The sequence below is a fragment of the Megasphaera sp. ASD88 genome, assembly GCF_002287425.1.
GTDB classification, from domain to species: Bacteria; Bacillota; Negativicutes; order Veillonellales; family Megasphaeraceae; genus Megasphaera; species Megasphaera stantonii.
In genome coordinates, this window is record NZ_NQXW01000008.1 from 1 (window position 1) to 57,671 (window position 57,671).

Annotated in this window: 48 protein-coding genes and 1 riboswitch (1 of these 49 running past the window's edge); of the genes, 13 read left to right on the forward strand and 35 right to left on the reverse strand. The window is 53.6% G+C overall.

The features are described from left to right. Positions 1-150: 150 nt before the first annotated feature. The 7 genes from CJ260_RS06005 to CJ260_RS06035 all read right to left on the reverse strand — a co-directional run bounded on the left by CJ260_RS06005 (position 151) and on the right by CJ260_RS06035 (position 8,036). Positions 151-1,314 carry an autotransporter outer membrane beta-barrel domain-containing protein gene (locus CJ260_RS06005; RefSeq protein WP_143747678.1) on the reverse strand — a complete coding sequence of 388 codons (1,164 nt, stop codon included), beginning with the start codon at positions 1,312-1,314 and terminating at the stop codon, positions 151-153. A gap of 327 nt (positions 1,315-1,641) precedes the next feature. Beyond that, entirely contained in the window at positions 1,642-3,183 is a 1,542-nt protein-coding gene (gene citF / locus CJ260_RS06010) for a citrate lyase subunit alpha (protein WP_095629600.1), read from the reverse strand. Between the two features lie 39 nt (positions 3,184-3,222). Further along, positions 3,223-4,077 (reverse strand): CoA ester lyase, encoded by an 855-nt coding sequence (locus CJ260_RS06015; RefSeq protein WP_095629554.1) that lies wholly within the window; start codon positions 4,075-4,077, stop codon positions 3,223-3,225. Positions 4,078-4,090: 13 nt separating this feature from the next. Next, on the reverse strand, positions 4,091-4,354 hold the full coding sequence (gene citD, locus CJ260_RS06020; protein WP_095629555.1) for a citrate lyase acyl carrier protein: 264 nt from the start codon (positions 4,352-4,354) through the stop codon (positions 4,091-4,093). Positions 4,355-4,375: 21 nt separating this feature from the next. Then, complete coding sequence (locus CJ260_RS06025) at positions 4,376-5,665, reverse strand: 2-hydroxycarboxylate transporter family protein (RefSeq protein ID WP_095629556.1); 1,290 nt, start codon at positions 5,663-5,665, stop codon at positions 4,376-4,378. 114 nt (positions 5,666-5,779) lie between these two features. After that, on the reverse strand, positions 5,780-6,457 hold the full coding sequence (locus CJ260_RS06030; RefSeq protein WP_095629557.1) for a response regulator: 678 nt from the start codon (positions 6,455-6,457) through the stop codon (positions 5,780-5,782). Positions 6,458-6,476: 19 nt separating this feature from the next. Beyond that, positions 6,477-8,036 (reverse strand): ATP-binding protein, encoded by a 1,560-nt coding sequence (locus CJ260_RS06035; RefSeq protein ID WP_095629558.1) that lies wholly within the window; start codon positions 8,034-8,036, stop codon positions 6,477-6,479. Positions 8,037-8,208: 172 nt separating this feature from the next. Here CJ260_RS06035 and CJ260_RS06040 point away from each other — a divergent pair, with 172 nt between their 5' ends. Next, entirely contained in the window at positions 8,209-9,249 is a 1,041-nt protein-coding gene (locus CJ260_RS06040; RefSeq protein ID WP_158221375.1) for a GNAT family N-acetyltransferase, read from the forward strand. Between the two features lies 1 nt (position 9,250). Next, a complete protein-coding gene (locus tag CJ260_RS06045; protein ID WP_095629560.1) occupies positions 9,251-10,621 on the forward strand; it encodes a triphosphoribosyl-dephospho-CoA synthase in 1,371 nt (456 codons plus the stop codon). A gap of 72 nt (positions 10,622-10,693) precedes the next feature. Here CJ260_RS06045 and CJ260_RS06050 read toward each other — a convergent pair whose 3' ends face one another. Beyond that, positions 10,694-14,437, reverse strand: coding sequence for a phosphoribosylformylglycinamidine synthase (locus CJ260_RS06050; RefSeq protein WP_095629561.1), 3,744 nt, complete (start codon positions 14,435-14,437; stop codon positions 10,694-10,696). A gap of 183 nt (positions 14,438-14,620) precedes the next feature. On the opposite strand from CJ260_RS06050, the gene CJ260_RS06055 reads away from it, so the two are divergent. The 3 genes from CJ260_RS06055 to CJ260_RS06065 are packed head-to-tail and all read left to right on the forward strand — an operon-like array spanning position 14,621 to position 17,112. Continuing rightward, the gene (locus CJ260_RS06055) at positions 14,621-15,196 is read left to right on the forward strand and encodes a xanthine phosphoribosyltransferase (protein WP_087478642.1); all 576 of its coding nucleotides are present in this window, start codon (positions 14,621-14,623) and stop codon (positions 15,194-15,196) included. Positions 15,197-15,246: 50 nt separating this feature from the next. Further along, positions 15,247-15,858: a hypothetical protein gene (locus CJ260_RS06060; protein WP_095629562.1), complete on the forward strand. Its 612-nt coding sequence runs from the start codon at positions 15,247-15,249 to the stop codon at positions 15,856-15,858. Positions 15,859-15,903: 45 nt separating this feature from the next. Next, a complete protein-coding gene (locus CJ260_RS06065; protein ID WP_087478644.1) occupies positions 15,904-17,112 on the forward strand; it encodes an MFS transporter in 1,209 nt (402 codons plus the stop codon). A 113-nt stretch (positions 17,113-17,225) separates the two neighbouring features. Here CJ260_RS06065 and CJ260_RS06070 read toward each other — a convergent pair whose 3' ends face one another. Together CJ260_RS06070 and pepD are read right to left on the reverse strand one after the other, a co-directional pair. Then, on the reverse strand, positions 17,226-18,413 hold the full coding sequence (locus CJ260_RS06070; protein ID WP_158221376.1) for a DUF3298 and DUF4163 domain-containing protein: 1,188 nt from the start codon (positions 18,411-18,413) through the stop codon (positions 17,226-17,228). Between the two features lie 162 nt (positions 18,414-18,575). Beyond that, positions 18,576-20,027, reverse strand: a complete 1,452-nt coding sequence (gene pepD / locus CJ260_RS06075; RefSeq protein WP_095629564.1) for a beta-Ala-His dipeptidase — start codon at positions 20,025-20,027, stop codon at positions 18,576-18,578. Between the two features lie 264 nt (positions 20,028-20,291). On the opposite strand from pepD, the gene CJ260_RS06080 reads away from it, so the two are divergent. Continuing rightward, positions 20,292-22,379 (forward strand): OPT family oligopeptide transporter, encoded by a 2,088-nt coding sequence (locus CJ260_RS06080; protein WP_095629565.1) that lies wholly within the window; start codon positions 20,292-20,294, stop codon positions 22,377-22,379. 147 nt (positions 22,380-22,526) lie between these two features. Here the strand turns inward: CJ260_RS06080 and CJ260_RS06085 are convergent, their stop codons facing one another. Then, entirely contained in the window at positions 22,527-23,117 is a 591-nt protein-coding gene (locus CJ260_RS06085; protein WP_087478648.1) for a phosphatase PAP2 family protein, read from the reverse strand. Positions 23,118-23,279: 162 nt separating this feature from the next. Between CJ260_RS06085 and CJ260_RS06090 the strand changes: the two genes are divergently transcribed. After that, a complete protein-coding gene (locus tag CJ260_RS06090; RefSeq protein ID WP_095629566.1) occupies positions 23,280-24,593 on the forward strand; it encodes a Na+/H+ antiporter NhaC family protein in 1,314 nt (437 codons plus the stop codon). 77 nt (positions 24,594-24,670) lie between these two features. Next, positions 24,671-25,069 carry a YbaN family protein gene (locus CJ260_RS06095; RefSeq protein WP_095629567.1) on the forward strand — a complete coding sequence of 133 codons (399 nt, stop codon included), beginning with the start codon at positions 24,671-24,673 and terminating at the stop codon, positions 25,067-25,069. 2 nt (positions 25,070-25,071) lie between these two features. Here the strand turns inward: CJ260_RS06095 and CJ260_RS06100 are convergent, their stop codons facing one another. The 6 genes from CJ260_RS06100 to CJ260_RS06125 all read right to left on the reverse strand — a co-directional run bounded on the left by CJ260_RS06100 (position 25,072) and on the right by CJ260_RS06125 (position 31,619). Beyond that, a complete protein-coding gene (locus CJ260_RS06100) occupies positions 25,072-25,845 on the reverse strand; it encodes an SDR family oxidoreductase (RefSeq protein ID WP_095629568.1) in 774 nt (257 codons plus the stop codon). 123 nt (positions 25,846-25,968) lie between these two features. Next, the gene (locus tag CJ260_RS06105) at positions 25,969-26,805 is read right to left on the reverse strand and encodes a Cof-type HAD-IIB family hydrolase (protein WP_095629569.1); all 837 of its coding nucleotides are present in this window, start codon (positions 26,803-26,805) and stop codon (positions 25,969-25,971) included. Position 26,806: 1 nt separating this feature from the next. Continuing rightward, complete coding sequence (locus tag CJ260_RS06110; protein ID WP_087478654.1) at positions 26,807-28,126, reverse strand: D-serine ammonia-lyase; 1,320 nt, start codon at positions 28,124-28,126, stop codon at positions 26,807-26,809. Positions 28,127-28,131: 5 nt separating this feature from the next. Further along, the gene (locus tag CJ260_RS06115) at positions 28,132-29,493 is read right to left on the reverse strand and encodes a sodium:alanine symporter family protein (RefSeq protein WP_095629570.1); all 1,362 of its coding nucleotides are present in this window, start codon (positions 29,491-29,493) and stop codon (positions 28,132-28,134) included. 11 nt (positions 29,494-29,504) lie between these two features. Then, positions 29,505-30,827: an alkaline phosphatase family protein gene (locus CJ260_RS06120; protein ID WP_095629571.1), complete on the reverse strand. Its 1,323-nt coding sequence runs from the start codon at positions 30,825-30,827 to the stop codon at positions 29,505-29,507. A gap of 3 nt (positions 30,828-30,830) precedes the next feature. Next, positions 30,831-31,619 (reverse strand): DeoR/GlpR family DNA-binding transcription regulator, encoded by a 789-nt coding sequence (locus tag CJ260_RS06125; RefSeq protein ID WP_095629572.1) that lies wholly within the window; start codon positions 31,617-31,619, stop codon positions 30,831-30,833. Between the two features lie 226 nt (positions 31,620-31,845). Between CJ260_RS06125 and CJ260_RS06130 the strand changes: the two genes are divergently transcribed. Beyond that, positions 31,846-33,129, forward strand: coding sequence for an MFS transporter (locus tag CJ260_RS06130; protein ID WP_198947409.1), 1,284 nt, complete (start codon positions 31,846-31,848; stop codon positions 33,127-33,129). A 77-nt stretch (positions 33,130-33,206) separates the two neighbouring features. Here the strand turns inward: CJ260_RS06130 and rpoN are convergent, their stop codons facing one another. From rpoN to CJ260_RS06200, 14 genes are all read right to left on the reverse strand, one after another. Beyond that, the gene (rpoN, locus tag CJ260_RS06135; RefSeq protein WP_095629573.1) at positions 33,207-34,490 is read right to left on the reverse strand and encodes an RNA polymerase factor sigma-54; all 1,284 of its coding nucleotides are present in this window, start codon (positions 34,488-34,490) and stop codon (positions 33,207-33,209) included. 50 nt (positions 34,491-34,540) lie between these two features. Then, positions 34,541-36,130 carry a bifunctional UDP-sugar hydrolase/5'-nucleotidase gene (locus CJ260_RS06140; protein ID WP_095629574.1) on the reverse strand — a complete coding sequence of 530 codons (1,590 nt, stop codon included), beginning with the start codon at positions 36,128-36,130 and terminating at the stop codon, positions 34,541-34,543. Between the two features lie 135 nt (positions 36,131-36,265). After that, the gene (gene hydF / locus CJ260_RS06145) at positions 36,266-37,465 is read right to left on the reverse strand and encodes a [FeFe] hydrogenase H-cluster maturation GTPase HydF (RefSeq protein ID WP_095629575.1); all 1,200 of its coding nucleotides are present in this window, start codon (positions 37,463-37,465) and stop codon (positions 36,266-36,268) included. Positions 37,466-37,479: 14 nt separating this feature from the next. Continuing rightward, a complete protein-coding gene (locus CJ260_RS06150) occupies positions 37,480-38,733 on the reverse strand; it encodes a nitrogenase component 1 (protein WP_095629576.1) in 1,254 nt (417 codons plus the stop codon). Next, positions 38,724-40,055, reverse strand: coding sequence for a nitrogenase component 1 (locus CJ260_RS06155; RefSeq protein WP_095629577.1), 1,332 nt, complete (start codon positions 40,053-40,055; stop codon positions 38,724-38,726). The genes CJ260_RS06150 and CJ260_RS06155 overlap by 10 nt, the downstream gene beginning before the upstream one ends. A gap of 4 nt (positions 40,056-40,059) precedes the next feature. Then, positions 40,060-40,815 (reverse strand): AAA family ATPase, encoded by a 756-nt coding sequence (locus CJ260_RS06160; protein ID WP_095629578.1) that lies wholly within the window; start codon positions 40,813-40,815, stop codon positions 40,060-40,062. Positions 40,816-40,835: 20 nt separating this feature from the next. Beyond that, on the reverse strand, positions 40,836-41,840 hold the full coding sequence (gene hypE, locus CJ260_RS06165; protein ID WP_087478801.1) for a hydrogenase expression/formation protein HypE: 1,005 nt from the start codon (positions 41,838-41,840) through the stop codon (positions 40,836-40,838). After that, positions 41,833-42,891, reverse strand: coding sequence for a hydrogenase formation protein HypD (gene hypD / locus CJ260_RS06170; protein ID WP_095629579.1), 1,059 nt, complete (start codon positions 42,889-42,891; stop codon positions 41,833-41,835). Before hypD ends, hypE begins: the two co-directional genes overlap by 8 nt. Further along, positions 42,891-43,097, reverse strand: coding sequence for a HypC/HybG/HupF family hydrogenase formation chaperone (locus CJ260_RS06175; protein WP_087478799.1), 207 nt, complete (start codon positions 43,095-43,097; stop codon positions 42,891-42,893). Before CJ260_RS06175 ends, hypD begins: the two co-directional genes overlap by 1 nt. 18 nt (positions 43,098-43,115) lie before the next feature. Then, positions 43,116-45,407 carry a carbamoyltransferase HypF gene (gene hypF / locus CJ260_RS06180; protein WP_095629580.1) on the reverse strand — a complete coding sequence of 764 codons (2,292 nt, stop codon included), beginning with the start codon at positions 45,405-45,407 and terminating at the stop codon, positions 43,116-43,118. A gap of 3 nt (positions 45,408-45,410) precedes the next feature. Next, positions 45,411-46,442 carry a nitrogenase component 1 gene (locus tag CJ260_RS06185; RefSeq protein WP_095629581.1) on the reverse strand — a complete coding sequence of 344 codons (1,032 nt, stop codon included), beginning with the start codon at positions 46,440-46,442 and terminating at the stop codon, positions 45,411-45,413. Beyond that, positions 46,439-47,743, reverse strand: coding sequence for a nitrogenase component 1 (locus CJ260_RS06190; RefSeq protein WP_095629582.1), 1,305 nt, complete (start codon positions 47,741-47,743; stop codon positions 46,439-46,441). The genes CJ260_RS06185 and CJ260_RS06190 overlap by 4 nt, the downstream gene beginning before the upstream one ends. Further along, complete coding sequence (locus CJ260_RS06195) at positions 47,740-48,504, reverse strand: AAA family ATPase (RefSeq protein WP_095629583.1); 765 nt, start codon at positions 48,502-48,504, stop codon at positions 47,740-47,742. The genes CJ260_RS06190 and CJ260_RS06195 overlap by 4 nt, the downstream gene beginning before the upstream one ends. A 10-nt stretch (positions 48,505-48,514) precedes the next feature. Continuing rightward, complete coding sequence (locus tag CJ260_RS06200) at positions 48,515-48,766, reverse strand: TM1266 family iron-only hydrogenase system putative regulator (RefSeq protein ID WP_095629584.1); 252 nt, start codon at positions 48,764-48,766, stop codon at positions 48,515-48,517. Between the two features lie 302 nt (positions 48,767-49,068). Here CJ260_RS06200 and CJ260_RS06205 point away from each other — a divergent pair, with 302 nt between their 5' ends. Then, positions 49,069-49,272: a zinc-ribbon domain-containing protein gene (locus CJ260_RS06205; protein WP_087478793.1), complete on the forward strand. Its 204-nt coding sequence runs from the start codon at positions 49,069-49,071 to the stop codon at positions 49,270-49,272. A gap of 140 nt (positions 49,273-49,412) precedes the next feature. Here CJ260_RS06205 and CJ260_RS06210 read toward each other — a convergent pair whose 3' ends face one another. Next, positions 49,413-50,558: an acyl-CoA dehydrogenase gene (locus tag CJ260_RS06210; RefSeq protein ID WP_095629585.1), complete on the reverse strand. Its 1,146-nt coding sequence runs from the start codon at positions 50,556-50,558 to the stop codon at positions 49,413-49,415. A 110-nt stretch (positions 50,559-50,668) separates the two neighbouring features. Continuing rightward, entirely contained in the window at positions 50,669-51,451 is a 783-nt protein-coding gene (locus CJ260_RS06215; protein WP_087478730.1) for a short-chain-enoyl-CoA hydratase, read from the reverse strand. 301 nt (positions 51,452-51,752) lie between these two features. On the opposite strand from CJ260_RS06215, the gene CJ260_RS06220 reads away from it, so the two are divergent. Next, complete coding sequence (locus CJ260_RS06220; protein WP_095629586.1) at positions 51,753-53,216, forward strand: hypothetical protein; 1,464 nt, start codon at positions 51,753-51,755, stop codon at positions 53,214-53,216. 69 nt (positions 53,217-53,285) lie between these two features. Here the strand turns inward: CJ260_RS06220 and CJ260_RS06225 are convergent, their stop codons facing one another. Together CJ260_RS06225 and CJ260_RS06230 are read right to left on the reverse strand one after the other, a co-directional pair. Then, positions 53,286-54,296: a sirohydrochlorin cobaltochelatase gene (locus tag CJ260_RS06225; protein ID WP_095629587.1), complete on the reverse strand. Its 1,011-nt coding sequence runs from the start codon at positions 54,294-54,296 to the stop codon at positions 53,286-53,288. A 145-nt stretch (positions 54,297-54,441) separates the two neighbouring features. Continuing rightward, positions 54,442-54,622: riboswitch (cobalamin riboswitch) on the reverse strand. A 43-nt stretch (positions 54,623-54,665) separates the two neighbouring features. Beyond that, positions 54,666-55,565: a PPK2 family polyphosphate kinase gene (locus tag CJ260_RS06230; protein ID WP_087478727.1), complete on the reverse strand. Its 900-nt coding sequence runs from the start codon at positions 55,563-55,565 to the stop codon at positions 54,666-54,668. Between the two features lie 286 nt (positions 55,566-55,851). Between CJ260_RS06230 and CJ260_RS06235 the strand changes: the two genes are divergently transcribed. Together CJ260_RS06235 and CJ260_RS06240 are read left to right on the forward strand one after the other, a co-directional pair. Further along, on the forward strand, positions 55,852-56,559 hold the full coding sequence (locus tag CJ260_RS06235) for a GntR family transcriptional regulator (protein ID WP_095629588.1): 708 nt from the start codon (positions 55,852-55,854) through the stop codon (positions 56,557-56,559). Positions 56,560-56,844: 285 nt separating this feature from the next. Beyond that, positions 56,845-57,671, forward strand: partial view of a bile acid:sodium symporter family protein gene (locus CJ260_RS06240; protein ID WP_095629589.1) — the 5' portion only. The gene runs 106 nt beyond the window's last position; the window shows 827 of its 933 coding nt (coding positions 1-827); the start codon lies at positions 56,845-56,847; its stop codon lies off the right edge, out of view.

The window sequence follows — 57,671 nt, forward strand, 5'->3', positions numbered from 1 at the left end:
TTGAAACAGTTGTTGAATAATGCTGCGTTTTCCTTCGGTCATAATGACCTTATGTACCGGTTTCTTTTCTCTTGCCATGATAGTAAGCCTCCTATGATTTAGATTGTATCATAGAAGACCTATACCTAGCAGTTATTTACAGAAAAAGCTTCACATAGTCTTTGCGTCCTTATCGTGTTTTAAGGAACGTTCGTCCTCTTTGAGCTTTTTGAACTCTTCCCGGTCTTCCTTTTTTGCGCCGCCCCAGCGCAGGACCAGACCTCCGGTTACGCTCCACGTCTGTTTCATATCAGAGCCGAAGCGCCGCGTCAGCTCGCCCCAAATCGTATTGCCCTGGCCCATGGTGAAAGACGTGCCGACAGTCATATTGTACCAAGATGACGGCCCCGACCCCAGCGACACGGAAGCCGAATCGCCGCTCTGCACATTCTTCCCTTCTCCATACAGGGGGCCGGTAAAATCACGCTGCACTTCAAACCGGCCGTAGGCCAGCCCCTGATTGCCGCGGATACGATAGGTCTTTCCAGCCATGAGGCCGGCCTTTCCCGTAAGCAGGGTCTGATTCTTCGGCGTATACACCGCCGTCGACCCTACAGACGGCAGATTCATATAGCCGAAGGACACGCCGACCTGGGGCTCCCAAAAGAAGCTGTCCGCTGCAAACTTCGTCTGGTACCAGCGCAGTCCCAGCGCCGGCATCCACGTTCGGTACGCTTCCGACCGGCTCTGACCGGCCTCATCCGTATAGGACAAGTGATTCCGCAGGCTCGTCACCCGAAACACGCCTTCTATGCGGTGTGAGTCTGCGCCCTCCCACGACGTGTACCAGGCCGCGCCGTATTTCTTCATGGCCGACGACGCGCCGCCGTACGATATGCCGCCGGAGTCGTAGCTGCTCAAATACGCGTTCGAAGACCCTGACAAGTAAAACAGCCCCTGCCGCATCGTGCCGCCGCGCCAATTCCACACGCGCCCCGCTTCGTAGCCCAGCTGCATGGAGCTGTAATCCTGGGACAGCGATGCGCTGCCATAGCGGGGAAATACGTCGCTGCGGTAGAAAAACTTTACCGACCAGTCCGAGGCATCCGTCGGCCGCTGCATGCCTTTAAAAGCCGCAAACCGGCTGTCATCAATGCGCCGCCATATCAAGTCATCCTCTATGTGGTAGGCGTTGACGGCCCCAATCTGCCCTGCCGCGATGGAATAGGCGGTCTGCCGCCAATCGCTGGGCTCGGCGGCATGAGTAAGACTAGTAGCATGAGTAAGACTAGTAGCATGAGTAAGACCAGTAAGAAAAAACAATATCCCAGCCACAATAAAGTTTCTCTGCCGATAATTCGCCATCATTGCCTGTCCCTCCACGCTTTTACATCCACAATTTTTTACTATTCTACACTAAAAAACGAAGTCTGACTATAACCGGTTCAAAAACAAAAACTCTTATCTATAAACTCTTTCGTATTCGACAGTATTAAATAATTATAACTGTAGATTTGACTAAGTGATAATTTTATTGTTCTATCACTACATTCTCTTATATAATCATAATAAAATGCTCCCTTATAATAAACCAGCATTTAGGATATCGCTTGTTTATTCCTAAGAGAGCATTCCTATAGAGTTATTTAAATTTAATACTTCTTAATTAGATTTTACCTTACGGATAACGTCAATAACAGTTCCATCCCGATATTCTACTACGCCAACGACTCGATCTTCCGTATCCACGGCCATCGCCTTGCCGCAAATTTGTTCGGCTAACGCAGCCATTTCATCAATAGACATAACAGGAATTCCTGAATTTTTGAACTTATCAACTAAATCTTCTCTCTTCATGTTTACAGCTACTCCATATTCCGTAACCAGTACATCAATACTTTCTCCCGGAGTAGTTATAGTCTGCACGTGATCTTTCAGTACAGCTAATCGACTTCTAACTAAATTAGTAGTAATGATAGTTAAAGAAGCTCCGGCTGCTGCATCACTGTGCCCGCCGGATCCGCCCATAATAACTCCATCTGAGCCAGTGATAACATTGACATTAAATTGCTTATCAATCTCTGTAGCCCCTAAAACTGCACAGTCCAACTTATTAACTATGCACCCGCTGTTATAAGGACTTGCATATAATCCGGCTCCTACTTCTAAATGGCCTTCATTTTCTTTAAGAGAGCGAACTGCATCCAAATCAAAGTCTTGTACGTCCATAATGCATTTAAACAATCCTTCTTCATACATCTTGACCAGATATTCAGTAATGCCTCCCATTACAAAGCTTCCTTTGATATTCTTTTCCTTCATAATTTTACTCAAATAATGCGCGACAGCTAAGGATGCGCCGCCGGCTCCGGTTTGGAAAGAAAATCCATCCTTCAATACCCCGGAAGCTTCAATTACTTTTGCAGCATACGAAGCAATTTTTAATTGTACAGGATCCTTTGTAATTTTTGTCGTTCCTGATACGATGCCTTCTGGATCGCCGATATAGTCAATTTTCACGACATAGTCTACTCGTTCTTGAGAAATAGCTATCGGTGCTAATGGATACGGTTCTATGTGGTCAGTAACTGCAACGACTACGTCTGCATATTCTGCGTCTGGAAATGCGTATCCCAAGGAACCACAAGCTGTCTCTCCCTTAATGCCGTTTAGATTGCCATATTCATCTGCCGCAGGCGCCGCAATGAAAGCAACATCGATGTGTAAATCTCCGCATTCAATAGCGCGAGCACGGCCTCCATGTGTCCGAAAGATAACGGGATTCTCAAGTAATCCTTGAGATATAGCTTTTGCAACAGGTCCAACGGCATAATTCGTATCAATATGCGTCACTACACCATCTTTTATATGCTGTAAAAGCGGAGCATGTACAGAAAAAATAGCGCTAGCTGCAATCGTCAAGTCTTTAATTCCCATTCTGGAAGCAACTTCCAATACTTGATTTAAAACGCCGTCGCCGTTTCGAAAATGGTGATGAAATCCCAATGTCATTCCGTCGCGAATAGGTATCTTTCTAAATACATCTTCTAAACTATCCATAAGCTTGCTTTCTCCCGGTTTGGCACACTTTACTATAGGAGCTTGGCGATGCATGTCCGGTTGAGTAGCAAAAGCCCCCTGAAATAGTTTCACTTTTTTTCCATTTATATATTCCGGAATATCCCGATTAACAGCATTTTTCATAACAGGTATCAACCCTTTCATTCCACATCAATATATCTTTCATAGTAAATGAAGCATTTCTGCTAATTGAAGAATTCTCTTTGCTCTTGCTTCAATAGGCGCGTCAATCATTTTTCCATCTACGGCAATAACGCCAGTTCCTTTAGCCCTTCCTTCGTCAAGAGCAGAAATAACGCGTTGCGCCCAACGAATTTCTTTCGTTGTCGGAGCATATAATTCATGTACTGTATCTATCTGACGTGGATTGATAACTAATTTTCCCTTAAAACCTAACGATTTCATTAACCGTACATCTTCCACTAACCCTTCTTCATCTTGTACGTCGGTAAAAGGCGTATCTATACTATCCACGCCAGCTGCGGCCGCAGCATTGGCAATCATAGAACGAGCTACAAAAATTTCCTTCCCGTCTTTTGTCCGAGGTACGCCCAACGCAGCAGTATAATCTTCTGCGCCAAAACAAAGAGCAACCACTCGTTTCGACGATAAAGCAATTTCTAAAGCTTGACTAACGCCCATCGGTGATTCTAACAAAGGCATGACGCTAACTGGTTTTTGACCGTTCGTTTCTGCCTTCTCAATCAATTCCACTTGGCGAATTACATCTTCCGCTCTTTCAATTTTAGGCAGCATCAACGCATCAGGCTGGCATGGCACAATCGTCTGAATATCTTTTTCTCCGCCGCTAATTAACGGATTTATACGAACCACCTTTTCACAAGTTCCATAATGGATATTCCGTAAAGCATTAGCAACTAAATTTCTCGCTGAATCTTTCTCACTTGGAGAAACGGCATCCTCTAAATCCAATATAATCCCATCTGCTCCAAAGATTCCCCCATTTTGTACATTCCCTGGATTATTTCCTGGTAAAAATAATAACGTTCTTCTCATCGATGCCGCCTCCTTATATCATTCCAGCTCGCTGCAACGCCGTTTTTAATCGAGCCGCTATCGTATAATCCAGCGCCCCTTTATCTGACGCAGTAATCAAAACATCCGTAACACCTTCATGTTGACAAACTCGTTCCAAAGTATGACGAATCATTTGTCCAAACTGCGGCAATACAATACTTGTCAATTCTACTTGTATGCCCGAACCTTTCTCCGCTTCTGACACCGTAATGATAATATCGTTTGATTCCAATGTTCCTGCTTGCCCCATTTTCATGAGAAGCACCTCCCAGTATTATTAAGTTAACATCCGCATTAATATCGTCGCTACAATTACTGTGCACGCACCGCCAAGACGAGTAGATATTTGTGCAAAGGGCATTAATTCCATTCGATTAGCCGAGGAAAGAATAGCAACGTCGCCCGTTCCGCCTAACCCGCTGTGACAAGCCGTAACAACAGCCGATTCGACAGGGTACATGTTCATAAATCTGGCAGTGAAAAATCCTGAACCAACCATACCTAATACCGTACCCAATACAGTAAGAATATATGCCGGCGTAATTGCGGCTACCACATCGTTCCAAGGTGTATACAATACGCCTACGCCAACCAGCAATGCCCACGTTAAGTTGCCGGAAACAAATTTATACAGCTGATTAGCTCCCTGTTCCATTTGAGAAGGCATAATACCTATCGCTTTGACAACTGCCGCCCCAATAATCATCAAAATCGGTGCGGGAATGGGAATAACCATATTTAATAACCGGGCCCCAACATAAAAGCTACATGCAATAATCAGCCCTGCGCCCATTAATTTTATATCAATCGGCTGATCAGCTGCTTTCACATCTACTAAATTCAAATCGTCTCCAGACTTTACTAAAACGCCGTTGCCAGTCAGTTCTGGTCGTTTATTTCCTAACTTTTTCAAATATCCTGCCAGCATAATAGCAAACAAGTTACCCAACATTGCCGCCGGAACGAAATGTACTAAAAACTGTTCAGGAGACTGATTTAAAATCTCTGAATATGCTACAGACAAGGGTAGAATTCCTTCACCGACACCGCCGGACAAAATCGGTATCACAATAAAGAAAAAGGCGTGATATACATCCATTCCACAGATGACGCCGACACTAGTACCAATGATACACGCCGCAATCGTTCCAATAATTAAGGGAACAAACATTCTTAAAAACCCTTGAATTAAGAATTTTCGTACCATTCCCAAAATACTGCCGACAACCAAACAGGAAATATAGAAGTATAAAAAATTAGCGCCTTTAGTAAAAGCCGTTATCGCTTTAACTGCCGTAGGATTCAGAAGGCCATAAAAAACTAAACAGGAGGGGATAAAAATTGATAAAATTGCCGGACCGCCAATATCCTTTAAAATGGGAACTCTTAACCCAATATCGCCTAACAACATCCCCATAATCATCATGATAGCGATACCGCCAATCATATCGGCTGGAAGTTTCCCATACAATGTGGCAAAGAAGATAAGCGCCGCTAAGACCACATACACTGGTAAAGGAAGTACGCCGATTTTGAATGACATACAACTGTTTTTTACCTCGTTCATAATAAAAACCCCTTTCGGAATGATTTGATGGCTTCACTATATCATTTCTCGAAAGGGGTTTATAGAATTGTAAATATAGGTAATATTTATGTAATTTCTGTAACCATTTAATTATTACTTTTTACAGTATGTGTACATATAAATAGGCCTTCCTTTAGGGCGATAGGTAAGAGTTCCATACACCAAACCCAGAGTTTCCATATAATTCAAATATTTTCTTATTGATATTCTGGAAATACCCACAGCGTCTGCAATCTCTTGCGTACTGAAAGGGGCTTCTTTTTGGCTGCATTCATATTTGACTCTATCAAGCGTCTGTTTCTCTATGCCTTTGGGTAAATCACAGGAAGTCGCATCAACTCGTTGTTTAAAAAACGCTGCATCCAAAATAGATTGATCAAAATCACTATTATCTTGTAAAATCTTCCTTCTTTCCATATAAGAAAGTAAAGTTGCTTTTAGCCGTTCAAATGTAAAAGGTTTTATAATATAATCTATAACTCCATGTGAAAGAACTCTCTTTACATGTTCTTTCGACTGAGCAGCTGTAATCATGATAACATCAATTTCCGGATACTTAGCTTTCAATTTTATTAAAAACGTAATTCCATCCATTTTAGGCATAAAGACATCCAATAAAATTAGATCAACCTGATGCTTTTCTAAAAAGTCAAGAGCTTCTAAACCATTCTTTACTACGCCCATGACATCAAAACCGTCTACTCTTCGCAAATATCGCGTATTAATCTCTGCAACCATCGGATCATCTTCGATAATTAAAACTTGAATCACTTCATATTCCCCCTTTCTTTTATTCTGGATGTAAATAAATAGAAAAAATGGTTCCTTGGGGATGGTTGGGTTGTATTCCTAGTTTCCCATTGAACCGATATACTATTTTAGCAATCAAATATAACCCCAAGCCTCGATTTTTCCCTTTTGTAGAATACCCTTTTTGCAATATTTTCTTCACATCATCCTGTATGCCGCATCCAGTATCAATGACTTCAATGTACCAGCCGTCGGATTGATATACATTTACTTTAACCTGCTTTTTCTCAGATAACTGCACGGCTTCCATTGCATTATCTATCAAATTTCCCAAAATCGTAATAATAGCATTTCTAAATTCTAACTTTTTTATGTTAGGAATTTTCATGTTACTATCAAATATAAGTTCTGTATTCAACTCCCTGCTTCGGCTACGCTTACTTTGCAAAAAAGATAAAATAACAGGATCTTTTACCTGCCTACTGATTTCCTCAAACTCTGTCGCATCAGTCAGCGCCAGGCTTTGAATATATTCTCTTAATTTATTGTATTCTCTATTGGCGACCAATCCATTAATTACATGAAGCGTATTGCGATATTCATGTGCTCTAACGCGTAATGCTTCTATATAATTTTTTACGCCGGTTAATTCTTCTGACAATTCCCATATTTCTTTAAAATCTCTGAAAGTAGCTATAGCGCCTACAATTTCTCCCTCAACGATTAACGGAACGCGGTTCGTTAAAATAACAACAGTATTAATTTTTTGTTCTTGGTTTAATTCTACTTGCCCCGACTGGACGATATCCATCATACGCGTATGAGGAATCACATCTGCCGCCAAACGTCCGACGAGGTTTCCAGTAATGCCTCCTTTGGCAAAAATACGCTTTGCTTCCTCATTTACAATCTGTAAGTACCCATTTTTATCAATGACAATGACGCCCTCATGGACGGATTGAATTACTGCATTTCTTTCTACAGTTATTCGCGCCAATTCTTGAGGCTCCATATCCAATAAAGAATTTTTAATTTTCCTTGAAACAACTATAGTTAAGACGATTCCAATACACAAAACCAACATTCCGCCGCCTAGCATCTGCATATTTCGCCTTTGTATTGCCGCTTCTACAGCATTCATAGAAACGCCTGTAACAACGGCACCAATTTGTTTTCCATCCTTATATATTGGAGAAAATGCACGAATAGACTCACCCAAACTTCCCTTAGCCACTGAAATATATTCTTCTCCATTCAATGCATTTAATTCATCGTTTCCTTCAATATGCTTTCCTATATTCTTTACGTTAGGATGAGACAATCTAATTCCATCGTTATTAAAAACTACGATAAAATCTACGTTTGTCTCCTTTCTTAAGGCCTCTGTCATTTCTTGCACTTGTTCGTGCTTATCTGGATCTATAATCCAATTTTGCAATTCTGGTAATAAAGCTACAATTTTCGTAATAGATCTTGCTCGATTAGCTACCTCTTCTTTTACATACTTATTTTCATTAGATGATAAAAGCAAATACATGACAGATGTTGATAAAAGCCACGTTAGTGCAACTAATAAAATGAGCTTTGTCCTTAGATGCATGATATCCCTTCTAAAGGTATTAACTTATACCGTATTTTGATGTATTTATTTTATCACATATGGAATATATAAATTTATATATGTAACTTATGTAACCAACATCCAGTCTAAAATTTCGATATACTTTATGTATACGGCAGTAATCGATATAAACTTTAAAGGAGGAAATTTCATGTTCACATTCCGAAAAATCTTTTTATCCCATGCCGCCGATTATGATGAACTTGCAGCCTTTCTTACAAAAATGAATCTCACCTATAATAGATACGGCGTTGATTACTGTATTGGCGCATATCATTCGGATACTAATGAATTACTTGGCACAGCATCCCTTTCCGGTCATGTTATTCATAACATTGCCGTAAATCCCGTATATCAAAAACAAGGTTTAACAACAGCATTATTATCGGCTATTATGTCTTATGGCACATCTAAACACATATTTTATTTCCAATTATTCACAAAACCTCAAAATATTTCTCTTTTCTGCAATGCCGGTTTTAGGTTAGTAGAAGAGGCTTCTCCTTATGTAGCCCTGCTCGAATTCGGACAGCAAACACCAGAATCATGGTGCCGCCGCATTATCCGTGAAAATAATCTATCTTCAACAGATTCCTATGCAGCTATCGTTATGAATTGTAATCCTTATACACTAGGCCATAAATATCTCATCGAGCAGGCAGCCGCAATTGAGCAAAACGTCTTGATCTTTGTCGTCGAAGAAAATCGCTCTATGTTACCCTTTGCAGACCGCTATCGACTCATGCAGGAAGACCTACAAAATCATCCGCAAATAAAACTATGTCCCAGCGGTCCGTATATCATATCCCAAGGAACATTTCCGTCATATTTCTTAAAAAGCAGCGATAAACTTTTAGCGCAAACATTGTTAGATGCCTCTCTATTCGCACACACAATTGCGCCGTTACTTCACATATCGACCCGATATATCGGAACGGAACCACAAGACATAGTAACAAAAACATACAATCAAACATTACAACATATATTAGAAAAATCTCATATTGCAGTAAAAGAAATTCCTCGCATCGAATATAATGGGTCTCCTATATCTGCATCGGCAGTTAGACTACATTGGAAAAATCAAAATTGGTCAATGCTGGAAAAGTTAGTGCCAGCCTCTACACTGGCTTATTTACAAAAAAACTCTTACGCTGCCGTCCTGGCAAATTATAAAGAAAGGACTCAATAGTATGACAACGCTAACAGCTCACTTAGCATACAATGAAATGCGAGTAGAACGCCGCAACATACTACATAATCAATATCCAAATTATGCAATCATTCAATTGACATTAGCTATTCCAGAACCGTACACAAATAGCTTTTCAGCGCAGCAATTATTTTACAAAGGCATAGAGTCTATTCATCAAAAAATTCCCTCATTATGTCATGAACAAATTTACTACGATCCAGATGGTCCTAGCGGATTATTCGTATCATCTGCTAACGCCTTTTATTTAAAAGAAATTTCTAGTCAGATAGAAGAAACGTCTACGTACTCCCGCTTGTTAGACATTGACATCTATGCAAACAATAAGAAGGCCGTTTCTCTTTTTTCACGACGACAAGGCCGTACCTGTTTCCTTTGTCAGGAGCGAGCCGTAACTTGTATGCGTAACCGCACTCATACCAGAAATGAAATTCTGCAAAAAGTCCAAGAACTACTATTAGATTTTCAAGTAGAATTATTATGTAATCAAACATCTGAAGCAGCAAAAAAAATAAGCGCATTAGCTGTTCGTTCTTTACTGTATGAAGCGGCTTCTTACCCTTCACCAGGTTTAGTTGATCCATTGCATCCCGGGTCCCATTCTGATATGGATTTTTTCACATTTTTAAACAGCAGCGCCAGTTTATCATCATATTTTGCAAACTTTTACGATGCCGGACTACAATTTGCTAATTCGAAACAAGAATTATTTCCTCTTTTAAAAAAAATAGGGCTTCTTGCAGAATCGGCAATGTATTCCTCAACTGAAAAAATCAATACGCATAAGGGGAGCATTTTTTCTATGGGCCTTGTCCTTGGAACGATTGGTTATATGAAAAGGTTGCAATTACCTATCAATTCAATATCCATTTTACGTACTGTCCCCCAAATTCTGCCGCCGCTTTCTAAGGAATTTTTCCAGCCGTCATCCTATGAATCAGCAGGAACTCAGGCATTTAAAGAATTTAAGATTAAAGGAGTACGAGGAGAAGCCGCCGCTGGTTTTCCTTCCATCATGAATCAAGGTCTACCAACCCTAAAAAAGGCTCTTGCCAAGGGAAAACCGCTGCGGTTGTCATTAATACAAACGCTATTCGCATTAATGACAACAGTAGATGATACCACTATTTTGCATAGGCAACCTCGTTTAGAAGCGTTACGTTGGGTACAAAACACAGCTAAAAAAGCATTATATGAAAATATATTTGACGCGCCCGATTGGCAGGAAAAAATTTGGGCTATCGATAAACAGTTCGTCAAGCTAAATATTTCTCCCGGAGGTTCTGCCGATATGCTTAGCTTAACATATTTTTTATATCTCTTAGATACCCAATCTGCGCTATTAGACTAAATGTATTCATTACAAAGCATAAAACCCCTGTTTCTGCATAGAGAGACAGGGGCCTTACTATTTTTATTTATCTTATTTAAAATATGCTACGCCGGCAGCGAAGATGGGCTGGAGTTTGTTGCCGCTGATGTTTTCGAAGATGTCGTCGGCGCTGAACCGTTCTGTATGGGCCATCTTGCCGAGGACGCGGCCGTCGGGGCTGGTAATGCCTTCGACGGCGAGGACCGACTGGTTCGGGTTGTATTCGCTGTCGTAGGTCGCCTTACCGGACAGGTCGACGTACTGCGTGGCGATCTGGCCTTTGGCAGCCAATTCGCGGATTTGTTCCGGCGATGCGACGAAGCGGCCTTCGCCGTGGGAAATAGCCACGGTGTGGACGTCGCCGGCCTTGACGTTGCTGAACCAGGGGCTCATGACCGATACGACCTTGGTGTCGACCATGCGGGACAGGTGACGGCCGATGGTGTTGTACGTCAGCGTCGGGCTGTCGGCCTTCAAGGGCTGTACGTGGCCGTAGGGCAGGAGGCCCAGCTTAATGAGGGCCTGGAAGCCGTTGCAGATGCCGAGAGCTAAGCCGTCGCGCTGATACAGGAGCGATTCGAGGGCTTCCGTAAGGGCAGGGTTGCGGAACAATGTCGCAATGAACTTGCCCGAGCCTTCCGGTTCGTCGCCGGCGCTGAAGCCGCCGGGGAACATGATGATCTGGGCCTGGGCGATGCGCTTGGCCATTTCGTCGATCGATTCGGCCAAGTCCTGCGCTGTGTTGTTGCGCAGGACCATGACGTCCGCTACTGCGCCGGCCCGTTCAAAGGCTTCGGCCGAGTCGTATTCACAGTTCGTGCCCGGGCATACGGGGATGAAGACGCGGGGCTTGCCGAAGGATTCGCTGCGGCGCGGGCCGTAGGTCGTGAACAAGGGCAGCTCGGCGTCGCCTTCGCCGCTTTCGCTCTTGATGGGGAATACGCCATTCAGCGGTTCTTCCCAGGCTTTCTGCAGGTCGGCTAAGGCAATCTTCACATCGCCGATTTCCATGAGGCCGTTGCCGCGAGTCAGGCCGACGCGGCGCACGTTGTCGCGGCGAACCCATTCGACGGCGTCGTCCGTATTGGCTTCGACGACGATTGCGCCGTAGCGGAGGTTGAAGAGTTCCTGAGCGCTGAAGGAGCCGTCGATTTCTACGCCGAGGCCATTGCCGAAGGCCATCTGGGCGATCGCCGCGGCGACGCCGCCCTGTCCGACGGCGTGCATAGCCTTAACCTTGCCGGCGACTACGGCTTCGTGGAGGAAGTCGCAGTTCGCCTTAAAGGCGTCGAAATCAGGCACGCCTTCGCCGTCGCGAGGCAGGTCGAAGAGGAGCACGGCGTTGCCGGGCTGTTTAAATTCAGGAGAAATGATATTCTTCGTATGTTCGGGAACAATGGCAAAGGATACGAGGGTCGGCGGAACCGTCAGGTTTTCAAAGGTGCCGCTCATGCTGTCCTTGCCGCCGATGGCCGCAACGCCCATTTCCTTCTGGGCGATATACGCGCCGAGGAGGGCGCTGACAGGCTGCCCCCAGGCCTTTTCGTTCGTGCCGAGACTCTGGAAGAATTCCTGCATGGTCAAATAGACCTTCTTGCGGTCACCGCCGAGAGCCACGAGCTTGGCGATGGACTGGACGACGGCGTAGAGCGCGCCGTGGAAGGGGCTCCAAATCGCCAGATCGGGGTCGTAGCCGTGGGTGAAGATGCTGGCCGTCGTCGTCTTGCCGTTCATGACGGGGATCTTGGCGACCATGCCTTCAACGGGCGTCTTCTGGTATTTGCCGCCGAAGGGCATGAGGACCGTGCGGGCGCCGATAGTGCTGTCGAACCGTTCGGCAAGGCCCTGTTCGGAGGCGATGTTGAGCGTCCCCATCGTGTCGAGCCACGTTTTGGCGACGTCCGTCACTTCGGGAGCCGTAAAGAAATCTTTGTCTTCCGGAGCCGTGACGAAGGCCTTGCGGCGCTGGGTTACGCCGTTCGTATCGAGGAAGGCTCTCGTGATGTTGACGATATTCTGGCCGCGCCAGTGCATGACGAGGCGCTTTGTATCCGTCGCAACGGCGACGATGGTCGCTTCGAGGTTTTCTTCTGCGGCGTATTTCATGAATTCGTCGACGTGTTCCGGTGCGACGACGACGGCCATGCGTTCCTGCGATTCGGAAATAGCCAGTTCCGTGCCGTCGAGGCCTTCGTATTTCTTCGGAACCTTGTCGAGGTTGATGTCGAGGCCGTCGGTCAATTCACCGATAGCAACGGAGACGCCGCCGGCGCCGAAGTCGTTGCAGCGCTTGATGAGGACCGTCACTTCGTGGCGGCGGAAGAGGCGCTGGATTTTCCGTTCTGTCAGGGCGTTGCCCTTCTGGACTTCAGCTCCGCACGTTTCCAGGGATTCGACAGTGTGCTTCTTCGACGAGCCCGTCGCGCCGCCGCAGCCGTCGCGGCCGGTCTTGCCGCCGAGAAGGATGATGATGTCGCCGGGGACGGGCGCTTCGCGGACGACGTTGTTCCGCGGCGCTGCGCCGAGGACTGCGCCGATTTCCATGCGCTTCGCTACGAAGCCCTGGTTATAATATTCCTTAACTTCGCCCGTCGCCAAACCGATCTGGTTGCCGTAGGAGCTGTAGCCCTTGGCCGCGCCGGTCGTCAGCGTGCGCTGGGGCAGCTTGCCCTTGAGCGTATCCTTGACGGCCTGACGGGGATCGCCGGCGCCGGTGACGCGCATAGCCTGGTATACGTAGGAACGGCCGCTCAAGGGGTCGCGGATGCAGCCCCCCAGGCAGGTTGCCGCGCCGCCGAAGGGTTCGATTTCCGTCGGGTGGTTGTGCGTTTCGTTCTTAAACAGGAGAAGCCATTCTTCTTCCACGCCGTCGACGTCGACGGGGATGATGATGGTGCAGGCGTTGATTTCGTCCGATTCGTCGAGGTTCTGGAGCTTGCCGGCAGCCTTCAGCTCTTTGACGGCGATAGTCGCCATGTCCATGAGGGTCTGGGGTTTCTTGCGGTTCAGGTTTTCCCGCGTCGTTTTATACGCTTCGTAGGCCCGCTGGATAGGCGCGGTGAACTTGCCGTCTTCAAAGGCGACGTCTGTCAGTTCCGTCATAAACGTCGTATGGCGGCAGTGGTCGGACCAGTACGTATCGATGACGCGGATTTCCGTTACCGTCGGATTCCGCTTTTCTTCTTCGCCGAAATAGGTCTGGCAGAACTTCAAGTCGTCGAAGCTCATGGCAAGGCCCATGTGGGCCGACAATTCCTTCAGCGCGGCGTCGTCCATCGTCGTAAAGCCTTCGATGACGGCGACGTCTGCCGGCTGTTCCCAGGCCATTTCCAGGGTGTCTACCGGGTCGAGGGACGCTTCGCGGGCTTCGACGGGGTTGATGCAGTAATGCTTGATGGCGGCGACGTCTTCGTCGGACAAGTCTCCCGACAATACGACGACCCGGGCGGTGCGGACGAGGCTGTCGTTCTGCATCGTCAGCATCTGCAGGCACTGCATGGCCGAGTCGGCGCGCTGGTCGTACTGACCGGGCAGGTATTCAATAGCCAGCACCGTATCTCCTTCTTTGACAGGCAGTTCATCGTATACGGCGTCTACCGGGGGCTCGGAGAAAATCATGGTTTTCGCCGCTTCGAAGGCGGCGTCGTCCAGACCGGCCACGTCGTAGCGGTGGAATATGTTAATATCGGTCAACCCCTTGATAAGCAGGTTTTCCTGTAAATCAGCAAGCATGCGTTTTGCTTCGTCGGCAAATACGCCTTTTTTGGCAACATACAAACGTCGAATAGACTGCATGTCATGACCTCCCTAAAAAGATATACATAATCGAATGCTACCCCTAGTATACCTGTTTTATTTCCATAAGTAAATTAGAAATTCAGCTCTATTATTGACTTGACTGGGGTTTCGTATTAGACTGTTACTATTCTAAACGTGTACGTTTACATTTGACTTTCATAATTACTAGGAGGGTTCGTAATGGACGAATTGAAACAGCGCATCCTGCAGGACGGCATCATCATCGACAACCGTATTTTAAAGATAGACAACTTTTTAAATCAGCAAATCGACACGACGCTCATCAACCACGTCGGCCAGGAATTTGCCCGTCTATTTCAGGATGTCCCTGTAGACCGCATTGTCACCATCGAATCGTCCGGCATCGCCGTAGCCTACGCCGTATCGCTGGCCATGAACAACCGGCCCGTCGTCTTCGCCCGCAAAAAGAAATCGCTCCTGACGAGCGGCGAGCAGTACACGGCGTCGATTTATTCCTATACGAAGGAAGAATCGTATACGGCGTCTATCGGTAAATCCTATCTCCACGCCGGCGAATCCATCCTCATCATCGACGATTTCCTGGCCAGCGGCGCCGCTGCCGTAGGCCTGACCGAGATCGCCGCCCAGGCGGGCTGTTCCGTCGCCGGCATCGGCATCGTCGTCGAAAAGACTTTCCAGGGCGGCCGGCAGACCTTGGAATCCAAAGGCCTGCGCGTCGAATCGCTGGCCCGCATCGCCCGCTTTGAAAACAACGCCCCGGTATTTGCCGATTAAACTCGCGCCCCCCGAATGGAGCCGGCGCATCATAGACAGGAGGTACTGCCATGCGCGCTCAGTTTTTTGACGGCTTCGACTTCGCCGATTTCAAGCTCAGCATCGTCGCCGTCGAACACGTAGAAGATTTTTTCAATATCGAAGAGTTCGGCCTGCATCCCATCATGTACAACGAAGCGTGCCTGCGGGGCTACACGGCTATCTTCGGCTTTAACGACGAGAAAATGCTGACCCTTCACAAGCTGCTGACCAACAACAACGGCATGGAGCCGCCGGCCATTGACGGCGTAAAGCCCGTCCCCTTCAACTCGCCGGCAGGAGACCTGAAGTACGACCTGAATCACGTCATGGACTACTCTGGCTCCATCCTCATCGCCAACGGCTTTATCGACAAGTATTTCGTCCCCTTCGGCTTTCAGCTGCCCCACGCCTTCCGCAAGGTCTACGAGCTGACCTTCCGCCACGGCCTCTTCGTCCGCGTCGAAGACAAATCGGAAGCGGCCCGTATGCTGCGCATCGAGTACGAAGAGCCGGTGACGGCCAAAAAGAAGATGCAGATGCGCGTCGGTTCGTGGATGCGCAAATCGGAAGAATACGGCTTCGACGACGAAACGATCGCCCAGTATATGGATCTGAGCTACGATACGAAGTATCTCTTTTAAAAGCTTCCGTCGGCCCCTGGGGCGTCTTGCAAAGGAGGTCTTGTCGTGCGCGACAGGCTATGGACTAAAGATTTTACCATTGATGTATGCATCAACTTTCTCCTCTACGTCATCATGTACCAGCTCATGCTGTGGTCGACCCAGTTTGCCATCCACACCTGGGATGCGACGGTCAGCGAGGCCGGGCTGGCGTCGGGTATCTTCATCATCGGCGCCTTATCGTCCCGCATTATCACGGGCCATGTCATCGACGCCTTAGGGCGCAAGAAAGCCCTCCTCGTCGGCACGGGCATTTACATGGCGGGGCTCTTATTATATTTCCCCGTTCATTCGCTGACGGCCTTTCTGGTCATCCGCTGCCTCCACGGCGCGGCCTACGGCATATCCGCCACGGCGGCCAGCACCATCGTCGGAGCCATCGTCCCGCCGAAGCGGCGCGGCGAAGGCATCGGCTACTATGCCCTGGGCAACACGCTGGCTTCGGCGGCGGGTCCCTTCTTAGGCATGACCCTGTGCAGCGGCGGAAACTACTACTTGAACGTGTACGTGTGCATCGGCCTGGCCGTGCTGACCTTTGCCTTGGCTGCCGCCATCCATTCGCCGGAGCACGTCTGTACGGCAGCCGACAGGGCAGCCCTCAAATCCCTGCGCTGGGACAGTTTCATTTCCGTACAGGCCCTGCCCATTTCCATCATTTCCTTCTTCTGCGGCATCGGCTATTCTACGGTGCTCAGCTTCATCGGGGCCTATACGAATTCCCTGAATCTGGCCATTGCCGGCAGTATTTTCTTCTGCACCTATTCGGTCACGTCGTTTTTCAGCCGGCCCATTATCGGCCGCTTTCTGGACCACCACGGCGGCGACGCCGTCATGTATCCGACGCTGGCCATCTTAGCCCTGTGCATGGCTGCCGTCGGGCTTGCTGAAAGCAATGCCCTCTTTGCCATCGGCGGCGTCCTCCTCGGCCTCAGCTACAGCACTGTCACCTCGTCCGGACAGGCCCTGGCAATCCACGGCGTGCCGGAAGACCATATCGGCCTGGCTACGTCGACCTTTTTCATCTTCGTCGACCTGGGCGTCGGCGTCGGGCCTTACATGCTGGGCAGCCTCGTGCCGGCCTACGGATTTTCCAGTGTCTACTTCGGAGCCGCCGTCATCGCCCTGGCGGCCATTCCTCTGTACTACGCCCTCATCGGCCGGACCGGCGTGTTCTCGTACAAACAGATGGAACGAATTCGTTCTAAAGAAAGATAAATATACAGATCATGCAGAAACGCTGCCGCGTCAGGAAATTCTCTTGGCGCGGCAGCGTTTTTTACGTCTGCTATATGCGGTTATGCAGCCGGCTTCCTTCTCAGGAGTCAGCGTCAATGCAGCTCGCCGACGGCCGGCTGGATGGAAATCGTAAGAATATCGGGCATCTGGTGCAGGACGGCAATGAGTCCGCTCCCATGCCAGCGGCGGTTGCGGCTTCCGCCTTCAGAAATGTCAGGGTCCAGCGTCGGCTCTGTCCCCATCATGGCCGTGACGTAGCCGGCCCATACCATAACGTCCTCTGCCGTCACAGGCCGTTCTCCGCCTACAATCCATATGGATACGGCGTCGACGGTCTTATCTCTGCCGCAGATCGTAAACAGGCGGCAAGGCTGTCCATGCAGCATGATTTCGTAGGTTCGGCCGACGAAAAACGTGCGGTCTGCCGACCAGTTTTCCCGGCCGCCGCCAAAGAGATTGGCCGCGTCCTCGTCGTCCATCCCCAGCAGCCCTGTCAATTCGGACAGGCTGTCGACGGCATAGGGCCTGATGATTTCAAATTCCGGCCGTCCCTCGCTGCCTGGAGCGATTTCATAAGCGGAAAAGACGACGACGGGGTTGCCCTTTTCATTGATGTAAAAGGGCGTGTCCTCATCTATGCCCGTAAAGGTCCCGTACGAAGCCCCGCCGTTCCAGCGGTGATCCATCTGCTGCCGGATGCTGACGTCGGCAATGGTCTGATATTCGTCTCCCAAAATAGCTTTCAGCGTGACGGTCTTTCCCGTTTGGCAGTCGAAGGTATAGTATTTCGCCCGATAGTGGGCACGGCTCCAGTTGTCTGTTCCCATAATTCTCAGGGATAAGTAGTTGTCTGTCTGCGCCAGGATTTCGTACCTGACGGAAACCGCTATGCCGTGGTCTTTCCATTCCTCTTCGCTGCCGCCTGTTTCCAAAAAGGCCTTACGGTACTGCCGGGCCCAGTCTTCTGCTTCTTCAGCATACTGCTCGCACAAGCGGCGTATGCCGGCGTTTACCTGCTTCTGCCGGGCAGCGGAGACAGAAGGCCCCCAGTGTATTTCAGGAATTTTCACGGAAACAGCGATGTCCCTGTCCTCCTTCTCATAGGCCAAGGCCGTGACTACCTTCGGCGCAGGCAGAAGATCCCCTTCGGCTGCACTGACCGGCAGGACAGCCATACCCGCCGTCAGGGCAGCTGCCGCAGCAGCTTTCATAAGGCAGCCCTGCAGCAAAAAGATGGAACGTCGTCCAAAGCCTCCGTCTTTATTTCGCATAACTTTCATCTCCATCGCCTCCTTAAAAAGTAGTGTCGTTACCTTAAGCATACCCTATGCCATTGATTTCGTAAACGATAAAAAGCTGCTATAAAAAAGTTTCATGGAGGAGGCTGAGTTTTTTACAAAAAAACTGCCGCACCAGACGATGCGACAGTGTAATGAGTTCGTTTATTTCAATTTCGGCAGCGTACCGGCGATGATGCGGACCAATAAGGCTACCGTATCGAGCTCGAGCGATTCGTCGGCACTGTGGATGGCGTGCGTCGTCGGGCCGACCGATACGATATCGAGATTGGGATTCATGGCGTAGAAATAGCCTGTTTCCAAGCCGCCGTGCATCGCTTCCACCCGGGGAGCATGGCCTGCTTCAGCCGTATATACTTCCGAAATGATGGGCAGAAGCTGGCTGCGGGGATTTTCCGTCCATGCCGGTTCAGGCGAGGCGATGTCGACGGTGCAGCCCGTCAGCTCGCCGTATACGGGCAGTACCTGCATGAACTCGCGCAGGCGGGCGTCGGAGGACGAACGGGGGAAATACTGAATGGCAACGCGTTCTTCTTCCGTCCGAATCGTGCCGACGTTGGCTGATAAGTCCGGCAGCTTGGGCAAGGTCTGGTTCATGGCAAACACGCCGCAGTGAAGGATTAGGAGCAGCTGTACGACGGCCTTGGCGTCGTCGGCAGCCAATACCGTTTCCGGCATGGGACGGTCTTCCATGACGATGGCCGCCGTCTTTTCTACTTCGCCGTACACCAAATCCAGTTCCGCCTTCGCTTCGTCCAGCACTGCCTGGACGGCCGCCGTATCGGCATCCGGAAGGACGAGAAGGGCTTCTGCCGACGACGGGATAGCGTTTGCCGCTACGCCGCCGTCGATGGATGCCAATTCATAGGCGATACCGGCGTCGGTCAAACGGCGCAGCGTATGAGCCAGCGCCTTGATGGCGTTGCTCTTGCCGGCGTTGATCGTTTCGCCCGAATGGCCGCCGACAAAGTCCTTGGTCATGACGGCGACGGCTTTCGCTCCCTGAGGCTGACGCCGCGTCAAGGTGCGGTAAAAATGCGTATGGACGCTGCCGGCAGAGCCGACGCACAAAACGTCGATGTATTCAGAGTCGCAGTTGAGGACGTATTTGGCGTCCTGCACATATTTCGGGTCTAAGTGCGTCGCGCCGGTCATGCCCGTTTCTTCGTCGACTGTGAAGATGAGGCGCAGCGGGCCGTGCTGCACGTCGGGCTGCTGAATCAGGTACAGCGCGACGGCCACGGCAATGCCGTCGTCGGCGCCTAAGCTCGTGCCGTCGGCGCGCAGGATGTTGCCTTCGCGGACCAGCTTGATTTCACTAGTCAAGGGGTCGTAGTCCACGCCGGGTTTGGCCACGCAGACCATATCCATGTGTCCTTGTACAATGGTCAATGCCAGGTCTTCACAGCCCTGCGTGGCCGGTACGTCGGCGATGACATTGTACACCTCGTCCTGTACGACTTGGGTAATGCCCAGCTCTCCCAAGCGCTTTACGATGTAGTCGCTGACTATTTTTTCATGGCGCGACGGCCGGGGGCATTTGGCAAGGCCGGCAAACTCCTTCAGCACGCCTTCGATAATTTCGTTATCTTTCATCACGTAGTTCCTCCTTTTATCGTCTCATAGAGCACGCAAATTCATTACTTTTTATTATACCACGTATGCGCAAGATTTTCGTCTGCTTTATCGTTTTACGTTGTATAAAAATCATTGAAAACCGTCTATTTATTCTTATATGCAGCCAACCGTTCCCCTGCCGGGCCGATGTGACGAATCTATAAAAATCTAGTATACTGTATGTGAAGAATTGTCATAATATATGGTCAAATCTATCTATACTTTTCGAAGGAGGTTTCCATCATGGATTCAAAACCAAACATGACGGTAAACTACCCCAACCTGCCTGAATTGACCGTCCGCGGCATGCTCCTCGGCGCGCTGATTACGGTTATCTTCACGGCGTCCAACGTCTATCTGGGGTTGAAGGTCGGCCTGACGTTCTCGTCGTCCATTCCGGCTGCCGTCATTTCCATGGCAATCCTGCGCATGTTCCAGCATTCCAATATCCTGGAAAACAACATGGTCCAGACGCAGGCTTCCGCTGCCGGCACCTTGTCGGCCATCATCTTCATCCTGCCGGGTCTGCTCATGCTCGGCTACTGGCAGGGCTTCCCCTTCTGGGAAACGCTGCTCCTGTGCGCCTGCGGCGGTTCCTTAGGCGTACTGTTTACCATTCCGTTGCGGCGGGCGATGGTCGTCAACAGCGACCTGCCCTATCCGGAAGGCCGGGCCGCCGCTGAAATCCTGAAGGTCGGCAGCGACATCCGCCAGGCCGAAGCAGCTCACGAAGATACGAGCAAGAAGGAAACGGGCATGAAGGATATCGTGTCCGGCACGGCGCTGGCCGGCTTGTTCAGCCTCTGCGCCAACGGCTTCCACATCCTGTCGTCCGAATTCAGCTATTGGATCGCCCTCGGCAAGACGGCGACGACACAGCTGCCCCTGGGCTTTTCCATGGCCCTTCTCGGCGCGGGCTACCTCATCGGCATTGCCAGCGGCATCGCCATCTTAGTCGGCACGCTCCTGGCATGGGTCGTCTTCGTCCCCTATCTGACCAGCGTCATCACGCCGGCTGAAGGCCAGGCTGCAGCCGACTTCGCCAGCCAGATCTGGGCTCAGAAGGTCCGCTTCATCGGCGCCGGCTGCATCGGCATTGCCGCCGTATGGACCCTGATCCGCCTGGCAAAACCGGTTATCGACGGCATTAAGATGTCCATCAGCGCGATTCGCGATAACGATACGGCAGAAAAGAAGGCCCTTCATCACACGGATATCGACATGACGCCGAAATCCATCGCCATCGTCTTCATCGCCATCCTCGTCGGCCTGTTCATCACGTTCTACTCCTTCGTAGGCGCTGCAGGCCTTCCCATGTCCGTCACGATTACCTACATCGTCGTCGGCATTATCGTCGCCGTCCTCATGGGCTTCTTCGTCGCCGCTGCCTGCGGCTACATGGCCGGCTTAATCGGCACCTCAGCCAGCCCGATTTCCGGCATCGGCATTTTGGGCATCATCGTATCGTCCCTCGTCGTCTTCGCCCTGAGCACGTCCTTCGGCGTCTTTGAAACAGCAGAAGGCACGAAATTCGCTACAGCCCTGGCGATCTTCATCACCAGCGTCATCGTCAGCATCGCTGCGATTTCCAACGACAACCTGCAGGACCTCAAGACAGGCTATATCGTAGGCGCTACGCCGTGGAAACAGCAGGTAGCCCTCATCCTGGGCTCGATCATCGGCGCCATCGCCATCGCTCCCGTACTGAACCTGCTCTATCAGGCCTACGGCTTCACCGGCGCCCTGCCCCGCGAAAGCATGGACCCGTCCCAGGCCTTATCGGCTCCGCAGGCAACCCTCATGACGACCATCGCCCAGGGGATTTTCAGTTCCAGCCTCGACTGGGATTACATCCTCTTAGGTATCGGCGTCGGCATCGTCGTCATCATCATCGACCTCTTGCTGACGAAAAACACGAAAGCCCTGGCCCTGCCGCCGCTGGCCGTAGGCATGGGCATCTACCTGCCGCCGACCTTGGAAATCCCCTTGGTCATCGGCTCGGTTATCGGCTACTTCGTACATAAGCACCTCAAGGCCAGAGCGGCGCTCCGCAGCCCGGGCCATGAAGAAGAAGACGTAGAAGCCTGCAGCCACCGCGGCGTACTCTTCGCGTCGGGCCTCATCGTCGGCGAAAGCCTTATGGGCGTCATCATCGCCCTGCTCATCGTCGTTTCCGTCACCTCCGGCGGCAGCGAAAACCCCTTGGCCCTCGTCGGCAAAGACTTCAAGAGCACGGCTGATATCCTCGGCCTCGTATGCTTCATCGGCGCCATCGCCTTGTTCGTCGGTCATATCCTTTCTACGAAGTTCACACCGGAAAAGAAAGATTAAAATTAGATTAGGCGAAAATTAAAATTAGATTAAAAAAGAAATCCCGTTCCAGCCATGCCTTGTCATGGGGGAACGGGATTTTTGCATAAAAATTTTCTTTTCTGACTGTCCGGCAGCGCAGCCATATCGCTGAAATTCGGCCGTCCGTTACCATCTTCTGCGCCAGGCGGCCATCGCCCCGGCGAGGCCGTCGTACAGCCAGAGAACGTACGTCGCCGCCTCCTTAGCGGCGGCGCTGCGCCGAATAGCCCAGGCGCTGACCGCACCAATGGCAAAACCGCCTACCACGTCGCTGACATAATGAAGGCGGCAGACGACGCGCGAAGCGCCTAATACGACGCTGCCGGCTAAAAAGGGAAAGCCCATCCAGTTCTTTCGGCTCAATAACATGAGGGCTACGGCCATGGAATTCATAGCGTGATTGCTCGGAAAGGACGCGTTTTCCTTATGAGGAATGAGGGAAGATATCCCTCTATGGCGGACAAAGGGACGGGGACGGCTCCAAATGCGCCCGATGACAAACGATGCGGCCGAGCCCAGCCCTACGGAAAACAGGCAGTACAACAAAGTCCGGCGGCGGTACAGGGTGCCGGCCATGCGGCCGGGCCGGAACCACTCGACAAGGCCGTACAAAACGTAGGCCAAGTAGCCGAAGCGGGCAATCCAGGCAAAGGCCATCAGCACAGCCCGGCGATATACGAGCAGCCTGCCAAGGCAGAGAAATATAAAGCGAATCATGGCGCGTCCCCCTTATCGAATCGTCGTTACAGCCTCAGTATATCAAAAATACAAATGTATGCCTAGATTCATCATAAAAGATACGGCGCGGCGAAACGTTGCCATACACTACAAAGAAGATTACACTATAACCAAGACTTACGACAAAGGAGGTTCCCATCGATGGAACTATGGATATTAGCCGCCTTTTCCGCCGCTCTCATCGCCTGCCTGGCGTCAGGGAAATCGTTGATTCTCGCCTTGCTGGCAGGCTTCCTCTTGTTTTTCAGCTACGGCGTAAAAACGGGACATCCCTTTTCAGAAATGGCCCGTCTGGCTGTCTCAGGCGTCAAAACGGCCAAAAACGTCATCGTCACCTTGATTCTCGTCGGCATGCTGACGGCGGCCTGGCGCGTCAGCGGCACTATCCCATATATCGTGTACCATGCGTCCCAATGGTGCGACGGCAGCGCCGTCCTCCTGGCGTCGTTTCTGCTGTGCGCCCTCGTATCGGCCCTGACCGGCACGTCCTTCGGCACGGCGGCGACTATCGGCGTCATCTGCATGACCATCGCCAACAGCATGAATATCCCGCCCATGTATTCCGGCGGAGCCATCATGGCCGGCGCCTATTTCGGCGACCGCTGCTCCCCCATGTCGACGAGCGCCCTCCTCGTCGCCGCCATTACGAAGACCGATATCTTTACGAACTGCCGTCTCATGGTCAAGACAGCTATGATCCCGTTCGTCCTGACCTGCGCCGTTTATGCCGCTATGGGCCTGCTGTTTCAAGACGGCAGCGCCCATCACGACGCAGCCGGGCTCTTTCGTCAGGCCTTTACCCTGTCGTGGATTACCCTCATACCGGCTGCCCTGGTCATCATCTTATCAGCCCGGCGCATCGACGTGAAGATTATCATGGTCATCAGTACAGCGGCAGCCGCAGCTATTGCCGTAGGCACACAGCAAATGAATCCCCTCGAAGTCCTGAGGGTCTGCCTGTTGGGATTTCATCCCGCCAATCCGGCCCTGGCCCGCTTGGCGTCTGGCGGCGGAGCTGTTTCCATGACCGATGTCGTCGCCATTATATGCATTTCATCCAGTTACGCCGGCATGTTTTCCGGCACGGGATTTCTCCGTGGCATCCAAGGGCATATGGCCGCCCTGAGCCGACGCGCGACGCCTTTCGGAGCCGTCATTGCGACATCCGTCGCAACCTCTATGGTCTCCTGCAACCAGACCTTAGCTACCATGCTGACACACCAGCTTTGCCAGTCTGTCGAACCCGATCCGCAGCGCTTAGCTATTCACCTGGAAAACACGGTCATCGTCATTTCCGCCCTCGTCCCCTGGTCTATCGCCTGCTCGGCCTTTCTGGCGATTATCGACGCGCCCCTGGCCTCAGTGCCCCTGGCTTGTTACTTATATTTCATCCCCCTTTGGAACTTCCTAACCAGCCGCCCGAAGCAACACCGCCCCCAGTCCAATAGATTATGATTCTCTCTTGACGGCATACGCATCTTTCGATATGATAAAATTGATTTTTATTATCTGTTGAATGGGGTGATTTTCTCATGCCGTCATTTCGTGCCGCTCCTTGGCACCGCATCTTTCAAGCCTGCTGGCTAGCCTTAGGCTTCGCGTCTCTGGCGTTAGGAACTATTGGGATATTCCTTCCTATTTTGCCGACGGTTCCCTTTTATATGCTGACGCTCTTTTGTTTTGCCAAAGGGTCAGCTCGTCTGCATCACTGGTTTCAGCAATCGGATTTATACCAAAAACATCTGGCAGATTTCCTAGAAAAGAAGTCCATGCCATTAAAAACAAAGGCTGTAATCATGAGTACTGTTACCATTATGATGGCTTTCGCCGTATGGATCATGGACGCTTCATGGCCAGCCAGTCTTGTCGTCGCTATAATTTGGTGCATACATGTATTATATTTTCTCTTCGCCATAAAAACAGAACGCTGAAATCACCCAAACAAGATACGGCTTATCTTCATGACGAGGGCCGACGGCAGCAGCTTCGCGCCGACGCGAATCAGACTGGCAACCCAGCCCGGCGTCGACACGACCTTTCCTTTTTGTAAATCATCCCAGGCGGTCTTCGCTACAAAGGCCGTCGACGACGCAAAGGGAAAGCGTCTGAAATAAGGCTGATCTTCCCCTTGTCTGGCAACGGCGATAAATTCCGTATCTCTAATCCAGTAGGGGCATACGACTGTAACGCCGACGCGCCGCGGCGCAAGTTCGACAGACAACGCCCGGCCGTAGCGATACAAAAAGGCCTTGGTCCCGGCGTATACGTTCAGATACGGAATCGGCAGAAAGGCCGCGACAGAGCAGATGAAAGCCACGCGGCTTCCTGCGGCCATATACGGCAAGCAGACTTCAGTCAGCGTCACGGCCGCCGTATCGTTGACTCCTATCATCTGCCGCAATTCAGATAAGGGAATGCTGCCGGCCGCACCGATCTTTCCAAACCCGGCGGCATATATGTAATAGGCGACGACGGGGTTCTCTTTTTCCAGAGCCGACCGAAAGGCCCCTATCGTCATCTCGTCGCTGATGTCTCCGGCAATGATCCGCATCGGCGTTTTTATCCCTTGGCGAAGAGCTTCCAAGCGTTCGGCACGCCGGCTGTTTACCCATATTTCATCGACGCCGCTCCGATCAAGATATGCCGCCAGTTCCCGTCCTAATCCGCTGGACGCGCCCGTTATAATGGCAATGTGCTTCTGTCTCATGTCTTCTGCCTCCCGCTGCTGTGATATGTATATTGTAGCGTGCAGGCGCTGTCTCTTCAATCGATTTCTCCCAATAAAAATCCCCCTCCCAACTGCGTTTTCGCTCTGGGAAGGGGGATTTTATTATGCCGGCAATACGGAGGGGAAAAACTGGCGGACGACTTCTACAATGCCGCGCTCGTCGTTGGAACGGCAGGTGACGTAATCGGCAAATTCCTTGACGGCCTGCGGCGCGTTGGCCATGGCCACGCCGACTCCGGCATACCGCAGCATACCGATGTCGTTGTAGCTGTCCCCGCAGCACACGACCTGAGACGGCGAGATATCCAAATGACAGAACAGCTTTTTAAGGCCCAGCGATTTGTCGACGCGGCACGGTGTCACTTCCAGACAGGACGGTTCCGAATGGAATACTTCCGCCTTGCCGAGGTACAATTTCGACAGCAGCGGGTTAAGGGCCTGGAGCTGTTCCGGCTTTCCTGTAAGCAGGCACTGGTAAATCGTCTTGGGAGCGTGCTTTAGAAAATCCTCGTGAAGGACGATAGGCATATGGCTCCACGACGACTCAGCCCGGACATAGGGGTCCGGCTCAGACGCCGTAATGATTTTCCCCTTGCCGTACGTCATGATGCCCAAGCCGTAGCAGCGGGCGTCATACCACAAGGAGCGCAGCGTTTCCTTCGACAGATATTGCTCGTACAAACAGCGCTTCGTCTTGTACTCTATGACCTTCGAACCATTAAAAGCCACGATATATCCGCCGAACTGCTGCAGACGCAGTTGTCTGGCAATGGGATATACGCCTTCAGGCGGCCGGCCCGACGCCAGGATAAGGCGGATGCCCTGCTTCTGTAATTGAAGCAGGGCATCTTTCGTATCTGGGTCTACGCATTTTTGCGATGTCACCGTCGTCCCGTCTATATCCAGAACGAGGACGTTCGGTACTCCCGTTGCAGCCATGTTATATCCCCGTGTTGATATAGGCCTGGCGGACGTCTTCCGGCACCATGCTGCCGCCCGTCGCCCAAGCGATGTGCGTCGCCTGTCCCATAACGGCTTCGAGGCCGGCCTGACGGACATATTCCTGCAGCGAATCCGACTGAAGGAAGGCAGCAAAGGCAGCGCATGAGCTCGGCTCGATAAATACGCCTTCCGTATCGAGGAGTCCCCGCATCAAATCATACAGCGTCCCATCCTGAATCGTCGCAATGCCCGACAGCAGCGGCTCTACGACGCGGCCGACGAAGGCCGACGGTCTGCCGACAGCCAGTCCGTCAGCATCGGTTTTGCCGTCGATGCCGATATCTTCTACGGAAATGCCGTCGTGAAGCCCCGTCGCCATTCCCAGCATCATGCAGCAGGCATGAGTCGGTTCCGTAAAGAAGCAGTGAACGTTGTCGCCGTATACTTCTTTCAGGCCGTAGGTGACGCCGCCGGGAGCGCCGCCGATGCCGCAGGGAATATAGACGAACAAGGGATGCTCGGCATCTACAGGAATCTGCATCGCTTCCAGCTGCTTCTGGAGACGGCGGCCCGCCACGCTGTAGCCTAAGAACAAGTTCTTCGAGTTTTCATCGTCGACGAAGTAGCTCATGGGATCGGCATCGGAATTCTTCCGCCCCTGTTCTACGGCGGCGCAGTAGTTGTCTTCATATTCAATGACCGTAACGCCGCGGCTGCGGAGCAAATCTTTCTTCCACTGCTTCGCGTCGACGGACATGTGAACGATGACGCGGAAGCCCAGCTGAGCGCTCATGATGCCGATGCTCATACCTAAATTTCCTGTACTGCCGACCTGCACCGTATACTGACTGAAAAATTGACGAAATTCCGGTTCCGCCAATACGGCGTAGTTATCCGTTTCTTTCAGCTTGCCCGCTTCTATTGCCAGTTCTTCAGCGTGTTTCAGAACCTCGTAAATGCCGCCCCGGGCCTTGACCGATCCGGAAATAGGCAAATCACTGTCCATCTTGAGAAGCAGGTTTCCCTGAATGCCGGCTTCGTAGGAGCGGTTCAAAAAGTCTTTCATCTTCGGAATATCCCGAAGTTCCGATTCAATGATGCCGCCGCTGGCCTTGAGCTCGGGAAATACCGTTTCCAAATAGGGAGCAAACCGTTGGAGGCGGGCTGCCGCATCCTGTATGTCTTCAGGCGACACAGCCGTAATATGCCAGTTTTTCTGTTCTTCCTTCTTCGGATTGATCCAGAAAACTTCTTCCAATTTGGCGGCTTTCGCTACAGCCGGCACCGTTTCTATATATTTCTTGACATCTGTGTTCATGTTGTTTATTCTCCTCTTTTTGCAATATACCCATTAGCCGGGTCTAAGAATTCCTTCGTAAGACGCCGAACTTCCGGCGACAAAAACAGCATCGCGACGATATTGGGAATAATGAGCAATCCCAGCGCAATATCCTGAATGGACCAGACCAACTGTATCGTTCCCAAGCTGCCGATGACGATGAGGACAGGAAAGGCATACCGATACAGGGAATCCCATGATTCTTTCTTCAAAAACGTAAGACTGACATGGCCGAAATACCACTGGTTCATGATAGACGTGCCGGCGAATAATATCAAGCTGAAATACATGATATACCGCATGCCGGGCACGACGGAATCAAAGGCTACAGCCGTCAGCGTCGCGGCGTTGTCGTGAAACTGTGCCGCGCCGGTCAGCAATACGACGATGCCCGTCGCGCTGCAGATTAAAAAGGTGTCGACAAATACTTCGATGATACCATAGAAGCCCTGCCGGACCGGATGGTCTACCTGTGCCGCCGAGTGAAGGACGGGAGCCGTGCCCTCACCAGCTTCGTTGGAATACAGACCCCGGGCTACACCGTAGCGCATGGCTTCTTTCATCGTATAGCCCAGTACGCCGCCGGCTCCGGCATCCCAGGCAAAGGCGTGGGATACGATAGCTTGAAACATAGCCGGCACAGCGTCTAAATACACAATGAACACGACCAGGCCGCTCGCCAAATACAATCCGGCCATAAATGGCACGATGCGCTGCGCAATGTATATGAGCCGCTTAAATCCGCCGCTGATGATAAAGAACATCAGCGCAGCCACAAACAGGGCCGTCACACCGACAGGCAAATAAAAGGCCTCTTTCATGACCTGCGCAATCGTATTGGACTGGATCAGCGTTGCGCCGCAGTTTTGGATGAATAAGAACACGGCGACAGCTGCGCCGGCTTTGCGCCACCGCAAACCTTGGGAAATATAGTACATAGAGCCGCCCGTAATATTTCCCTGCCGGTCTTCGCCGTGATAGCGGACGCCCATGACAATTTCGCCGAACTTCGTAGCCATCCCCAGAAAGGCCGCCGCCCACATCCAAAACAACGCGCCGGGACCGCCGCACAGGATTGCCGTCGAAACGCCGACGATGTTGCCGCTGCCGACACAACTGGCAAGGGAGGCACACAGCGATTGGACGGACGTACAGCCCTTCTTTGCCGCGCCGTCCTTCTGGGAGGCGCGCAGAAACAGTCCCCGCCGGATATAGCAGAGAAACCGCATCTGAATACAGCCCGTCATGATCGTATAGACCAAGCCCAGGCCCAGCAAAGCGCACAGGAGCCAGTCTCCCCACAGCAAATCAGCAGCTTGCTTCACAAAGATTTCTATATCTGCCACGTTTATTCTCCTTATGCCAAGACGTTTCGGCCTTCCGCATCAGGAAGCTCGGCCCCCATCAGGGCCGCCAGCGTCGGCGCCACATCGATGAGGCGCATATCGTCGACGACGCCTCCTTCGACACCCTCGCCGGCCAGCAGGAAAGAAGCCCTCATTTCAGGAAATTCCTCATTATATCCATGCTGCGCCTTCTGTGTCAGTTCGGTACGGATAAACGCACCGTCTGCATCGTCCCGTATTTCGTATCCTTTATGAGAAATCAGCACGTAATCGGCGTCAGGGAACCCGCCGCGGGCCCGCGCTTCTTCACCGGTTAGGACAGTCATAATGGCATTCTGCCCGTCCCGCGCCAGCTCGCTCATCACGTCGTCCAATATTTGGCGCGACACATCGTCATCCTTATGGGCCAGACGGATTTCACAAATGCCGCCGGCTCGCTGGCTGTACGCCTTCCAATCGGTAACGCGGCCCGTATCGTCGCATTCGATCAGCCCGGCCTGGCGCAGCAATACGTTGGGATAGACCGTGTGGGTATTGTCCAGCGTGCCGTGGTCAGATACGACGCAGACGACGAGGCGGCCGCCCGTAACGGCTTCGGCCTCGTGGACCAGCATGCCGACCATGGCGTCGATCTTTTCCAGGCTGCGGGCCGCTTCCGCGCTGTATACGCCGAACTGATGGGCGCTTTCGTCGAAGCTGGCGAAATACGCCGTCAGGAAGAAGGGCTTTTCGGCCTGGCAGGGCCCCAGCTTGTTCCGCAGCAGCCATGCCGCCGCCTTATACCGCTGGGCGTCGCCGTCGTCGGACAAATCCAACCCGCCGGCGTAGCGGCCGATATCTGCTTCCATTTCGGCAATCAGGCCCTGCGGCTTCGACACGGCGTCGATAAAGGCGCTGTCCATTTCCGTGCCGTCCCACCAGAATTCCGGCGCGACGTAATCGCCCTTGGCGCCGACGGAGGTCGGAAAGGCCGCGCTGCCTACGACGTAGCCAGCCTGGTGGGCCGCTTCCCAAAGGGTCGTCACCCGCTTGTTGGCAAACCAGTGCCACGCGCCCTTATGGCGCGACGACGGGTCGAATACGGCGTTGTTGACGATGCCGTGAGTCACGGGGTTCGTTCCCGTAATCATGCTTTGGTGACACGGATAGGTAAAAGGCGGGAAGACGCTTTTCATGCCCTTCGGCGCGACGCGCCCGCCCTTCAGAAAATACGACGTAAGAAACGGAAGGGAAATGCCTAATCGTTCCTGTTCAAAGAGAAATTCCGGCTTTAAGGCGTCGACGGACACCAATAAAACGCTGGGCTTTCTAGTATGTTCTACATGTTCCTTCATCACTTATTCGCTCCTTTCCGGCGCTACGACGACGTGTACGCCGGCTTTTTCAAAACGCCGCCTCTGCTCGGCAGAAATACCGACGTCGGTAACCAGGGCGGCGATGCTTTCGATGCCGCACATGCGCACCAGGGAATTGACGCCCAGCTTCGAGCTGTCGACGATGGCGATCGTGCAGTCCGCCGCCTTCATCATCTTGGTCTGGACCGGGATTTCGTCCATTCGCTGATACGTAACGCCTGCTTCTACTGAAATGCCGCAGGTAGTCAAAAAGAAAATATCGACGTGGATTTTTGAAAATATCAGGCTGGCAAAATCAGATAAAAAAGCCTCTTCATCTTCTTTATATACGCCGCCCGTCACGATGAGCTCTATGCCCGACGCGCCGGCCAGCTCGTTCGTAATGGCCAGGGAATTCGTCACGACGGTCAAAGACCGGAACCGGCCTTTCAGCTCCCTTGCCAGCAGCAGGGCCGTCGTCCCCGAATCCAGGGCCACGACCTGGCCGTCCTGAATCAGCTTCACCGCTTCCTTGGCGATATGTTCTTTATATACCACCTGGCTCTGTTTGCGCTCGTGAAACGATTCGTACGCCGACGGCGCGGCCCCTTTGGAAATCTTCATGGCGCCGCCGCGGATGCGCTTGAGCAGCCCCTTTTCTTCCAAGGTCATCAAGTCCCGCCGGACCGTTTCCCTCGTCGTCGACATCAGCTTGCACAAGGCGTTGTTTTTGACAATCGGCTCTTGTTCCAACAAATCCATTATGATCTTATATCGTTGTTCAGACAGCATATATATCTCTCCTTCTGTCCGCGTTCACCAAATCTGTTCTGATAGTATCTTAACACGTTTTGCCACAATTTGCAACAGCTTGTCTTTTTGTTTTGCCAAATATTTGCATATTTTGACTTGACATTACACATTTTTACACATATACTAAAGGTGTCAAATCTGTTCGACACGACAACGACCTTTTTAAGATTATCTATACTTACTTGATACGGAGAGTGATTCAGAAATGGCTGAACAAGCGGCAATGCGCCCGAAGAAAGCAGGCTTAGACAAAAAATGGATATCCTTCGGCACTCTGGTGCTGGGGGCCGGCACGATTTACAAGCTCGGTTTCTTAAAAGACGCCTTTTACGTACCGATGCAGGACTTCATGGGATTATCCCACACGCAGATCGGCGCAGCGATGAGCGTCGCCGGCTTAATTTCCACCTTCGGCTTCCTGGCCTCTATCTACCTGACCGACCGGGTGTCGAAAAAGATAATGATTCCCTTGGCATTACTTGGCATTTGCCTTTGCGGCGTGTGGCTTTCCACCTTCCCGTCGTACACGTCCTTCCTGCTCATTTACTGTCTGCTGGCAGTCTGCGCCGACATGCTCTACTGGCCGACGATGCTTAAAACGGTCCGCCTGCTGGGGACCCGCGAAGAGCAGGGCCGCATGTTCGGCATCATGGAAGCCGGCCGCGGCCTCGTAGACACGCTGATCGCCTTCTGCGCCTTAGGGATTTTCTCCGCCCTGGGAAGCACGGCCGAAGGGCTGCGCGCGGCAATCCTGTTTTATGCCGCCGTCCCCGGCGTCATCGGCGTCGTCATGTACTTCTTATTAGAGCCCGACGCCAAACAAGACACGACGGCGCAAAGCGAATCGGTCAGCAAAAACCAGCAGGCATGGAAAGGCGCCGTACAGGCGTTAAAAAACAAAAATATCTGGCTCGTATCGTGCAATATCTTCCTGGTCTACAGCGTATATTGTGGTATTACGTACTTTATCCCCTTCCTGAATGAAGCCTATGCCCTTCCGGCAGCTCTCGTCGGCGTATACGGCATCATCAACCAATACGGCCTGAAAATGGTCGGTGGCCCCATCGGCGGTCTGATCTCCGACAAAGTCCTTCATTCCCCGACGAAATACCTGCGGGTCGGCTTCCTCGTTACAGGCGTCATCCTCGCCGCCTTCGCCTATCTCCCCCACGAAGCCCTCGGCATCTGGGCCGGCATCGTCATTTCCCTGGTCATCAGCGCCTGCGTCTACAGCATGCGCGCCGTCTTCTTCGCCCCGATGGACGAAGTCAACGTCCCCCGCGAAATCACCGGCTCGGCCATGTCCATGGCGTCCTTCGTCGGCTACCTTCCCGGCGCGTTCATGTACGCCGTATACGGCTCTATTCTGGACTCTCACGCAGGCATCGCCGGCTACCAAATCGTCTTTACGGTAATGGCCATCTTCGCCTTGCTGGGTATCCTCCTGAGCACGTATATTGTCAAACGCATCCATCCCATTACAAAATAATCGATATATGACAAAACAGCTGCCGCATATCAAATACGATGATATGCGGCAGCTGTTTTTTACATGCATGGCGAAGATTATTCCTTCATTCTCCTTCGCATGCGGCTGTTGGGGATATTCATTTTAAATCGAAATTTCGTAATCGTCCGCCGTGCCACGTGCACGGACTGCTGGCTGAAGTAATCGGCTAAATCCTGATCAGACCAGGGACGCCGACAGTCTTCTTCCGCAATAAGCCGCGCCATTTTCTCCATGATAGCCTTGTCGGAAATACTGCCGTCCCGCTCCCTGTCACAGCGGTAATGGTGGGCCAAAAAGGACTGTATCGGATATATGCGGCCGCGGAACAAGGCGTAGCGGTCGCGGCAGACGCGGCTCACCGTCGCCGCGCTGAGTCCTGTCGCAGCGGCGATGTCCTTCTGCGTCAGAGGGCGCAGGCTGCCGCCATGGAGGAAATGTTCGCCCTGTTCCTTTACTATATGCTCCACGACTGTAAAAATTGACTGACGGCGGTATGCCAGGGCTGTCTGTAAATCCAAAAACTGCCGCTTGGCCTTGCGGATAAAATCCTGCGTCGCCTTATCACCATCCTTACCATAAGCCGTATACAAATCGTCGCGGAAAAATACATCCGGCAGGTCTTCCAGAGACCGCACCGTCAGATGTCCCTCTTCATCGCAGAGGATTTCTATATCGGCCCGCACGAATTCCGTCCGCTCGTCGGCCGGCGCGGCCGGCTGCAGGGCCAGCTTCTTCAAAAAACGGCGGATTCGTCCCAGCCCTTCCGGCGACAAACCCATTTGTTCTTCCAGCCGCTTCCAATGGCCGCGGATGAAATCGTCGTAGTGATTCATCAGCAATTCCTCTGCCCCTGCCGGCGAGTCCTTCCGGCAGCGCGTCTGAATCAGCAGCGCTTCCTGTATTGTCCGTGCGCCGACACCCGGCGGGTCGAAGGTCTGAACTAAGCGCAGCCCCTCTTCCATGTCGGCGACAGACAGGCCGTAATCGACGCCGATATCTTCCAACGCGGCGGCGAAAAAGCCTTTCTCATCGAGGGACTGGATGACCAGCCCGGCGGCCAGCATCACCTTTTTGGAAACGGCCTGGACGCGGAGCTCCTTCATGAGCTTTTCCTCCAGTGAGTCGCCGCTGCTGCGGATATTGTCGATAGGCTTTTCCGCACCGCCGCCAGCTTTGGGCCGCACGTCGGGATAGCGAATATCCAGCAGGGGATTTTCCGTCACCTTTTCGTGAAGAAATTCCACCAAATCCTGTCCCCGCAGGGTCATCATCTGAATGGTCAGGCGCTGCATCTGCGATAATTTAATCTTTTGCTCTAACGTTAACGCGATTTTTGCCATACTCATCCCCTCGCATCAATACATGCTCTATAAGCGCGCGGCAAATCTGGTTAAGGCTGCAACTGCATCCGCCCCTGCGGTACGGCGTATTCCGTCCCGATCCGCCCCTGCAGCTCATCCTGAATGTAATTGACGACGGCTTCGGCGTCAGTATAGCCGACATACTTCGTTTCGGCCCTTCCCGGCTCGGCCAGGACGCCGTAGGCGTCGCCGCCGCGGCTGACGAATTCATACGTGGCAATCGTATATACCGCATCGGGAGAAAAATCCTTGCCGCCGACGCGGTGAATCGTCACACGCTGCCCGGGCTTTGCCGGCTTGTAGTATTTTCCATTTCCGTAGGCCCGCCCCTTCGCGAAGGGGATATCCGTACGGACCGTCATTTCGATGCCCGAAACCTGGGGGAAGGCCCCCGCCGGATAGGGAGCCGCCGCTGTCGACGCTTCCATGATTTCCAGCAAAGTTTCACCGGTCATGGTTACGACGCACACCTGGTTCCGGTAGGGCAGCACGCCTTGAACGGCACCCTGGGTCACTGCGCCAGCCGTGATAGATGCGCGCAGGCCGCCGCCGTTGACGATGGCTCCGTCGATATTCATCCCCTCTGCAGCCGTCGCCATGCGGGCCTGCCACAGGACGGCGTCGGCAATAAAGTCGCCTAAATTCGTCTCTTCCATCCGCACCTTAGGCCGGCTGCCGTCCAGCACGACCTCCGATGTGCCGATAGGTCTGGATAGTTCAGCCTGAACGTCCTCTGCCGCTGCGTCGACTAACGCTTTGACAGCCTCATTTTCTTTCTCAAAGACACCATAGGGAAGATTTTGTTCATGCCACTGCCCGCCTTCATAGGAAACGACGCCGATGTTGGCTAAATGGCTGCCTGCCGACGCCAGCAGCACCCCGTCGACACGGTAGTTTTTCACGCGATGGTCGTGGCCGTCGATAAAGAGGTCGATTCCCTGCACGTGGCGCAGGATGTCGTCAGATCGATGGCCCTCGCTGATCGGCTCGCTGCCCACATGCCCCAGAGCCACGATGAGATCGCAGCCAGCGCCGCGCAGATAATCCACGTTAGATTGCACGGCATCATACAAATCCTGTCCGTCTAAAAAGGTCAGGCCGTATACGTGTTTCGGATTCGTCGCCCCCGCTGTTTCCGGCGTCGTGATGCCGATGATGCCGACGGTTACGCCGCCTTTTTCAACGATCGTATAGGGCCGGACGAAGGTCTTTCCCGTCGCGTCGACGAGAATATTGCAGGAAAGAAAGGGAAAGTCCGCTTCCGCTGCCCGTTCGAGTGTCACGTCCTGTCCATAATCGAATTCGTGATTCCCCAAGGCCATGGCGTCGTAGCCGGCAGCATTCATAAAAGAAACAGCTGTCTTGCCTTGACTAAGATTGACTAAATTATGGTCTTGAATGGCATCGCCGGCGTCGACGAGAAGCACGTCCTTTCCTTTCGCTTCGTACTCCTGTTTCAGCGCCGCTACGGCTGCCATGCCGTACACGCCGTCTGCCTTCTGGTCGTAGCCGTGGGTGTCATTGGTATGGATGACGATAAGATTGGAAAAGTCCGCCGCCCCGATAGCCTGAAAGGCCGCTATCGTCAAGGCCAAGGCTAACCAAAGAAATTTTCTCATATATACGCTCCATTTCTCAAAATTTATCTTTATTATAGCATATATGCCGCCGTTCCCCTATAGCGGCCGGAGCGAACGATAGGGCGCAAAAAAACATCCCGGGAGCTCATAGCGAACTCTCGGGATGTTTTTGCTTTATTTCACCAAGGCCGCCAAATCAGAGAACGGCCCCAGGGATCGTTTTAAGATGCCCTTCATATAGGCGATGGCGATGCCGTAGTTGGTCATCGGCACGCCTTGCCGGCCAGCAAATGCCATGCGCCACTGCACTTCCCGCTCGTTGAGCATGCAGGCGCCGCAGTGAATGACTAAGGCATATGGAGACAGGTCTTCGGGAAATTCCCGGCCGCTGCAGGTCTGAATGGAAATATCCTTTCCTGTATGAGCCCTGAGCCAGCGGGGAATTTTCACCGTGCCGATGTCATCGCACTGGCGGTGGTGTGTGCAGCCTTCGGCAACGAGAACTGTATCGCCGTCTTTCAATCCTTCGATGGCCGTCACGCCCCGCACGGCGTCCCGGAGGAACCCCTTATGACGGGCCATGAGGATGGAAAAGGACGTCAACGTCATTTCGTCCGGCACGACGGCGGCGACTTCGCCGAAGACCTGGCTGTCCGTCACGACCATGCGGGGGGGCTTGCCCAGTTCTTCCAGCGTCTTCGCCAGGGCGTTTTCCTTGACGACGACGGACGTACAGTTAGCGTCGAGGATTTCCCGGATGGTCTGCTGCTGCGGCAGGATGAGCCGCCCCTTCGGAGCTGCCGTGTCGATCGGCACGACGAGGACGACAAAGTCGCCGGCCGTCAGCAAATCGCCGATTATCGGCGTGTCCTCGCCGACGGGCTTCAGGCGGGCCATCTGTTCTTTTAATTCAAAGATGCCGTCCTTGGTGACGGCGCTGACGTATATGTCATGGTCTCCGGCCGGCGGGCATGCTTCCAGCAGGTCTTTTTTATTGTACACCGTAATATAGGGTATGTTCTTTTCCTTAAATAAGGCCAGCAGCTCTTCGTCACAGCCCTTCAGGCCTTCTGTCCCGTCGACGACGAGGACGGCGATGTCCGTCTTGTTGAGGACCTGCTTCGTCCGCTGAACGCGCATTTCCCCCAGCGCGCCTTCGTCGTCGAAGCCCGGCGTGTCGATGATCATGACCGGCCCCAGGGGCAGCAGCTCCATGGCCTTGTAGACCGGGTCCGTCGTCGTGCCCTTCGTATCGGACACGATGGCCAGATTCTGGCCTGTCACGGCGTTGACTACGCTGGACTTGCCAGCATTGCGGCGGCCGAAAAAACCGATATGAACCCGTTCGCCTGACGGCGTATCATTCATAGACATGGCGATTCCCCCTCTTATACCGTATGAACCAAGGCGGCGAAATCATTGACCTTTTTGACAAAGGATTCGAAATCATCGATCAGATTCGGGATGACCTTTTGGTACAGCCGCCCGGAAAAGGCCGTATGGCCCAAGCCGACGAAATGAGCTTTCTCCGGAACGACAGGCCCGTACAAGGGATCGGCGATGACCGTCCCCGTCCAGTCCGCCAAGCGGCGGCGCAGCTCGCCTTCGGAAGAAACAAAGACGTCTTCTTTCCCCAAGACGCCTGGCCACTCGTTCAGCAGGCAGTACACCTTTGCCGCCCGTCCTTCCCGGCCCAGAGCGGCCGCCAGAGACGCCGAATAGACGCTTTCGCCGATGATAATCGTATCGGCTTCGCCGCAATCGGCCCGGCTGTCGGCGCAGACGTAGATATCTTCCTTCGTGTCCGCGGCGCGGCGCAGTCCCCGGGCGATTTCTTCCTGCATATAAGGGCCGATGGGAACGCCGACGACATAGGGTATGCCGAAGCGCTTCTTCATGACCTTGGCCCCTTCGACAGCACCTGCCGACACGACGAGGTTGACGTCAGCCAGGCCGGCCATTTCGATTTCTTCCAGCGGGCTGCCCATAGCCCAGACGCTGCACGGGGAAAAGCCGCTGCGGCGCAGGAACCGCTTCATCGACTTTTCGCTACCGTTATAGGAAAAATCGAGAGGCGTCGCGCCGATGACGTTGACCCGCAGCGGTTTTGCCGATAGTCCCGCGCCGCAGGCTGCAAATTCAGGCTGCCACGAGCAGCACATGGGCCCGGCCGATCTCGGCGCAGGCACGTCCTTTACGATTCGTTCGGCCAGCATTTTCATGGCCCAGGCGATGCCCTTGTCGTACAGATTCATGTTGTTCGTCGTCGCAGCCATCGTCAGGATGCCCGTCTGTTCTTCAATCATCGCCGCCAGGGCGTCCATATCGGCTCCCGTCATGAGCAGCACAGGCGTGCACAGGATGACGATGAATTTCGGCGAAAAATCGTGGGCCGCCGACACGACGTCGTGGACGAACTTGTCGTCGTTGCCCATGATGGCGTCCATTTCGGTGACGCCGGAGATGAAGATGAGGCTGTCCTGGTCGTACCAGCGCGGCTCGTCGTGGGTCGCGTACGTCGAGTTGCAGCCCGACGGGTCGTGAATGACCACCATGCCTCCGAGCTCGTACAGGGATGAGCAGACGCCGAAGGTGTCGGCAGAATACGTCGATATACGGCTTACGGCTTCTTTCATACACATGACCGGCACCCCCATCCTTTCAGGTTAATCGATTCGCGGGCTTCCTTTTCCGTCTGGAAAGCCTCGGTCATCCAGTCCAGCAGCGTCCGAATGCCGCGGAAATCGCGGAGGCCGCCGTTTTCCGCCATATCGACGAAATGGGCCGTCCCCGTAAAATAGGCCGCCTTTTGTCCTATAGCCAGCATAGGCACGTCTGTATGGCGGTCTATGCGGCGCATCTTGGCGTGGCGCATGGAATACAGCTCCAGGTCAGGATAGTGCTCCTGTACCCAGAAGAAATCGTCGCCGTCTTCGCCGCTTACGCCGTCCGTATAGACGCGCTGGACGGCAAAGCCATGCTGCAGCAGCGTCTTCGCCAGGCTAAAGGGCCGGAACACAGCGGCGCTGTCAATGGCGACAGGCATAGAGCCGATGATGTCCCTGGCCGCCGCAAAGGCCTGCTCGCACTGCGCCACGTCTCTGTCGTAAGACTGCCGCGGCAGCTGAAGGGCGTCGGCGACGGCGTGGAGATTGGCGATGATTTCGTCGTAGCCGAAGCTGTTGGAAAGATACAGCCCTTTTTGTCCTAATTCCCGTTCCATATCTTCCAAGGGGCCGCGGGCGTAGGGCTCCTGACCGATATTCAATACGCTTTCAGCCATTTTTTTATAATCTTCATAGGTCTTGCAGGCCGGCAGTTCCCGCAGGATGAAGCCGTTCTGCTTCAGCAGCAGCGCCAGCTCGCAGTCCTGGGGCACGGCGAGGTTGCTGCCGACGATGTTGACCGACTTAGGATTGATGGGTCCCTTTTCCAGCAGGCTGTATACCTGCCGGCGCGTCCGCATTTCCGCCGTCAAGTCGGAATGGCGGCGGATAGGATCCATCCAGCAGGCGACGAAGCGCGTCTGCGGATAGGCGTCTTCCAGGCGGCGGTATACGTCGTCCATATCGCAGCCCATGAAATGATGAATACAGGCCGGATAGATAAAGCAGGCCGTCGGCACCTGAGGCAGCAGCCCCTGCAAAATTTCGCCGACGCCGTCGACAATACAGTCTTCCATGGTGCCGTCGTATAAATGATGCTCCTCGACGACGATGGAGGAAAAGCGGTCCATCGCCCCCATTTCGGCCGCCGTCAGGACGACGCCGCGCAGGCAGCCGAGAGCGCAGATATAGATTTGATGAGAACCGGGAACGAGCATGTTCGTGTGAACGATGTTCCATGTCCCCCGGGCCGGCGGCGTGTACTGGAGGCCGTCGTAAAAGATGCCGGGAAATACGGCGTCTTTTATGGTCACGCAGGCCCCCGACGTGTCTTCCCGTCCGTCAATTCGTTTCAGCATCGTATCACCCCTTTGCCGCCGCCAGGACGGCGTCGGCCAAGGCCCGGTACTGGCCGGCCATGGGGCTGTCTGGAAAGGCTTCGACGACGGTCTTTCCCAGTTCTTCCGCCTGAGACACGATGTCGCTCCGGTCGAGGGTCCCAACGACGGCCGAGTGGATGTCGCCGGCCAGTTCCCGTACCTTTTCCTCTTCGTTTTTTACGTTGCGGCGGTTCAGGATGAGGCCGCCTAAGCGGGCGTAGCCCCGACCCTTAAAGGATTCGACGGCCATGGCGATGTTGGCCGCCGCATGGATGGCCATGTTTTCTCCCGACGTGACGATGAATACGGCGTCGGCATAGCCCTTGTGCATGGGCATGGCAAAACCGCCGCAGACGACGTCGCCCAGGACGTCGTAGAAAATGACGTCGGGCTGATATGCCTCGTAGGCACCCTTGGCCTTGAGCAGATCCAAAGCGGCGATGATGCCCCGGCCGGCGCAGCCCCGGCCCGGTGCGGGACCGCCGGCTTCTACGCAGACGACACCGCCGTAGCCAGCGACGGTCATCTCTTCCAGGGACACGTCCCGGCCCTTTTCCCGCATGAGGTCGAGAACCGTAGGAATCGCCGCGCCGCCGTGAAGGCCCGCCGTCGAGTCAGCCTTGGGGTCGCAGCCGATCTGCATGACCTTCAGGCCCCGTTCCGCCAGGGCCGCTGCCATGTTGGAGACCGTCGTCGACTTGCCGATGCCTCCCTTTCCATATACAGCAATTTTTATCATAGGTTACATCCTCCGTCTTCTCAGCAAATACGGGGCAGCAATTCGCCGCCCGGCGGCGGCAGCAGCGTTTCCGCGCCGATTTCCGTGCGGACGACGACCCGGCCCGGCCGCTCTGCCGTCACTTCGCCGATAATCGCCGCTTCGCCGGAGTATTTCCCCTGCCGCAGCGTTTCCACGATGGCCGTAGCCTTATCCTTCGGCGCGAAGATGACCAGACGGCCTTCGCAGGCCAGATACAGGGGCTCCAGGCCCAGCATGCCGCAGACGCCGCGGACCGACGGGGCGACGGGGATCGCCGCGCCGTCCAGCCGGATGCCGACGCCGCTCTGGGCGGCAATTTCGTGGAGGACCGTACCGACGCCGCCGCGGGTCGCATCGCGGATAACGTGAATGTCCTTCGTCGTTTCCAGCATGGACTGCACGGTTCCCCACAAAGGAGCGCAGTCGCTGGTTACGTCGGCGTCGATGCCGAACTGGCTGCGGGCCAGTAAGATCGTACAGCCGTGACGGCCAATATCGCCGCTGACGATGACAGCGTCGCCGGGCCGGGCCTGGGCGCCCGACAAATGGACGCCTTCCGTCGCCAGGCCGATGCCCGTCGTCGTAATGAACAGGCCGTCGACCTGTCCCTTGCCGGCTACCTTCGTATCGCCGGCGACGATGCGCACGCCCGCCTCAGCCGCCGTCTCGGCCATGGCCGCGGCGTATGCTTCCACCTTCGCTAGGGGAAAGCCTTCTTCCAGGACGAAAGCGCAGGTCATGTACAGGGGCTTTGCGCCCATGCAGGCCAGGTCGTTGACGGTGCCGCAGATGCTGAGCTTGCCGATGTTGCCGCCGGGAAACTCAGGAGGCGACACGATGAACCCGTCCGTCGTAAAGGCCAGATTTGCGCCGCCGACGGACAAGAGGGCCGCGTCGTCGGCCGTAAATTCAGGATTAGAAAAATGAGCTTTAAATACCGTATCGATTAATTCCGCCGTCTGTTTGCCGCCGCTTCCATGGGCCAGCGTCACTACGTCATTCATGATTTCCGCCTCCATATTGATAATAGGCCGAGCAGGCTCCTTCGTGCGATACCATGCAGGCCCCTACGGGATGGTCCGGCGTGCAGCCCTTGCCGAATACGGGGCACTGTGGCGGCGTGCAGAGTCCCTGCAGGACGTCGCCGCAGCGGCAGGCCGGATTAGACCGCCCATGCATAGGCGGCACGCCGTATTTCTGCCGCGCGTCATAGGCTGCATACCGCTTCTGCAGCCGCTGGCCCGACATCGGAATCACGCCGAGGCCCCGCCATTCCGAATCACAGGGCTCCATGACCTCCGCCATGAGCCGCTGGCCCGACAAGCTGCCTTCTGCCGTGACGACGCGGGGATAGCAGTTTTTGAAAAAGGGCTTTCCCTGAGGAAATTTCGCCAAGATGACGGCAAAGGCCGTCAAGAGCTCTTTCGCCGTAAATCCGGCGACGACGCCGGAAATCCCCCGCTCTGCCAGTCCTTCGCAGTGCTTTGTCCCCATGACGGCTTCGACATGGCCCGGATAGAGGAACACGTCGGCGCTGTCCTTGAGGGCTTCGTAGGCCTGGGGCATCGTCTTGTTTGCCGTTAATATCGAAAAATTAGTCAATCCTTGTTCCGCTGCCGCTTTGACGGCCAGACAAGCTGCCGGCGTTGTCGTTTCAAAGCCGACGGACAGGAATACGACCTGTTCATCCCGATGAGCCGCCGCATAGCCGCAGGCGTCGACAGGCGAATAGACGATTTCTACCTTCGCCCCCTGGCTGCGGGCTGTGGCCAGGCTGCCTTCCGAGCCGGGCACGCGGACCAGGTCGCCGAAGGTGCAAATCGTAACGCCTCGTTCCAGCGCCAGCCAGATAGCTTCGTCAATGAAGCTGACCGGCGTCACGCAGACTGGGCAGCCCGGCCCGGAAATGAGCGTGACCTCCTTGGGCAGAATTTGCCGCAGGCCTAAGCGGAATATTTCGTGCGTATGAGTCCCGCAGACCTCCATAATGCGCACCGGCGGCCCGTCGTAGCTTGTAATGATGTCCAGGGCCGATTTCTTCTTTCCTTCTGCCATCATAAGTCCTCCAGAATATCGTCCATTTCATGATCGTCCGTATCGGTAATCTTGGCGATGGCCATACCGGCGTGGACCATGACGTAATCGCCCGGGTCCAGCTCGTCAATGAGCTCGGCCGATACGGCGCGCCGCGCGCCGGACGCGTCGACTAAGGCCATGCCGTCCTTTATCGTAACTACTCGCGCTGGTAATCCTACACACATCGTAATTCCTCCTTCAATCTATTGCAGATGGTACATGCCGTACAAAGCCTGCCCTAAGGCCAGTCCGCCGTCGTTCGGCGGCACGAGGCGATGACGCAGTACCGTAAATCCATCTCGTTCCAAGGCCCGGCAGCACAGGCGCAGGAGCAACGTATTCTGAAAGACGCCGCCGCTCAGGGCCACGGCATTCCGTCCCGTCTCTTCGCGAGCCTGCCGGGCCGCCGCCAGCACCATGCCGGCTAAGGCCTTATGGAAGGCATAGGCCTCCCTGCCGGCGTCGCCGTGCTTTACATACGACTGGACGCATCCGTCGAAGACGCGCTGCGTCGCTAGGACGTATCGATCGGAAAGCCGTTCCAACGGGCCGGGGACGACAGCCTCTTCTCCGTGGGTTTGCTCCCACGCTTCAGCGGCAAACTGGAGGGCCATGGCCCCCTGTCCTTCAAAGGTCGACTGTCGGCACAGGCCCAGGGCGGCGCTGAGGCCGTCAAAGAGGCGTCCGGCGCTGGTCGACATGACCGTGTTGACACCGTTGTCAGCTAGGAAAAACTGGGCCTGCAATTCTTCCCGGCTGCAGAGACGGAGCTTTTCAGCCAGAGCCGCCGTTTGTTCCTTATTCCGTCCCGTATTGTCGTACAGCAGGCTTACGGCAATGCGCCAGCCCTCGCGGGACGCTGCGTCGCCGCCGACATGATGGAAGGGCGCGACGGAAGCAAAGCGGCTGTAACCGTGCACGTCGGCCAAAAGCACTTCGCCGCCCCAAATCGTGCCGTCGCCGCCGTAGCCCGTGCCGTCAAAGGAAACGCCGATGACCGGCTCGAGGTAATTGTTCTCGGCCATGCACGACAAGACGTGGGCGTAATGATGCTGTACCTTCAGGACCGGCAATCCCAATTCCTCAGCAACGGCGACGGAATTGTACTGCCGATGCGTATCGCAGACGACGGCCGACGGCGTCGCTTCTAGGAGCGATTCCATGCGCTCCACCGATTCGCGCAGGGCGTCGACGGTCCGCGCGTCGCTCAGATCGCCGATGTACGGCGACAGGTAATATAAATTGCCCTTGGCAAGGCAGAATGTATTTTTCAGTTCGCCGCCGACAGCCAGCACCTGCTTTCCCTCGTCGGGCCCGACGAAAAAGGGCAAGGGCGCGTAGCCCCGGGAACGGCGTATCATATAGGGTTCGCCATCGAAAAAGTCCATGACCGAATCGTCGGCCCGCAGGCGTATGCGGCGGTTATGTGACAACACGGCGTCGCACAGAGACGACAATTCCTTTTTCGCGTCGTCGTCGGTCCGGCAAATCGGCGCTCCCGACTCGTTGGCGCTGGTCATGACCAGGCAATCGGGCATGGCGACGCCGTCGTCGTACGTAAACAGCAGGAGCTGCAGGGGCGCATAGGGAAGCATGACGCCGACCTTGGGATTGCCCGGCGCAATAGACGGGCACAGCCGTCCGCCCTCCTTTTTGCGCAGCAGCAGAATCGGCTTCTGGCAGCCGTCCAGTATCTCTTCTTCGCCGGCTTCGACGACGCATTCGCGCCGGACGACGTCCATATCGCGCATCATGACGGCCAGGGGCTTGACGGGGCGGCGCTTCGACTGGCGCAGGCGGCTCACAACGTCTTCGTTCCCGGCGTCGCAGCACAGATGAAAGCCGCCGATGCCCTTGACGGCGACGATGCCGCCGCCGGCGATGATGCGCCGGGCCTCCGTAATGGCCTCCCTGCGCCGCTCCGTCCGGCCCAGCAGATACACTTCGGGGCCACAGTCGTTGCAGCACACCGGCTGGGCGTCGTAGCGCCGCGTCTCAGCGTGGGTATATTCGTATTCGCAGGCCGGACACATGGGAAAGGCGCCCATGCTGGTCCGTTCCCGGTCATAGGGCATGGCGTCGAGAATCGTCAGGCGCGGCCCGCAGGCCGTGCAGTTGATGAAGGGATGGAGATAGCGCCGATCCGACGGGTCGAAGAGCTCGGCCTTGCAGGCGTCGCAGACGGCGATATCGGGAGAGACGAAGATATGGCCTTCTTCCCTGGCGCTTTCTACGATGTCAAAGGACGAATAGGGCTTCGGCTCTGCCGCCGACCGGTCGATGTTCAAGATAGCCGACCGCTCCGGAGCCAGCTCCGGCAGGTCGCGGCAGAAGGCCTCTACGGCGTCGTCCGCTCCTTGGGCGATGATTTCCACGTACGAGCCCTTATTGCAGACCGTGCCGCCCAGGCCGTGCTTCGCCGCCAGACGGCTTACGAAGGGCCGGAAGCCTACACCTTGGACGATGCCGAATACGCAGATCCGTTCCGTCTTCATAACTTATTCCCTCCCCGATACGGCAAAATGGGGAAAATCTATATAGACGCCCCGGAAATGGGGCAGGGCTTTCTTAAAATACAGGTCGCCCATGATGATATCAAAGGCGTCGTTATCAGCCAGGCTGCGGAAATCGTCTTCTTCTTTCAGCAGCACGTCTCCTTCGCGGCGCCATTCCTGGGGCTCCATAAACCACGACGCGACGGTGACAGCCTTCGCACCCCGCCGTTCCGCCAGCTCCCGCATGGCGTTGGCCGCCGTCTGCTGATGGACGATGAGAACCGACGTCCCGGAAAGGTCGAGCCCCTCCGGAAGCACCAATTCCAAGCCGAAATAGCGGAATTCGTAGGGCGTGCCGAAGGTTTCTTTCAAGTACTTCGCGCTCCGAAGTCCCGACGGCGACACGACGATGTTGCGGCTGACCTTGCCGGCCTGGGCAATCTCGTCGAAGGTATCGTACAGCCACACCTGCCGCCAGCTCTCTTCCCGAAGGGCGCTGACGATGCCATCCCTGTCGCAGGGATGCATGAGGTCCAAGGGGACGGCGCCGATGACGCCGACGACGCCGTCTTCGGCCTGAATGGACGGATCAGCAAAGGCCCTGAACAGCGTGTCGTACGCTTTTTCAATGCCTGCGTCGTACAGCTCCATGCCCGTCGTATCCAGCGTGACGACGGGGATGGACAGCTCTTTCTCAGCCATGCGCTTCAAAGCCCGGTAATCCGTGCCGATGACCGACGGTACGGGCGTGCCGACGATGGCGGCGAAGGAAGCGTCGATTTGCCGAGCCGCGTCGGCCAATTTCGCCACCAGTCGGTCATCGCGGCCCAGAATGGCGTCCATATCGCGCAGGCCGGCGCTGAATACGGCGCTCTTGCCGCCGCTGAACCAGCGCGGCTCGTCAAAGCCGCAGATATTGCCGGCGCAGCCGCCGGCGTCGCAGATGACGACGATGCCGTTCAATCCGTACATCACCGCCGCCGCTCCGGACTGGTCTGGCGCGAAGGGCGATATATATTTCCAAAGACCTTTCATCGGGCCGACCTCCCTTCCAATGCCGCCGAAATCTGGCGCAGCAGCTCCCGCAGCCCGTCGTACCCGAAGGGCTGTATCTCTTCGTCCCAAAAAACATGGGCCGCATCGTCGTGATAATAGGCGGCGTCCTTGCCGATCGTCAGCTCGACGGGATGATCCCCGCCTTCGTAATACAGCATCGACGGCGACAAATTAGAGTACACCTCCGTGTCGGGGCTCACTGCTTCCAGGCGGCGGATATAGGCGAAATCATAAGGCGATACGCTGGCGTAAATCTCCCTGACGGCAAAGCCGTACTGCGTCAGGGCCAGGGCCATTTCAAAGGCGTTGCCGTTCTGCATTTCCCCGATAGCGATAGTCGTGCCGCCGTACTGTTTCGCCGCTTTTTCCACATCGGCCGCCGCTTCGTCATGCCATACCGTATCGTCTGCAGCCCCGCCTAAGGCGCCGGCAAAGGCCTGATACTGGCTGCGAATCTTGTCGATCTGGTACAGCCGCGTCAGCTCGATGCTGGGAATGCCCAGCCGCCTTTCCATATCCTGAGCCGCCAGCCGCGCCTCGGGATGGAGGATGACGTTGAAATTGGCCTTGGACATGGCCTTATATTCGGCAAAATCACGGCAGCGGGAAATCTCGTTTACCCGGCGGATGCCCAGCTGGCGCAGGACGCCGTAGAGCTCGCACGTATCGCGGAGCGGCGCAAAATGCCCTAATATGTTGACGGTGCGGCTGTCGCGGTCGTCCCTCTCGAGAAGGGAGTAAATGGCCCGGCGCACATCAACCATAGGAGGCTTGCGGCCTTCGCGGGTCAGGGCGTACATATAGCAGGGCACGACGGGTAAGCCCACCTTGGCCTCGGCCTTGCGGCACACCCGTTCCATGTCGGTGCCCAGCAGGGCGTCGACGCAGGTCATGCAGATCATGACGACGCTCGGCTCCTGCGGCAGGGCTTCAACGACTTCCGCCACAGCCTGGGGAATTTTCCGCAGATGGCGTCCCGTCACGATATCCGTTTCATCCATGATGTAGTAGAAAAATCTGTCGCTGTAGCCGCCCATTTCGCTCAATATCGTCGTGTTGCGGCCGCAGCATCCCGGGCCGACGAGAAGCATGACCGAACCGGGAATGGCCAGGCCGGCCCGCTTGACGCCGAAGCCCTGGGCTCCGGGAGAGTTAAAGGCCAGGGCCGCCGGCGAGTTGTAAATGAGGTGAGCCGACGACACGAGGTCCGACGGAATATCGCCGCGGCCCCGCCGGGCAAGCTCCCTGACAGTAATCGCATAGGGTTTTCGTTGTGTCATATCGCAGTATCCTTGTCTTTCCATAATGTCTGTGCCAGCTGGATGAACACCTGGCTGATGGGCAGTTCCGGATTGCCCTCGACGACGGTCTTGCCTTCTTCCTCAAAGCGGTTGATGTCGTCGCTGCGGGGAATATCGCCGACGATAGCCAGCCCCCGTTCCTCCGCGAAAGCACGGACCTTTTCTTCTTCTCCCGGCACGTTGCGGCGGTTCAGGATAACGCCCTTGACCTCCGCATAGCTGCGGTCGGCGAAATTCTTTACAGCCGTGTTGATGTTGTTCGCCGCATAGAGGGCCATCTTTTCGCCTGACGTGACAATGAGGACCTGATCGGCGTAGCCCTCGCGGATCGGCGCGGCAAAGCCGCCGCAGACGACGTCGCCCAGCACGTCGTACAGCACGACGTCGGGCTCGTACTGTTCAAACAATCCCATGTCTTCCAATAAGTCAAAGGTAGCGATGATGCCCCGGCCGGCGCAGCCCAGGCCCGGCGTCGGGCCTCCCGTTTCGATGCACAGGACGCCGCCGTAGCCGACGCGGGAAATCTCTTCAATAGTCTGCGGGTCATCGTCGTGCTCGCGCAGGTAATTCATGACCGGCTCAAGCAGCTTGCCGCCCAGCAGGTTCAGCGTCGAATCGGCCTTGGGGTCGCAGCCGATTTGTATGACTTTCTTTCCCAAATAGGCGAAGGCCGCCGCCAGGTTGCTGGTCATAGTCGACTTGCCGATGCCGCCTTTGCCGTAAATCGCAAGTTTCAGCATGGTCTCACCTCTACTGCGGCAGCGGCGGATAGATCGTCTTCGTGCTCACATTGGGAAGCATGCCCAGCTTTCCCGACAGGGCGCTGATCGTATCCTGCGGCGCGTCGATAATAATGCTGATGACGTTGATATCCTTATCCTTATACGGAATACCCATGCGACCGACGATATACTGTCCGTATTCGTGAAGGAGCTCGTTGAGCTTCGTCGTCTCGTCCCGCTTGCCTACGATGATTCCGATAAGGGCTAATCTCGTTTCCATAGTCTTCCTCCTTTTGTATAAACAAAAAGGCTCTGTGCGAAAACACAGAGCCTCGTAGCTTTCCACTATACGTGCTTTCGCCTCGCCTGCGCAGAATTTCTTCTTTGCAGATAAGTACGGCTGCATGCCTATGACGTTTTCCATCAGAAGTCCTTCTGGAGCACGTGTTTTATTTATTATAGCAAAAAACGAGGGAAATGTATATCAATTTAGGGGAGAATACATTCCGCCGGCCCGCCTCTTGACAGCCCCCGCCTATCCCCCTATAGTAATAGTGATATATAGAAATAGGAGATGATACCGTGATTTGTCCTACCTGCGGCACAGAGCTGCGCGACGGCGTCCTCATGTGCCCCATCTGCGGCACGAAGCAAATCGTCCCGCCGCCGGCGCCGCCGAAAAACATGCAGAACAATCCGAAAATTTTCTCCAAGACCCGGGTCGTCAGCTTTATCATCGTCATGATATTCTTGATCATCGGCCTTTGGAGAGTCTTTCTGCAATAGCCTATCCGCCACAATTCCCCGTATATGATAAAAGGAGCCGCAGCAAGCGAAACTGCGGCTCCTTTTTTACAAGCGATTTTTCTATAAGCGTTTTCGTACTCTACTATGTGAATGCGTATTTCTAAAGAGGTCCTGCCGAATTATTTCAGGATAGCGCCGGAAATAATCATCTGCTGTACCTGGTTCGTGCCTTCGTAGATCTGAGTGATCTTAGCGTCGCGCATGTACCGTTCTACCGGGTATTCGCGGGTGAAACCGTAGCCGCCGAAGACCTGTACAGCGTCCGTCGTAACCTGCATCGCGATGTCGGAAGCGTATTTCTTAGCAATAGCCGCGTCCATGGAGTAGGACTTCACGTCGGGCTGGCCCATCTTCCAGGCTGCTTTGTATACGGCGAGGCGAGCCGTTTCGATCTTGAGCTTCATGTCAGCGAGCATGAAGGCGATAGCCTGCTTCGTAGCGATGGGTTTGCCGAACTGAACGCGTTCTTTCGCGTATTTAACAGCTTCGTTGTATGCGCCTTCGGCGATGCCGAGAGCCTGTGCGCCGACGCCTACGCGGCCGCCGTCGAGGGTCATCATCGCAATCTTGAAGCCTTCGCCTTCTTTGCCGAGGAGGTTGGCTGCCGGAACTTTAACGTTCTGGAATACGAGTTCGCGCTGTACGGAAGCGCGGATACCCATTTTGACTTCCTGTTTGCCGTAGGTGAAGCCTTCCATGCCTTTTTCAACGATGAACGCGCTCATGCCCTTCGCGCCCTTGGATTTATCCGTAGCTGCAAATACGATGGTTACGTCGGCTTCGCCGCCGTTGGTGTTGAAGACCTTGGATCCGTTGAGGATGTAGTAGTCGCCTTCCTTAACAGCCGTGGAGGAACCGTTGAGGGCGTCCGTGCCGGCGTTGGGTTCCGTCAAGCCGAAAGCGCCGAGCTTCGTGCCTTCTGCCAGGGGTTTCAAATATTTTTCCTTCTGTTCTGCCGTGCCGAACTTCCAGATAGGCCAGGAGCAGAGCATGGTGTGAACTTCGAAGCTCAGGGCGATGGAGGGGTCAACTTTGGCAACTTCTTCGCAGGCAACGGCCAGGCTGAGGAAGTCGGCGCCAACGCCGCCATTTTCTTCTTCCCAGGGAATGCCGAGGAGGCCGAGGGTGCCCATTTCATCGAGGATAGCGCGGTCGAAGATTTCCTTTTCGTCGCGTTCTTTTACGGTCGGAGCCAAGCGTTTTGTAGCAAAATCTTTGGCGAGATTGGCAATGTCTTGCTGCATTTCTGTGAGTTTAAAATCCATGAGTAATATTCCTCCTAAAAATATTTCCTAATACATACTATAGGTTATTAAGAAAGGCGTCACGATACATGACGCCTTTTTTAACCGATGCAGGTCAGGCAGACAGTCTATTATTTGTCTGTGAAGTTTGCTTTGCGTTTTTCAACGAAAGCAGCCATGCCTTCCTTCTGGTCTTCCGTAGCAAAGCAGAGGCCGAATACTTCGTCTTCATAGGCGATACCGGTAATAACGTCGCAGTTGATGCCGCGGTTGATAGCTGCTTTAGCAAGCTGTACGGCGATTTTAGCGTTGGAAGCGATCTTCTTAGCCGTCTTTTTAGCTTCGTCCATGAGCTGTTCCTGAGGAACGACTTTGTTTACGAGGCCGATGCGGTATGCTTCCTGAGCGTCGATCATCTGAGCCGTGAAGATCAGTTCTTTGCCGTAGCCGCGGCCAACGACACGGGGAAGGCGCTGCGTGCCGCCGAAACCGGGAGTAATGCCGAGGCCGACTTCGGGCTGGCCGAATTTAGCGTTGTCGGAAGCATAGCGGAAATCGCAAGCGCAGGCGAGTTCGCAGCCGCCGCCGAGAGCGTAGCCGTTTACAGCGGCGATAACCGGCTGGGGAAGATTTTCAATACGAGTAAACGTATCCTGAGCGATCTTTCCGAAGTGACGGCCTTCTACGGCGTTCTTCGTGGACATTTCGACAATATCTGCGCCGGCTACGAAGGATTTAGCGCCGCCGCCGGTAACGATGAGGACTTTAACTTCCGCGTCGTTTTCGATTTTGCCGACGCAGTCATTCAGTTCCATAACCGTTTCTGTATTCAAGGCGTTGAGAGCCTTCGGACGATTAATCGTCAAGATACCGATGCCGTCTTCTTTTGTAAATTCAATGTTCTGATAAGCCATTTTGAATAAACCTCCTTGGGAGAAATAATAAATTGGCCGAGCAGCGTTTTGCTTCCGCTTGACTTTGTGCTTTAAGTATACAAACTTTCCCGACGAAATGAAACAGGACGGTTTGGCATAAATTCGCACGCATTTCCAGTCTATAACATTCCTTTGCCTTCTTTTTGACTTTTTTTCTTCCTTCGTGAAATCCTTTTGCCACCCCATATATGCTGTGCTATAATGATGATACATTATTCAGACGGGCATTGGTCATTTTTTGCATTTTTGGGCAAATAGACGAAAGAGGAGGGATTCCACGATGATTTCAGACGGCTACGCATCGACGTTAAAGAGGCTGATTACGTTTACGCAGGCAAAGTTTATTTCCCTCGCCGACATCGTAGGCTACGACGTATCGTACGTCAATAAGTGGAGCAACGGCACAAAGTTGCCTTCGTCCCGGTATGTAGAACGCATCAACGAAGAAATGGGCAATTATTTTGCCGAGTTAATCGTAAAACAGAAAAAAGAAGAAAAATTTTATAAAACTTTCCCCATTTCCTGTGAAGTTAAGGATTTGGGATTTGAAATCAGTCAATATCTCTGCGCCGCCTACCGTTCGACGCTGCACCAGAACCACGCGACAAAGGTAAAGGAAAACCGTCCGTCCATTCAGGTCATTACGGGCCATCACGACACGTCGGCCTTTCTGGCCGACCTGCTGCAGAAGGGCGTCCAGAACCTCGAAAACGACGGCGAGCTCCTCATCCTCGGCGAATTCTGCACCTTGTACCAGGCCGGTTTTTGGAAATACTTCGATTCGATTCAGCTGAGCTCGGTGAAGCTGACTATCCGCGTAGGCCTGGATATGGACAAGCTGGAGCAGAATCCCGAATACGTGCAGCATCTGTATAAGATGATCAACCGCTTCCTGGACTTCGATTTCGTCTTCTACGACTTCTGCGACATTCAAAACGCCAACCTCATCATCCTGCGCGGCGCCTTCGCCGTCCAGTACGCCATGTCCAACAATCCGCCCCGGTTCACCATGTGCACGTACATCTTCGACGAATCGACGGTTTGGGACATTTATGAAAAATTCAGCTTTACAGGCACGGAAAAGGAACCCCTCATTTCCGTCAGCAGCTCCCTCGGCATGGACGAAATGGGATACCGCACGGCCTTCTACGCGGCAAACAGCTTTTTCTTCTTCCTGACGAACGGCTTTGAATTCCTCCTGCCTCATGAAGTCTTCGAAAGCATTATCCGCGAAGTATCACCGGAGCAGGCCTTCTCAGTCCAGCGCCTCTGCGTCACGTGGGAAGAAATCGTAAACGCCGCGGAAATCGAGTTCATCACGACGACGTCGTCCCTCATGCGGTATTTAGAAACGGGATACATCTACCTGACCGACGTGGAATACTCCCTGACAGCGGAAGAACGGAAGGAACACATTCAGACCGTGCTGGAAACGATGCAGATCAACCCGCACATCGTCATCGGCGTGCTGCCCTCCTTCGGCGGCGACTCGACGTACAAGGGGGAAAACGTGTCCTTCTACTCCAACTACAAGACGGGCTTCCTGAAAAAGAACAAAAAATACATCCACAATCAGGCCAGCCCCTTCTACCTCATCGTCAACCGCCGGCTCCACTCTATCTTCCTCAAGTATTTCCAGGGCTTAAAAAACCTGAACGTATACCATCAGTATACGCTGGAGCAGCTGAACCAAAAATACGACCAGTACAAGCCCCTCATCGAGCGGACCTTATCCTTGAAATAACGATACGTATATGCAAATACGGCATTGGGATGCAGACCCAATGCCGTATTTGCATATATAAATGAATCTTTATTTTGTATGTCTTTCCAGCGCATCCCAGGCCTCGTCAGCCCGCTGCACGAACAACTGCCGGACGGCTTCGTTTTCGCCCAGACCGTGAATATACGGCGTGACGGCAAAGCCGGCTCTTTCCAAGATGCTCTTGTGGGAATCTTCTTCGCTGCCAGCCATGTCGTTGTTGGCGTGGTCGCCGGCGACGACCATCATAGGCATGATAGTCACATGCTCGATTCCCTTAGCCTTCAGCATCGGAATGACCGTATCGAGGTGGGGCCAGCCTTCGACGGAATAGACGAAGACGTTCCCCAGGCCGGCCGCGTCAAAGCAGCTCTGCAGGACGGAATAATAGGCGTTGGCCGGATGGGGCGTGCCGTGGGCCATGACCAGGACGGCGTCGGTCTCGTCTAACGGCGGGAACTGCGTCGCTATGGCCTGCACGAATTCGGCCACGTCGTCGCGCTGGTTTTCCTGGCCCATCCAATACAGGACGGGCGTGCCCAAGGTCATCTTTTTAAACTGACCCTTGTACATATCGAACAAGGCGGCGTTGTAATCGTACTCTATGCCGGGAATGACGTTGAGCGTCGTAACGGCGACGCGCGTATAGCCCTCGTTCTTCAGCTGTTCCAGAGCCTGCTCCGGCGTAGGAATATGCAGGCCTTCGTTCTGTTGAATGCGGTCGATAATGATGTGGGACGTAAAGGCCAAGACGACCTTCGTATCGGGATGGGCGGCCTGAATTTCCGCTACGGTCTTATCGATCGTCGCCGCCCTGTTTTCCGCGTACGTCGTGCCGAAACTCAATACGAGGATAGCGTCTTTATTTTCCGCATCCTGCATGGCCGGATTGTCGTACGACCGGACGCCGATCTGCGCCGCCTGACGCAGGGCCGGCGTAGCGTTCTTTACCTCCCGATTCAGGGTATAGCCGGCCGAGCTGGCCGGAAGGGCGCCGACCGCGCCGATTGAAATGCCAAGTACTGCCATTGTCACAACCTTCTTCCATCGTTTCTTCTTCATACTATCACTCCTATGTCCGTTGATGATTACATACTGCCGTCACCACCCAACGCATAGGCATATATAAAATGCCGCACGAATCCCGTGCGGCATAGTCATAGCGTCATATACGCATTCAATCTCCATCCCCATCGCTCGCAGGTCTGTCGGTGATTATCAGTCAGGCAGTTCTTCTGGCTCGGATTCATCGCTCCGCTGCGCCTTCCCATGCCTATGGGGCACAGTGACATCATGCAGCATAGCTCATCCTTACAGCGGCGGGACCGCGCCGGCATTGCACCGGTCTTCTCTATTAAGTCTGCGACACCTGACCTGCAATATGTAATTTCATTTACTATAGCATGACATATATCCCTATGTCAAAGACTTTTATTTCATGCTTTCTTTGATGGATTTCAAGTCTTCAATGTCGATGTTTTTCAAAATCTTGCGGAACTGCTCCAGCTGGCTTTCTACCTCCGCCGACAGCTTGGGGAAATCAGGATTGATTTCCCGCAGCGATTTCAGGACGATCTGAGCCACGACGTACCGCGTATACCACTTGTTGTCCGCCGGTACGACATACCACGGCGCGTAGTTCTTCGTCGTCGCCGAGATGACCTCGCTGTACACCTTCTGATAGCGGTTCCAGTACTGCCGTTCTTCGATATCGGACATGGAAAACTTCCAGTTCTTCTGCTTGGTCACGATGCGGTCGATGAGGCGCTTTTTCTGCTCGGCCTTCGACACGTGGAGAAAAATCTTGATGACCGGGAACCCATTTTCCGTCAGGTATTTTTCCCAGTCGCAAATCTGGCGGTACCGCTTCTTCCAGATGCCGTCGCTGATCAGCTCTTCCGGCAGGCCGTCGCTTTCAATCAAGTTGTGAATGCGTGCTATGACGACGTCCTCGTAGTGAGAGCGGTTGAATATGCCGATTTCGCCGCGGCTGGGCAGGGCCTTGTTGACGCGCCACATGTAGTCGTGTTCCTTTTCTTCCGTGCTGGGCTGCTTGAAGCTGTGAACGTGGACCGCCGCCGGGTTCAGGCGAGCGAACACGTGCTTGATCGTGCCGTCCTTGCCGGCCGCATCCATGGCCTGCAGCACGATCAAAATGCCGTACTGGCCTTCGGCAAACAGCTTTTCCTGCCACTGCTTCATTTCTTCAATGGCCTGGGGCATGAGCTCCGTCTTGACCTTTTCCTTATCTATGTCGACGTCGCAGACTGTAGAAAACTTGCTCAAATCAATTTTTTCGCCTTCCCTGGCTAAATATCTCTTGATGTCCATACTTAACCTGCCTTCCCTCTCCCGAAGGAGCTATATCATTTATTTATATTGTACATCGTATCATGAATTTTATAAATAATAAAAAAACATATTTACCATTACAAATTCACATTAAAAATCTTCATCTATCCCGAAACTGCCGGCCATAAGCCGTCTGCCGCGCCGTGTCTCCCCGTCCGGGCCGGCGCGGCGCTCCTTGCAGATTTTGAAAGTCCCCGTCCCTACACATTGCCGGAAGTCCTGCTATAATAAAGCTGTACAATGGCTCTGGACAGGAGGTACCCGGATGGACAAGATGTCGATAGAATTACTCCAGCAACAAAACCCGTTCATGTCGCTGAACGACATTACCTACACGATTTTGCTTCAGGAAATCGTATGCTTCCGCATCCCTCCCGGCAGCTGGATTAACGAAAACGCCGTGGCCAAACAGCTGGGCATCAGCCGTTCGCCCATGAAATACGCCCTGAGCCGTTTGGAAAAGGAGGGCTACGTCAAAAAATCCCATAAGTACAGCGTGACGGGCTTCTCCATCAAGGAATACACCGATTTAAAGGAGCTGTGTTTCCTTTTGGAATCGTACGCCGCCGGCCGGGCCGCCGTCGTCGCGACGGATAGGCAGTTGGAAGAACTGCGCGGCTTGGCCCGCCAAATGAACGACATATGCTGCCGCGTAGACGAAACGCCCCGGGACGTCCTGTCGCGGACGATCATGGATTTGGAATACCAATTCCACTTAAAGCTCGTCATGCTCGCCGATTCGCCTTTATTATCCGACCTGTACGAGCAAATCAAGTTCAAGCTGTTCCGCTACCGCAGCTATATGATTTACAATCCGCCCGAAGGGTATTACGACATCATCGAAACGGATCACCTGGTCATCTGCGACGTCCTAGCCCTGCACGACCGCCAGCTGGCCGAATCCATCCTGCGCCGTCACCTGAGCTTCTTCAACACCCACTTCCTTAAATTATTTCATATAAACAGTTTATAAATATCATATTTCAAAAGTCAAAAGCATTGTCTGTAATTAAATTTACGGCAATGCTTTTATTTTTTGTTTAACATTCCAGTCATTTTATGGCCTTAAGCTGAATAATTTCACCCTTTTCCCAGCCGTTTGTACAAATTTTGACACATTCGGAAGGATAGGATATTCTACAATTAACTAAAACGCATTTATAATATGCATTTAAAACATGTTATAAATGGAACGTGTTCGTTTTATCAAAGCCAATTACACAAAGCAGATTCTTTTACAAGCGGAGGTGTTTAGGTCATGGCTGGTTTATTAAAATTTGTTTCCTTTTTTACCAAATACGTCACGTTGTGGGTCATCCTCTGCGCCGTATTTGCCTATTTCTTTCCCGAGCCGCTGAAGCCTTACGGCAGCTGGATTTCCTATTTTTTAGGCATTATCATGCTCAGCATGGGCCTGTCCATGTCACCCAACGACTTTAAGCTCATCTTCTCCCGACCGAAGGACGTCATCATCGGCGTCGTCACCTTGTACGTCTTTATGCCCCTCGTCGGGCTCGGCATCGGCACCTTCCTCAACCTCTCGCCGATGCTCCTCGTCGGCTTCGTCCTCCTCGGCTGCTGTCCTACGGGTACGTCATCCAACGTCATGACCTTCCTGGCAAAGGGCGATAAGGCCTTGTCCGTCACCATTTCCAGCATCAGCACCATCGTAGCGCCATTTATCATGCCCGTGCTGCTCCTGTTTTACGTAAAGCAGTACGTAGACATCGACGCCGTGGGATTATTCATCAGCATTATTCAGATTATCATCATTCCCATCGTCTTAGGGCTTATCGTCAATAAGGTCTGCAAAAAGCAGATGCCGGTCATTCAAAAGATCGTCCCCTTATTTACAGTGCTGGCCCTGCTGGGCATCATCCTCGTCGTCGTGGCCCTGAACGTCGAACGGCTGCAGACCGTGGCCCTGATGGCCGCCGTCGCCATGATCCTCTACACCGTCATCGGCCTGATCGTCGGCTTTTCCGTATCCCGCATCCTGCGCATGCCCCAGGCTAAGGGCAAAGCCATGACCTTCGTCATCGGCGTGCAGAACACGGCGTTGGCCGTAACGCTGGGCATTACGTA

Bases quoted from the DNA above. Each gene is read 5' to 3' on its own strand.
- citF (WP_095629600.1), bottom strand. From the start codon at position 3,183: ATGAAAAATGCTGTTAATCGGGATATTCCGGAATATATAAATGGAAAA.
- CJ260_RS06015 (WP_095629554.1), bottom strand. From the start codon at position 4,077: ATGAGAAGAACGTTATTATTTTTACCAGGAAATAATCCAGGGAATGTA.
- citD (WP_095629555.1), bottom strand. From the start codon at position 4,354: ATGAAAATGGGGCAAGCAGGAACATTGGAATCAAACGATATTATCATT.
- CJ260_RS06025 (WP_095629556.1), bottom strand. From the start codon at position 5,665: ATGAACGAGGTAAAAAACAGTTGTATGTCATTCAAAATCGGCGTACTT.
- CJ260_RS06035 (WP_095629558.1), bottom strand. From the start codon at position 8,036: ATGCATCTAAGGACAAAGCTCATTTTATTAGTTGCACTAACGTGGCTT.
- CJ260_RS06040 (WP_158221375.1), top strand. From the start codon at position 8,209: ATGTTCACATTCCGAAAAATCTTTTTATCCCATGCCGCCGATTATGAT.
- CJ260_RS06045 (WP_095629560.1), top strand. From the start codon at position 9,251: ATGACAACGCTAACAGCTCACTTAGCATACAATGAAATGCGAGTAGAA.
- CJ260_RS06050 (WP_095629561.1), bottom strand. From the start codon at position 14,437: ATGCAGTCTATTCGACGTTTGTATGTTGCCAAAAAAGGCGTATTTGCC.
- CJ260_RS06055 (WP_087478642.1), top strand. From the start codon at position 14,621: ATGGACGAATTGAAACAGCGCATCCTGCAGGACGGCATCATCATCGAC.
- CJ260_RS06060 (WP_095629562.1), top strand. From the start codon at position 15,247: ATGCGCGCTCAGTTTTTTGACGGCTTCGACTTCGCCGATTTCAAGCTC.
- CJ260_RS06070 (WP_158221376.1), bottom strand. From the start codon at position 18,413: ATGAAAGTTATGCGAAATAAAGACGGAGGCTTTGGACGACGTTCCATC.
- pepD (WP_095629564.1), bottom strand. From the start codon at position 20,027: ATGAAAGATAACGAAATTATCGAAGGCGTGCTGAAGGAGTTTGCCGGC.
- CJ260_RS06080 (WP_095629565.1), top strand. From the start codon at position 20,292: ATGGATTCAAAACCAAACATGACGGTAAACTACCCCAACCTGCCTGAA.
- CJ260_RS06085 (WP_087478648.1), bottom strand. From the start codon at position 23,117: ATGATTCGCTTTATATTTCTCTGCCTTGGCAGGCTGCTCGTATATCGC.
- CJ260_RS06090 (WP_095629566.1), top strand. From the start codon at position 23,280: ATGGAACTATGGATATTAGCCGCCTTTTCCGCCGCTCTCATCGCCTGC.
- CJ260_RS06095 (WP_095629567.1), top strand. From the start codon at position 24,671: ATGCCGTCATTTCGTGCCGCTCCTTGGCACCGCATCTTTCAAGCCTGC.
- CJ260_RS06100 (WP_095629568.1), bottom strand. From the start codon at position 25,845: ATGAGACAGAAGCACATTGCCATTATAACGGGCGCGTCCAGCGGATTA.
- CJ260_RS06105 (WP_095629569.1), bottom strand. From the start codon at position 26,805: ATGGCTGCAACGGGAGTACCGAACGTCCTCGTTCTGGATATAGACGGG.
- CJ260_RS06110 (WP_087478654.1), bottom strand. From the start codon at position 28,126: ATGAACACAGATGTCAAGAAATATATAGAAACGGTGCCGGCTGTAGCG.
- CJ260_RS06120 (WP_095629571.1), bottom strand. From the start codon at position 30,827: ATGAAGGAACATGTAGAACATACTAGAAAGCCCAGCGTTTTATTGGTG.
- CJ260_RS06125 (WP_095629572.1), bottom strand. From the start codon at position 31,619: ATGCTGTCTGAACAACGATATAAGATCATAATGGATTTGTTGGAACAA.
- CJ260_RS06130 (WP_198947409.1), top strand. From the start codon at position 31,846: ATGGCTGAACAAGCGGCAATGCGCCCGAAGAAAGCAGGCTTAGACAAA.
- rpoN (WP_095629573.1), bottom strand. From the start codon at position 34,490: ATGGCAAAAATCGCGTTAACGTTAGAGCAAAAGATTAAATTATCGCAG.
- CJ260_RS06140 (WP_095629574.1), bottom strand. From the start codon at position 36,130: ATGAGAAAATTTCTTTGGTTAGCCTTGGCCTTGACGATAGCGGCCTTT.
- hydF (WP_095629575.1), bottom strand. From the start codon at position 37,465: ATGTCTATGAATGATACGCCGTCAGGCGAACGGGTTCATATCGGTTTT.
- CJ260_RS06150 (WP_095629576.1), bottom strand. From the start codon at position 38,733: ATGTGTATGAAAGAAGCCGTAAGCCGTATATCGACGTATTCTGCCGAC.
- CJ260_RS06155 (WP_095629577.1), bottom strand. From the start codon at position 40,055: ATGCTGAAACGAATTGACGGACGGGAAGACACGTCGGGGGCCTGCGTG.
- CJ260_RS06160 (WP_095629578.1), bottom strand. From the start codon at position 40,815: ATGATAAAAATTGCTGTATATGGAAAGGGAGGCATCGGCAAGTCGACG.
- hypE (WP_087478801.1), bottom strand. From the start codon at position 41,840: ATGAATGACGTAGTGACGCTGGCCCATGGAAGCGGCGGCAAACAGACG.
- hypD (WP_095629579.1), bottom strand. From the start codon at position 42,891: ATGGCAGAAGGAAAGAAGAAATCGGCCCTGGACATCATTACAAGCTAC.
- CJ260_RS06175 (WP_087478799.1), bottom strand. From the start codon at position 43,097: ATGTGTGTAGGATTACCAGCGCGAGTAGTTACGATAAAGGACGGCATG.
- hypF (WP_095629580.1), bottom strand. From the start codon at position 45,407: ATGAAGACGGAACGGATCTGCGTATTCGGCATCGTCCAAGGTGTAGGC.
- CJ260_RS06185 (WP_095629581.1), bottom strand. From the start codon at position 46,442: ATGAAAGGTCTTTGGAAATATATATCGCCCTTCGCGCCAGACCAGTCC.
- CJ260_RS06190 (WP_095629582.1), bottom strand. From the start codon at position 47,743: ATGACACAACGAAAACCCTATGCGATTACTGTCAGGGAGCTTGCCCGG.
- CJ260_RS06195 (WP_095629583.1), bottom strand. From the start codon at position 48,504: ATGCTGAAACTTGCGATTTACGGCAAAGGCGGCATCGGCAAGTCGACT.
- CJ260_RS06200 (WP_095629584.1), bottom strand. From the start codon at position 48,766: ATGGAAACGAGATTAGCCCTTATCGGAATCATCGTAGGCAAGCGGGAC.
- CJ260_RS06210 (WP_095629585.1), bottom strand. From the start codon at position 50,558: ATGGATTTTAAACTCACAGAAATGCAGCAAGACATTGCCAATCTCGCC.
- CJ260_RS06215 (WP_087478730.1), bottom strand. From the start codon at position 51,451: ATGGCTTATCAGAACATTGAATTTACAAAAGAAGACGGCATCGGTATC.
- CJ260_RS06220 (WP_095629586.1), top strand. From the start codon at position 51,753: ATGATTTCAGACGGCTACGCATCGACGTTAAAGAGGCTGATTACGTTT.
- CJ260_RS06225 (WP_095629587.1), bottom strand. From the start codon at position 54,296: ATGAAGAAGAAACGATGGAAGAAGGTTGTGACAATGGCAGTACTTGGC.
- CJ260_RS06230 (WP_087478727.1), bottom strand. From the start codon at position 55,565: ATGGACATCAAGAGATATTTAGCCAGGGAAGGCGAAAAAATTGATTTG.
- CJ260_RS06235 (WP_095629588.1), top strand. From the start codon at position 55,852: ATGGACAAGATGTCGATAGAATTACTCCAGCAACAAAACCCGTTCATG.